Source organism: Bradyrhizobium sp. 172 (assembly GCF_023101065.1).
In the GTDB taxonomy this organism is placed as follows: Bacteria; Pseudomonadota; Alphaproteobacteria; order Rhizobiales; family Xanthobacteraceae; genus Bradyrhizobium; species Bradyrhizobium canariense_D.
Window position 1 is genome coordinate 7,935,886 of sequence record NZ_CP064701.1, and the last position, 57,671, is coordinate 7,993,556.

The window sequence follows — 57,671 nt, forward strand, 5'->3', positions numbered from 1 at the left end:
GATCGAAACAAACGAGGCGCGCGCATCTTGTGCGTTGCGAGAACAGCGGTGATGCAGCGGCTGAACGCAACAGAGTGCACGCCAAGCAGGCAGGCCATCGCATTCAGGCAGTTTCCTCCGAGTAACCCGGCGCGTTAAGATGGGGGAAGACAAGATAATAAGGTGGATGCAATGCCTAAGATCGATCGGGACGGCGTTGGAATCCATTACGAGGTTCATGGCGAGGGCTGGCCGCTGCTGCTCACCCACGGCTACTCATCGACTTCGGCAATGTGGCATGGGCAGGTCGAGGCACTTGCCCGGGATCACAAGCTGATCTTGTGGGACATGCGCGGTCACGGCCAGTCCGACTATCCCGACGATCCCGCCGCTTACAGCGAAGCACTCACCGTCGGCGACATCGCCGCGATCCTCGATGTGGTCGGCACGGAGCGCGCCATCATTGGCGGGCTCTCGCTCGGCGGCTACATGTCGCTTGCCTTCGCTCGCGCGCATCCAAAGCGCGTCCGCGCGCTGCTGATCATCGACACCGGCCCCGGCTTCAAGAAGGACGATGCACGCGAGGCCTGGAATGCGCGCGCGCTCGCCACTGCCGACAAATTCGATCGCGAAGGGCTCGACGTGCTGAAGGCGGCAACGCGCGAGCGCGCCACCGCGAGCCATCGCGATGCCAGGGGATTGGCGCTCGCCGCACGCGGCATGCTGACCCAGCGCGATGCGAAGGTGATCGAGCTGCTGCCGGAGATCAAGGTGCCCAGCCTGATCGTGGTCGGCGCCGACGACACGCCGTTCCTAGCTGCCTCGGACTACATGGCCGCGAAAATTCCCGGCGCACAAAAAGTCGTGATCCCCGCCGCCGGACACGCCGTCAACATCGACCAGCCACAGGCTTTTGTTGACGCGGTGCTGCCTTTCCTGAAGAACTTGCCGGAATAGGTCGGACAGGAACAGTGGCGATGAAGCGAGCTATATTGGCTGCGGGCGCGGTGTTGCTGTCAGCATCCGCGCAAGCCGAGCAACTCGGCGGGACATTGCCCCGCCTGCCCTTCGTCGCGACCTTGTCGAACAACACGCCGCTCGCTTTCGGCATGGATGCCGACCAGACTGCGCGGGCGCTGGGGCAACCGCTGCAATATGTGCGGGGACGCCCCGGCAACGAGATCTATCTCGCCCTTCGCAACATCGGCGGCAGCAGACTGATCCCCACCCGTCACCGCCTGTTCCTGCAATTCCGCCACGGACGGCTGGCGGGCTGGAAGGAGGATTATGGCGAGAACTGGATGTGGGAGTGAGAGTGGCTTTTCATGACGCAGAGCAATCGTCTCTGCGCCATCATGCGTTGGAGCTGCCACATCGTCACGGCCGGGCTTGTCCCGGCCATCCACGATCTTTCCTACCGCACCAAGAACGTGGATGCCCGGGACATAGGCGAGCGGAAGCGACGCCGTCCTTCGGACGGCTACGCCCGGGCATGACGAGTTTGTGGAACGAGCGGAACCCGCAATCGAAGACTAACCAAAAGGACAACCCGCGTGCGACAGGACATCAAGCTGACGGCCTCCGACAAATTCCAGCTCAGTGCCTATCGCGCTGACCCCGCCGGCACGGCGAAGGGCGCGGTGGTGGTGATCCAGGAGATTTTTGGGGTCAACCATCACATCCGCTCGGTCTGCGATCGCCTCGCCGGGGAAGGCTATGTCGCGATCGCGCCGTCGATCTTCGACCGGACCTCGCCGGGCTTCCAGTCCGGCTACTCGCCCGACGAGATCGCGGAAGCGCGCAAGTTCGTCGCCAGTCCGGACTGGGACGCGATGCTGCGCGACACGCAGGCGGCGATCGATGCGGTGAAGAGCGTCGGCCCGGTCGGCATCATCGGCTTTTGCCTGGGCGGCAGCATCGCCTTCGTCGCGGCGACGCGGCTGTCGGGCCTGAAGGCCGCGATCGGCTATTACGGCGGCGCCGTCGTGCGCTATGCCGACGAGACACCAAAAGTTCCGACACAGCTGCACTTTGGCGAGAAGGATGCCGGCATTCCCCTGACCGACGTCGAGACCATCAAGACGAAGCGGCCGGACGTGGAGGTCTTCGTCTATCCGGGCGCGCAGCACGGCTTCCATTGCGACGAGCGGACGAGCTACGACAAGGCCAGCGCCGACATCGCCTGGCCGCGCAGCATGGAATTTTTCGCGAAGCATTTGAAATCGTAGCGCGCGCGGCTGTCTTCGCTGTCATTCCGGGCTCGCGCTTCGCGCGCCCCGGATGACGAGCAGGAATCGGGTGGCTGCATCCTGCTGCCCGGCGATAGAGCTGGCTGATCAAGCCAATTCGCGCCGGGAGATCATGATGCAGCAGGCCAATACGAACATCGTCATCCGCAATCCGTTCGGCACCATGGACGTGCCCGCGCCTGATGATCGCGACGTCATGGACTATGCCGCAACCGCCGCGCTTGCCGGCGATGCGGCTGACGTCAACGCGGCGGCATGGGCAATTATCGCGGCACAGTCAGACCCGCTCGACGGCATCTGGGCCAGCCGCTGGAATGGCGGCGCAGATCCGACCATTGCCGGCGATACGCCGCAAGCCTGGAAAGAAGGACGCGCGGAGGTGCGGGTCGCAGGCGAGCGCATTTTCCTCCGCTTCGACTGGGACCATGGCCGCCGGCACGGGCTGATCGATACGGCGCGTGATCGCGCGGGTCGCCTGGTCGGGAAATATATCAACCTGACCAACCCGGCGATCACACGGCCATGGGTTGGACTGGTGGTCGACGCCACCAGGATCGACGGATGTTTTCCGAACGGGCGTCTGGATTTCAGGCGGTGAGCTAGAGCTTCGGTTCTGATTGCATCAGAACCGAGGCTCTAGATTCTTTTCTGACGCGTTTTCTTTACGCGAACCGGTATCCACTTCGCTCGAAAACGCTCTAGAACCAGCGCTCGCCGACAAACACGGTGTCGCCGGGGCTCAAGGGGGTGCCGAGCGGCACCACGGCGCGCATGGCGCCGCCGGCTTCGGTGTGCGTGACGGTGACCACGTCGCGCTTGGCGCGGGGCGAGAAGCCGCCGGCGATCGCGACGGCGCTTTCGACCGTCATGTTCGGCACGTAAGGATACTGGCCGGGCGCGGAGACTTCGCCGAGAATGAAGAACGGACGATAGGCCTCGATCTCGACGGCGACCGAGGGCTCGCGAATGTAGCCGTTGCGCAGCCTTGCGGCGATCTCGCCGGCAAGACCCGCGGGGGTGCGGCCGCGTGCCGGCACGCCGCCGATCAGCGGCATGGTGATGGAGCCGCCGGCGTCGATTGCGTAGCTGTTGGTGAGACCTTCCTGGCCGTAGACAACCACGCGCAGCTTGTCGCCGGCGTCGAGATGATAGGAGGCATCGTAGCGAACAGGCGCCGCCATCGGCGCGGCATAACCGACCGGCATGGGCGCAGGCGAGGCAAAGGAATTGCTGAGTGCTGCGATGGCACCGCCGCCACTGCCGACGACGGCGGGCTGCGGCGCGTTGTACGGCTGGCCATAGACCATCGAATCGAGATCGGCGCGCGGCTGCACATAGGCGACGGGACCAGCGGTTTGCATGCAGCCGCCAAGGGTCAGCGCGGCGGACGCTGCCAGGGATGCTGCCGAGATCGACCATCGAAACGCGCGTGCAACCGGCACCGGACTTATCCCTCGAAACGAGACAGATCCAGTGATGCACCGGTTATGGTTAATAAAGCGTTGAGGGGGCGGGTGGCTTGGCAATGGTACAAACACTCCGTCATGCCCGGGCTCTTCCCGGGCATCCACGTTCTTGGTGCCGCACGAAATATCGTGGATGGCCGGGACAAGCCCGGCCATGACGAGGGACCAGCTTACGCGCTCACACCGACGCCGATCGGGCAGGACACGCCGGTGCCGCCCAGGCCGCAATAGCCGGCGGGATTCTTGGCCAGATATTGCTGATGATAGTCCTCGGCAAAGTAGAATTCGCCGGCGGGTGCGATCTCGGTGGTGATGGTGCCGAGACCTTTTGCAGCAAGCGCCTTCTGATAGAGCGCCTTCGATTGATCGGCCGCTTTCTTCTGCGCGTCTGAATAGGTGTAGATCGCGCTCCGGTACTGCGTGCCGACGTCGTTGCCCTGACGCATGCCCTGCGTCGGGTTGTGGCTCTCCCAGAACGTCTTCAATAGCTTCTCGTACGACACCTTGGTGGGATCGAACACGACCAGCACCACTTCGGTGTGACCGGTGCGGCCCGAGCAGGTCTCTTCATAGGTCGGGTTCGGCGTGTGGCCGCCGGCATAGCCGACAGCAGTCGTGTAAACGCCGTCGCCGAGCTCCCAAAACTTGCGCTCGGCGCCCCAGAAGCAGCCGAGCCCGAACACCGCCTGCTCGAGACCGGCGGGATAAGGCGGCTGCAACTTCGCGCCGTTGACGAAATGGGTGGTCGCGGTCGGAATGGCTTGCGCACGGCCCGGCAGCGCTTCCGCGGCGCTCGGCAATGCGGTGGTCTTGCGCATGAACACCATGGACGGATCTCCGAACGAGCCGTGCATCGCCTGGGCTAATTACTCAGGCGGCGTGCTCGCGATCAGGTGGGAATATAGGTCTTTACGCACGGAGCGGCAGCCCTGTTACAGCGCGGCATGCTCGAAAGCTCAATCCCGGGAATAGCCGATCAACGGCTTGCGCGGGCGGAACAGGATCATCAGGAGGATGCCGAGAATGCCGAGGACGGCGAAAACCGGCTGATCCAGCACCAGGCGGATCACCGAGGTCCACAGCCAGGGCGCCTTGGCCTCAACCCAGGTCCGGAATGCCGTCTGGCTGGCCTGATTGATGTCGTTCCAGAACTGGCCGAAGCGGGTGAACCGCAGGGTCTGGTCGGCCACCCAGCGGGCGCCATCATAGACCATGAAGATGAACCCGCCGGCGAGCAGCAACAGCCCAATCAGTCGGAAAAAGCCGCGGATCATGCCTCACCCTATATAGTCGTCCGATCGGACGACCCTCGGAACGCCGCCAGCCAATACAAGGGAGACGGCAGAAATTCAACCTCTTCAGGGCGTTACGGCACTCATCCCGGCTCTGAGGGGCTGCTTTTGCAGCCCGGGAAAGCGTTGACGGTGCCGAAGACCCTCTCTATAAGGGCGCCAACTGGCGGCGGGCGCAATCCTGCCGCCGCTGTTCTTTGAGCAGATGCAGGCTCTTTGGGCTTAGAGGCTTCTTGGGCTGAGAGGCTCCTTGGGCCTCAGAGGCAGCCGCAAGGCCGTCGCTCATGTTCCGGGAACAGCCTAGCAACCGAACACCCTAATTCCGAGCGTCGATTACGCGGTCAAGCAAGCCGGCGCTACCCGACGAAGACGCGACCGGTACCCGCAAAGGACATTGAGACCATGGCCAATACCACTTCCGCCAAGAAAGCGACGCGCAAGATCGCCCGCCGCACCGCTGTCAACAAGTCGCGCCGCACCCAGATGCGCGGTGCCGTACGTAACGTCGAAGAAGCGATCAAGACCGGCGACCGCGCCGCTGCCGTGACGGCGCTGGCGAATGCCGAGCCCGCCTTGATGCGCGCCGCGCAGCGAAACATCATTCACAAGAACAATGCCAGCCGCAAAGTCTCGCGGCTCACCGCGCAGATCGCCAAGCTCGCCAAGTAAACTCGCGAGCGTTCTGGCACGCCGTCCGATCGAGTCGTTCGATCGGGCGATCACATCGCACATCACACGCGTCAAATAGCCCGGCCTCACGCCGGGCTTTTTTGTTGCCCGTCATATTCACGCAAGCAGTCACGCGTCGAACGACCTTCGATCGGAGGATTGCGGCGCTTGCACCATGACGCGTCCGTAGTTTTACCTGCGAATGGTTTTGCAACAGCGGAAACTTGCACCGCGGTGCAAAAAGCCCCTGCGAGGCGGGCGCAAGTTGAATTCGCGGGCTTGCGAGTTCTGCACACCGTAGTTTCCCCGGATCGCGTCACGCGATGGAGTTACCCTGTGAAACGAGACTCAAAAAACGATGGCTCGCTAACAACTTATCGACATAGTGAGGCCAAGCATTTGGAAAATTCACCCGCGCGTCGCGCGCGTGACGCTTTTGTAAAAAATTTTTGGCGGTGGCGGAGAATTGTCACATCGGACGCGGCATCTTCGATTCTGTGCACGAATCCAAAAACTTGCTCTGAAGCCTGTGCACAAGTGCCGCGTGGCGTTAACGCAGATCAAGATTTTTGATGCCTCAAGTGTGAATCAATTCCGTTGCGAGTCTTTCCGCATAGTGTATTCCTTAAGACGTCAGCGGCGCCCACGATCTTGAGACCAGCGCGGTATCGGAAACGGGGCGAGCGTGCAAATCGGCGGCGGTGTGCACGTAGGCGACGCTTCAACAAGCGATTGTCGGATCAAAACCCACAGCAATGTGGGAACGGTAGCTCTTTGTCTGAATGTCTCCAAGCGGGATCTTTCTCTCGCGCTTAAGAGACATCTTGAAAGCTGCCCCGACAGGCATGATGGCGAAGCCGAGCGGACGACGAGTACACGGGCAGGCATCCGACTACGAAGCGGGTGTCGTTTGGACACGCAGGACCTTGTCGTGAGCAATCACGGCAGGACGGGGAGGTATCATGTCTTACGAACTCAACGCGGTATTGAAACACATTTCGACTTCCAGCATTTCGACTTCCAGCGATGCCGTTTTAGATCCGTCGGACATCAAGCCTCCCGCGTGTAACGGAGCGCCGAGTACGCGCTGACCTCGCGACCCCTCCATCTCTAGACATTGCTGATCGGACGCGGCGTTTCCGCCGAACGGTCGAGCCATGCCTGCAGGTGAAATCGCTTGAGGTCCCGCCATCGCAAATATCCCTGAGCAGGTATCCCTGGCAGGAACTCAGCATGGCGCTCACCACGCAACCTTATCTCTCAAGAAAAGTTCTCAAATGATGACAACCCCGGAACAGGATCGCTGGTCACGCGTGAAGAGTCGGCTGCGCTCGAACGTAGGCGAGGACGTCTATACGAGCTGGTTCGCGCGCATGGATCTGGAAGGCGTCCAGGACGAGAGCGTGCGTCTGTCGGTGCCAACCCGCTTCCTGAAGAGCTGGATCCAGGCCCATTATGCCGAGCGCGTGCTGTCGTGCTGGCAGGCCGAGATGCCGGAAGTGCATCGCATCGATCTCACCGTGCGCTCGGCCGTGCGCCCCGTGGTGCAGCAGAAGGAAGCGCCCGCGCCGGTCGAAACGCGCCGCTCGCCTGCGCCGGAGCTGCGCTCGACCGCGACCGCGCCGGTCTCGGCCAATCATGATGCACTCGGCGGCTCGCCGCTCGATCCGCGCCTGACGTTTGCGAGCTTCGTCGTCGGCCGTTCCAACACGCTGGCGCATGCGGCTGCGCGTCAGGTCGCCGAGGGTCGTCGCGGCGATCCCGTCATGTTCAATCCGCTCTACATCCATGCGGGTGTCGGCCTCGGCAAGACGCATCTCTTGCAGGCGGTGACCTGGGCCGGCAATTCCGGCAACGAGCGCAAGGTGCTTTATCTCACCGCCGAGAAATTCATGTACGGCTTCGTCGCCGCGCTGAAGACGCAGACGGCGCTCGCCTTCAAGGAAGCGTTGCGCGGCATCGACGTGCTCGTGATCGACGATCTCCAGTTCCTGCAGGGCAAGTCGACCCAGGCCGAGTTCTGCCACACGCTGAACGCGCTGATCGATGCCGGCCGCCAGGTCGTGATCGCGGCCGACCGTCCGCCGTCCGACCTCGAAAGCCTCGACGACCGCGTGCGCTCGCGGCTGGCCGGCGGCCTCGTGGTCGAGATGGCCTCGCTCGGCGAGGAGCTGCGGCACGGTATTCTCAAGTCGCGCGTCGCAGCCGCCCGCGCCCATCATGCGACCTTCGAGGTGCCGGAGGAGGTGCTGACCTATCTGGCCCGCGCCATCACCCATAACGGCCGGGATCTCGAAGGCGCGATCAACCGCCTGCTCGCGCATTCGAAGCTCAACAATCGGCCGGTGACGCTGGAGATGGCGGAGCACGAGGTGCGCGACCTGATCCGGCCGCAGGAACCGAAGCGGATCAAGATCGAGGACATCCAGCGCGTGGTGGCACGGCAGTATAATGTCAGCCGCTCCGATCTCCTGTCCTCGCGCCGGACCGCCAACGTGGTCCGTCCGCGCCAGGTGGCGATGTATCTCGCCAAGACGCTGACCTTGCGATCGCTCCCCGAGATCGGCCGCCGCTTCGGTGGGCGCGACCACACCACGGTGCTGCACGCCGTGCGCAAGATCGAGGCCCTGGTTTCCAAGGACACGGCGCTGTCGGACGAGGTCGAATCGCTCAAGCGCCAGCTTCAGGAATAAACGCCTATTTGCTTCTGCGCGGGTGCGACCACATCCAAGCTGCATCGGAGGTCGTCATGCCCGGGCCTGTCCCGGGCATCCACGTTCTTAGGACCGCGAACCCAGACGTGGATGGCCGGGACAAGCCCGGCCGTGACGGGCGCAGAGACGTCCCTGGCCGGCGAGGCGTTCAGCGCGTTGCGGAAACATAGGTAAATCGTGGGGAACTGCCCGCAATCCCTTGAATCCGGGGGCCATCCGCGCCACCTTGCGCGACCCTGACGGCTTTGGTCATATCGGCTGGATGATCCGGCTTTCCGGGGTCTTCGGTGCCGTGGCGCGCGTCCCGCCGCCCGGCTTTTCCAGATTTGTGTTTCCTTGGGGATCGGGCGAGTAGTGCAATGAAGGTTACGGTCGAACGCGCGCAACTCCTGAAGTCGCTGGGCCACGTCCACCGCGTGGTCGAACGCCGCAACACGATTCCGATCCTCGGCAACGTGCTTGTTAGGGCCGAAAACGCGAAATTGTCGCTGAAGGCGACCGACCTCGACCTCGAGGTCACGGAAACGCTCGCGGCGGAAACCGCGACCGCGGGCTCGACCACCGTGCCGGCGCACATGTTCTACGACATCGTGCGCAAGCTGCCGGATGGTTCGCAGATCGTGCTCGAAGCCGACGGCGACCGCGCCGTGCTGGCGATCCGTGCCGGGCGCTCCCGCTTCACGCTGCAGACCCTGCCGGAAAACGATTTCCCGGATCTCGCCGCCGGCGACATGTCGCATTCGTTCAGCCTCGCCGCCAAGGACGTCAAGCGGCTGATCGATCGCACCCAGTTCGCGATCTCCACGGAGGAGACCCGCTATTATCTCAACGGCATCTACCTGCATGCCGCGGGCTCCGCCAAAGCCGCCACCCTGCGCGGCGTCGCCACCGACGGCCACCGCCTCGCCCAGCTCGACCTGGTGCAGCCCAAGGGTGCCGAGGGCATGCCCGGCGTGATCGTGCCGCGCAAGACGGTCGGCGAGGTGCAGCGCCTGATCGAGGACAACGAGGCCGAGGTCACGATCGAGCTGTCGCAGGCCAAGATCCGCTTCACCATCGGCAATGTGGTGCTGACCTCGAAGCTGATCGACGGCACCTTCCCCGATTACGGCCGCGTGATCCCGCAGGGCAACGACAAGGAGCTCGTCGTCGACAAGAAGGATTTCGAGAACGCGGTCGACCGCGTCTCGACGATTTCCAGCGAGCGCGGGCGAGCCGTGAAACTCTCGCTGTCGCCGGGCAAGCTGGTGCTGTCGGTGACCAATCCGGATTCCGGCAGCGCGACCGAAGAGCTCGAAGTCGAATACGCCTCCGACGCCCTCGATATCGGCTTCAACTCCCGCTATCTGCTCGACATCGCCGCCCAGATCGAAGGCGACGTCGCAACGCTCCGGCTCGCCGACCCGGGCTCACCGACTCTGGTGCAAGACCGCGACGACAAGAGCGCGCTCTACGTGCTGATGCCGATGCGGGTGTGAGGGACGTGGTCCTCCTCTCGCGACACCTTTTATGCAGAGACAACCCCTCACCCGGCCTCGCTGCGCGAAGCCCCCCTCTCCCACAAGGGGAGAGGGGGAAGCTACAGCTTCGCCTGCCGAAACAAGCGCAATGCACGTTGCTGCGCCCTCTCCCCTTGTGGGAGAGGGCATCTCCACGGGCGGATACATACTCAGTCGGGTGAGGGGTTCGTGCCGCAGGAACCATCCCATCGGCCAGTCTCCAAACGTCTTCGCCAATTCGCGAAGAATATGCGGCACGAACCGGCGGATGCGGAAGCGGCAATGTGGCGCCTGCTCAGGCACCGGCAACTCTCCGCTTTCAAGTTTCGCCGGCAGGTCCCGTTCAACACCTACATTCTCGACTTCGTCTGCTTTGAGAAGCGCCTGGTGATCGAGATCGACGGCGGTCAGCACGTAGAATCACGACGCGATGCAGCGCGTGACGCAGCTCTCTCGCCGAAGGCTTTGTCATCGCGCGCTACTGGAACAACGACGTGCTCCAGCGACCCACTTCTGTATTGGAGGACATCCTTGCAAAGCTCGCCGAGCGGTAAGATACCCCTCACCCGTCGCCTCACCTTGTGAGGCGCCACCCTCTCCCACAAGGGGAGAGGGGAAGAATCGCGGCCACGACAAAGATCTGATGACCCCCTCCCGCATTCATCGCCTGACGCTGACGCATTTTCGTAATTACCGGGCGGCGGGGCTCGAGACGGCGGCCGACATGGTGGTCCTGGTCGGGCCGAACGGAGCGGGCAAGACCAATTGCATCGAGGCGATCTCGTTCCTGTCGCCGGGACGCGGCCTGCGGCGTGCGACGCTGGACGACGTCGCCGACAATCAGGGCGACGGCTCCTGGGCGGTGTCGGCACAGGTCGAGGGCGCGCTGGGCCTTGCCACGCTCGGCACCGGCATCGATCCGCCGTGCGCAGATAGCCCGGTCAGCCGGCGCTGCCGCATCGACCGCGAACCGGTCAATTCGGCGGCGGCGTTCGGCGACCACATCCGCATGGTATGGCTGACGCCGGCGATGGACGGGCTGTTCATGGGAGCGGCGTCCGAGCGGCGGCGCTTCTTCGACCGCCTGGTGCTCGCCATCGACAGCGACCATTCCAGCCGCATCTCCGCGCTCGAACGTTCGCTGCGTTCGCGCAACCGACTGCTCGAGACGCGCAATTACGACGACCATTGGTGTGACGCGATCGAGCGTGAGACCGCGGAGCTTGCGGTCGCGGTCGCCGCAACCCGCGGCCAGACCGCGGCGCGTCTGACCGGCATGCTGAACGCTCGCGCGCAGGCCTCCGCCTTCCCTTCGGCGCAGATCGCGCTCGACGGCTGGATGGAGAACGCGCTGCTGACGGAGACCGCGACGTCGGTCGAGGACCGCTACCGCCAGATCCTGCGCGACAACCGTCCGCGTGACGCCATCGCCGGCCGTACCACGGATGGTCCGCATCTCACCGATCTGCAGGTGATCTACGCGCCGAAAAGCATGCCGGCGCGCGATGCCTCGACCGGCGAGCAGAAGGCGTTGCTGATCGGGCTGGTGCTGGCGCATGCGAGCCTGGTCGCCGAGATGACCGGCATCGTGCCGCTGCTGCTACTCGACGAGGTCGTCGCGCATCTGGATCCCGGCAGGCGCGCGGCGCTGTTCGACGAGCTGCGCAAGCTCGGCGCGCAGGTGTGGTTGACCGGCGCAGACCCTGCCGCCTTCGCCGAGATCGGCGCCGGGGGCGAGATCTTTGACGTCGAAAGCGGACAGGTATCGGCCCGGCGCTAGTCGCCGCCGTTGAACCGGCCCCATTTCTGCCGCGACTAGTTGCCGGAGGCCGCGCCGACGGCGTCGCAGCCGTTTTGCAATCGCGCAATGACATGCCGCGCGAGACCCCTGGAGAGTGAGATGCGGACGGCAAGGTCCGGGGCGCAAGCTCCGGCACGATGGCGGGCGTTTGCGTGCGGCCTCGTCCTGCTCGCGATCTGCATGCTCGCTGCAAGGGCCGGCGCCGGGATGCCGCATCTCGCGGCGCTGTTTTCCGCCGATCTCACGCCGGATCCCGATGCCAGGCTGCTCGCACCGACCCGCTACAGCTTTCGAGGAATCCACACCACCCTGATGCGGGGCGTCGAAGCGCCGCTTCGGGTCAAGCTCGAGGCCACCGTGCCCGCCGAACTCGGCGACGTCCTAGCCTTCTACCGCAGGGAGCTCGGAAAGCTCGGCTGGCAGGAGCAGCACGATGGCGCCGTCGTCTCCGCCGAGCACGTCCAGCTCGCGTTCGCATCTCCGCTCGGTCCGGCGATGCTGGAGCTCGGCCGCAAGGGCAGCAGCACCTTGGTTCATCTCGTGCAGAAGAACTCGGATACTGCAACCCGGGCGAACGTCATGCCCGAGCCGGGCCAGGCGAAGCTGGTGTTCAGCAACATCGGCGAGACGGAAGCCGTGCTCGGGATCAACGCGCACATCATCAAGCGCTCGGCCGGCGCTAACGCCGTCTCGCTGGATCTGGCGCCCGGCAGATATTCCTACGAACTGAACGTACCCGGCCGTCCGGCCCACAGCAATATCCTCACCGTCGCAGCCGGCGACGCCTGGGAGCTCACCATCGGGCGCGACGGCGAGGCATGGTCGCCGCTCCAGCTGTATTGAGCCGTCCGGATCTTTGAACCTGCCCGGTTCCTGCCGCGACTTCTCGTTTGAGACCCGCCGACGGTGTCGCAGCCGTTGCAATCGCGCGCGCCCAAGCGCCGCGCGGCATCCTGGAGACGTAACGATGGCGATGATCCCGCGCGGGATGCAAGTCCCGGCACGATGGCGGCTGCTTGCATGCGGTCTCTTCCTGATGGCGAGCTGCTCGATCGCGGCCGGCGCCGACGAGGGCATCGTCGACGTCCACGCGCTGCCCCAGCTCGAAGGTGCGGTGGAAGACATTTCGCGCCCCGATCCCTATAGCGTCGAATATCGCGTACCGATGCGGCAGGCCGTGACGCTGCCCGCGGTCCAAAAGCTCCTGCGCGACAACGGATGGGTGCCCTATGTGATGCCGCTTGAGGAGAAAAGCAGCCTGCTGAAGTTCAGGAAGGGACGACAAGGCCTTTCCGTTCATTTCACGCAGGCGCTCGGCCGGCCCGACCAGTCCGTGGTTTACTACACCACCGACCGGATGTACGGGAACGTGCCATTTCCGGAAGGCGCAAGTGACATCGTGTTCGACGGGACCCGGCCCTATCTCGGCTGCATCGCGCCGACGCCGCTCGATGCAACGTCGGATTTCTACAGCAGCCAGATGGCTGCGATCGGCTGGCAGAAGCTCACGCCGGAAACCGCCGCACGCTGGACCACCAGCCTGAATGAAACCGTTCCCAACGGCCTGCGCGCGTTCTACGCGCATGCCGATAGCAAGGAGACCGGCTTCTATCAGCAGAAGCCCGTGATGCTGACGCTGACGCGCCGCGACGATGGCCGCACCAATGTCGATATCCGGGTCGCCCCCTTCGCGCTGCCGAGCGAGCTCAAAGCCGATAGCGATCTGGCCGGCCTGCCGCGGCCGAGCCCGACCAAGACGGCCAGGGGGCTCGGCGGCGCGAGCGACAACAAGCGCGAAATGTCGGCCGCCGCGATGGCCGAGCTGCCGGCCGTGCTCGCCTTCTATCACCGCGAGTTCGCCGCGCGCGGCTGGCAGGAGGACGGCAGCGCGCAGCTCGCACCCGGTGACGAGGTCGCGATCAAGATCTCTTCGGCGGAGGAAACCGGCGTGCTGCGGCTTGGCCGCAAATATGATTTCACCATGGTCAGCCTGACCGCGCAGGTGAAGGACTCCGCGCTTGCCGCCCGTGCCAAGGCGAAGAAAGAGGCGGACGACAAGTTCCTTGGGGATGCGTTAGGTGCGGCCAAGCAGCTCATCACCGCCGACGAAGCCAGGCGCAAGGTGCAGGCGGCCGCATTGTCCGACGCGCCGCTCAACGCGCAGGCCGACAGCAAGATTCCGGTGCCGCTGCCTGAAAACGCCGAGGGTGTGAAGTTCGAGAGCGACGAGGGCAGGCTCGAGTTCTCCTCGACCTCGAGCGTGAAGGCGCTCACTGCGTTCTATCGCGCATCGCTCAAGCCAGCGGGCTGGAAAGAGCAGCCCTCCGTCATCAATCAGCCCAACATGGCGGTGATGGAGTTCGCAAAGAGCGGCAAGTCGATCTCGATGACCGTGATGCAGATGGGACCGAAGGTGAACGTTAGCGCCAACGGCTCCGGTCTGGTCGTCGCCGCGGCGAAGCCCGTCGAGGCCAAATCGACCCAAGCCAAGGCGGTCCAGACCAAATCGAAGGAGCCGCTCACGCCCGATCCCGATTCGGCCCTGCCGGTGCCGACGCAGCACAGCTCGACCGGCATCAGCTCCACGAAATTTCCCGGCAGCGACCAGTCGTTCCGGACCGAGCTCGAAGCCAGCATCCCCGCCGAGCTTGGCGAGGTCCTCGCCTTCTATCGCGCGGAGCTGACCAATCGGGGCTGGCAAGAGAAGGCCGACGGCGCGATCGTGACGGCCGAGCGGGCGGAGCTCGCGTTCACCTCGCCGCAGGGGCCGGCCGTGCTGAAGCTTGGCCGCGCCCGAGACGAGACCACGGTCAGCCTGATGCAGCGAAATCCGCAGGCCGCGGCCAAGGCCGACATCATGCCGAAGGCCGGACAGGCCAGGCTGATGCTCGGCAATATGGGGCCGAAAGAAGCATCGCTGACGATCAACAATCAGACCGTAAAGATCGCGGCCGGCGCCGGCGGTCCGCAATCGCCGAAAGGCCCGATGCTCGATCTGCCGCCAGGCAAGTACCAGTACGCGCTGCGTCTGCCGGGACGCCCCACTCGCACCGAGATTCTCACAGTGGCCGCCGGCGATGCCTGGGGCCTCCTGGTGGGGCCAAACGGAGATGTGCTGCCGCTTCAGATGTATTGAGCTGCAAGGCCGTTCCGGGGCGTTCCAGGCGCCTCGGAACGCCCTCGTCCCCGCAAAATCCACGCCTTCCACGGCCCGAAACGGCTTCCCGAATCGCGCTTTTTCCAAGCCGCCGAATCGGGCTTCGAAGGCCTTGAAAATCGGCCAAAAAATTCTATTTAATCAAAGACTTGCCGGGGGATACTTTGCGCTAGGCGCAATCCGTCTTTCGTGGCACAAATAGCCCGCATATCAGCGCCTTTTGCGCCGCTGATTCGGGCGACATCTCGAAGGCCTCTCATGACAGAACCTGCTCGGCAGACGCCTGCCGAAAACGAACCCTCAAATCCGAGCGATTACGGGGCGGAATCGATCCGCGTGCTCAAGGGTCTCGACGCCGTCCGCAAGCGTCCCGGCATGTATATCGGCGACACCGATGACGGCTCGGGCCTGCATCACATGGTGTACGAGGTCGTGGATAACGCGATCGACGAGGCGCTCGCGGGCCACGCCACGCGCGTGGACGTGATCCTCAACGCCGACAATTCCGTCACCGTGCGCGACGACGGCCGCGGCATTCCCGTCGACATCCACAAGGGCGAAGGCATCTCGGCAGCCGAGGTCATCATGACCCAGCTCCATGCCGGCGGTAAGTTCGACCAGAATTCCTACAAGGTTTCCGGCGGTCTGCACGGCGTCGGCGTCTCCGTCGTCAACGCGCTGTCAAGCAAGCTCGGCTTGCGCATCTGGCGCGACAACAAGGAACACTACATCGAATTCGCCCATGGCGATGCGGTCGCGCCGCTCAAGGTGGTCGGCGACGCGCCCGGCAGGCGCGGCACTGAGGTGACGTTCCAGGCTTCGACGGAAACCTTCAAGAACATCGAGTATGATTTCGCCACGCTGGAGCACCGGCTGCGCGAGCTCGCCTTCCTCAATTCCGGCGTCAACATCGCCCTCTCCGACATGCGTCACGCCGTCGAGAAGCGCGAGGAGATGCACTATTCCGGCGGCGTCGAGGAATTCGTCAAATATCTCGACCGCAACAAGAAGGCGATCGTTCCGGCGCCGATCATGGTGCGCGCGGAATCCAACGGCATCGGTGTCGAGGCCGCGTTGTGGTGGAACGACAGCTACCACGAGAACGTGCTGTGCTTCACCAACAACATCCCGCAGCGCGACGGCGGCACCCATCTCGCCGGCTTCCGCGGCGCGCTGACGCGCCAGGTCAACGGCTATGCCGAGGCCAACGCGAAAAAGGAAAAGATCGCGCTCACCGGCGACGACTGCCGCGAAGGCCTCACTGCGGTGCTGTCGGTGAAGGTGCCGGACCCAAAATTTTCGTCGCAGACCAAGGACAAGCTGGTGTCCTCGGAAGTGCGCCCCGTGGTCGAGAACGTGCTCAACGAGGCGCTGCAGGCCTGGTTCGAGGAGCATCCCTCCGAAGCCAAGATGATCGTCGGCAAGGTGATCCAGGCGGCGGCTGCCCGCGAAGCCGCGCGAAAGGCGCGCGAGCTGACGCGCAAGAGCCCGCTCTCGGTCTCTTCGCTGCCCGGCAAGCTCGCCGACTGCCAGGAGAAGGACCCGGCGAAATCCGAGCTCTTCATCGTCGAGGGTGACTCGGCAGGCGGCAGCGCCAAGCAGGGCCGCAACCGCGAATTCCAGGCCGTGCTGCCGCTGCGCGGCAAGATCCTCAATGTCGAACGCGTGCGTCCCGACAAGATGCTGCACAGCGAGCAGATCGGCACGCTGATCACCGCGCTCGGCACCGGCATCAGCGACGAATTCTCGATCGAGAAGCTGCGCTATCACAAGATCATCGTGATGACGGACGCCGACGTCGACGGCGCCCACATCCGCACGCTGCTGCTCACTTTCTTCTACCGGCAGATGCGCGAGATCATCGACGGCGGCTATCTCTATATCGCCCAGCCGCCGCTCTATAAGGTCAACCGCGGCAAGTCCGAGCAATATCTGAAGGACGAGCGGGCGCTGGAAGATTATCTGATCGATACCGGGCTGGACGATTGCGTCTATATTCCCGGCACCGGCGGCGATCGCACCGGCCGCGACCTGCGCTCGCTGGTCGATGACGCCCGCGCCGTCCGCGGCGTCCTGCGCAGCCTGCACACCCGCTACAATCGCAAGGTGATCGAGCAGGCCGCCATCACCGGCGTGCTCAACAAGGCGATCTACGGCGATCCGGAGAAAGCCGCCGCGGCAGCCCAATACATCGCCGCCCGCCTCGACACGCTCGCCGACGAGGTCGAGCGCGGCTGGATCGGTCAATACGTCGAAGGCCATGGTTTCCAGTTCGAGCGCACCGTGCGCGGCGTCAAGGACGTCGCCCTCATCGATGACGCGTTCCTGGGCTCGGTCGAAGCCCGCAAGCTCGACGAGTACACCGTCAAGCTCCAGGACGTTTATGCCCGCCCCGGCAAGCTGCGGCGCAAGGACACCGAGCACATGGTCTACGGCCCGGTCGATCTGTTCGAAGCCGTCACCGACGCCGGCCGCAAGGGCGTCTCGCTGCAGCGCTACAAAGGGCTGGGCGAGATGAATCCGGAGCAACTCTGGCAGACGACGCTGGACGTCAATGCGCGATCACTGCTCCAGGTGAAGGTCAAAGAGGTCGACGAGGCCGACGACATCTTCACCAAGCTGATGGGCGACGTGGTCGAGCCGCGCCGCGACTTCATCCAGGAACATTCGCTGAGCGCGACGATCGATATCTGAGATCGGATGGCTTGGACGGTCGTCATGCCCCGGACTTGTCCCGGGCATCTAGGTTCTCCGTGCATCTGGCAAAGGCGTGGATGGCCGGGACAAGCCCGGCCATGACGTAGAGACACGGCTGAACCTCCCCCGCCCTCGCGACAAGTGCAGAATTGCTCCCGCGCTCAATTCTCGGTAGTTTCCGCCTCGAAAACCCGCCCACCCAACACGACAGCGAGAGACCCCGTGGCGCCCATCCAGTACATTGTCGAGGGCGGTCACCGGCTCTCGGGCTCGATCGAGCCTTCCGGCAACAAGAATGCGGCCCTGCCGATCATCGCGGCAGCCCTGCTCACCGAGCATCCGGTGACGCTGGAGAACGTGCCGCGGATCCGCGACACCGAGACGCTGGTCGAGCTGATCCGCTCGGTCGGCGCGGCGGCGGAATGGACCGCCCGCAACACGCTTCATATTCACGCCAAGAGCATCCGCGCCGCCGATCTCGATCCTGATCTGTGCGTGCGCATCCGCGCCTCGATCCTGCTCGCCGGCCCCCTGCTCGCCCGCTGCGGCGAAGTGATGCTACCGCCGCCCGGCGGCGACGTCATCGGCCGCCGAAGGCTCGACACGCATGTGCTCGCACTCGAGCAGTTGGGAGCCAAGGTCACCGCGACCGACCGGCTCGAATTCCGCGCTTCGAAACTGACCGGCGCCGACGTGTTCCTGGACGAGCCCAGCGTGACCGCGACCGAGAACGCGCTGGTCGCAGCCGTCGCCGCCCAAGGCACCACCTATTTGCGCAACGCCGCGTCCGAGCCGCATGTGCAGGACCTCGCCAACTTCTTGGTCGCGCTCGGCGCAGGGATCGAGGGCATCGGCACCAACACCATGATCGTGCACGGTCCGGCGACGCTGGGCGGCGCGACCTACCGGATCCAGCCCGACCATATCGAGGTCGGCTCGCTGATCGGACTCGCGGCCGTGACGCGGTCGCCGCTTCGCATCGTGCGCGCGGGCGTCGAGCATCTGCGCTCGATCCGCATGGGATTCGAACGGCTCGGCATCGTCTGCCGCATCGAGGGCGACGATCTCATCGTGCCATCAAACCAGACGCTGAAGATCCAGGACGATTTTGGCGGCCACGTGCCGAAGCTGGAAGACCAGCCCTGGCCGGCCTTCCCGGCCGATCTGATGTCGATCGCGATCGTCACCGCCACGCAATGCGAGGGCGTGATCCTGATGTTCGAGAAGATGTTCGAATCGCGGATGTTCTTCGTCGACAAGCTGATCGCGATGGGCGCGCGTATCGTGCTCTGTGACCCCCATCGCGCCATCATCGCCGGCCCCAGCCGCCTGCGCGGTGCATCGATGATCTCGCCCGACATTCGCGCCGGCATGGCCATGCTGCTCGCGGCCGTCTGCGCCGAGGGCACCTCCACGATCAACAACGCCGACCAGATCGAGCGCGGCTACGAGCGCATCGACGAGCGCCTCAACGCGCTCGGCGCGAAGATCAGGCGCGTGCCTGAACGGAAGGGCTGAGGCGCTTCTTCCCTTCTCCCCTTGTGGGAGAAGGTGGCGTAGGCGGCCTTTGGCCGCCGTTTTTGAGAACGCCGAAGCTTCGCATCGGCTATAGCGCCGGATGAGGGGTTGCTTCAGCGAGTCCTGCTGCTTGAGGGCCGTACGCGGAGAGATCCCCCTCACCCGTCTCGCCGCTGCTGCGGCGAGCCACCCTCTCCCGCAAGGGGAGAGGGAGAAGACCAAGCCATGTTTTCGTCGCCCGGCTGTGCTATTGACCCGGCCATGCTCGACACCGTCCAGCCTCGTTCGCAGCCGCAAGCCGGCGTGCCGCCAAATCCTCTCGCCGACGAATTCGTCGCGACGCTGCGGCTGGCCGTGCCGATGATGCTGACGCAGCTCGGGCAGATCGCGATGATCACGACCGATCTCGCGCTGATCGGGCGGCTCGGCGAGAGCGCGGTCGCAGCAGCAGCGCTGGCGCACACGGTCTATTTCGTCAGCTTCACCTTCGGGCTCGGATTGATGACGGCGGTGTCGCCGCTGGTCGCGCAAGCCTTCGGCGCCGGCGATGTCACGCGCATCCGCCGCTCTCTGCGCGTCGGCTTGTGGGTCGCCTTGCTGATCTCGCTGCCGATGATGGCCTCCCCGCTCTATGGCGAGCACATCCTGGTCGCACTCGGTCAGGCGCCGCACTCGGCCGCGCTCGCCCAGCGCTATCTGAATGGGCTGGCCTGGGGCATCGCGCCGGCACTCGGCTTCATCGCGCTGCGCAGCATGATGAGCGCGGTGAACCGGCCGCAGGCCCCGCTATGGATCACGCTCGCGGCGATCCCCGTCAATGCCGCGCTGGTCTACGCCCTGATCCACGGCCTGTTCGGCCTGCCGGAGCTCGGTCTGTTCGGCGCAGGGCTTGCGACCACCATCGTCAATCTCGGCACGTTCGTCGCCACGCTCGCCATTGCGGGGCTGCGCAAGCCGTTCGCGGATTATCGTCCGCTTGCCCATCTCTGGCGGATCGACTGGCCCCTGATGCACAAGCTCATCGCGATCGGCGCCCCGATCTCGTTCTCACTGCTGCTGGAATATGGCCTGTTCTCTTCGGCGGCGCTGCTGATGGGGTTGATCTCGACCACGGCGCTCGCGGCGCATCAGATCGCGCTCCAGGTCACCGCCGTGCTGTTCATGGTCCCGCTCGGCATCGGCATGGCAGCCACGGTGCGGGTCGGCCACGCCTTCGGCCGGGGCGACCCGGCTGCGGTGAGGCGCGCAGGTCTCGTGGCAGCCGTGATCGGGATCGCGTTCGTCTCGGCCCTCAGCGTCGCAATCATTCTCGGCCGCTATGAGCTCGGACGGCTGTTCTTCGGCAGCGGCGAGGCGAGCATGGCGACCGTCGAGCTGACTGCAACGCTGCTGCTGGTCGGCGCGACCTTCTTCATCGCCGATGCCATCCAGACCATCATGGGCGGCGCACTGCGCGGCATCAATGACACCAGAATGACGTTGGTATTCGCCGCGATCGGCTACTGGTGCGTGGGCTTTCCCATCGCCTGGTTGCTCGCTTTTCACGCTGATTTCGGCGCGGTCAGTGTCTGGATCGGACTGTCGATCGGATCGTTCGTCTATGCCGGACTTCTGATCTTGCGCTTCCGGATGCTGACGCGCAAACTGGCGGGATGAACGGGACCGTCCGCGAAGTCATCCCCGATGTCGACGCCGGCACGCTGCTGGCCGGTGCGCAATTCATCGACGCCTTTCGCGTGGAGATCGGCACAGCACCGGTGAATGCCCGCGAGGCCTGCACCAGGATGGTGTTGCACGGACCGCGCTGGATCGGTGCACTGACACGCCTGCGCAACATCCTCGTGAGGCCCTTTGGATTGAAGACATCGGGTGAAGGCGCACCAGCGCCGGGCGGCCCGATCGGCTTGTTTCCGGTGCTGAGCGAAACGCCGGAGCAGCTGGTCGCCGGCTTCAATGATTATCATCTCGACTTCCGCATCGTGGTCGATGTCGCCGGCGAAGCGGTGCTGCGCCACGTCACCCTGACCACGCTGGTGCGGACCAACAATCGGCTGGGCCGCGCCTATCTCGCGTTCATCACGCCCTTCCACAAGCTCGTCGCCCGCAGCATGATGGGGCGGCTCGTCGAGCCGGCCCGATGACGCTCTCCGTCGACCTCTTCTACTCCTTTCGCAGCCCGTTCAGCTGTCTGGCGTTGCCGAAAACGCTCAACCTGGTCGAAACCTACGATCTGACGGTGAATTTGCGGCCGGTCTATCCGCTCGCAGTCCGTGTGCCCGGGTTTTTCAAGAAGGCCAGCCCGAACTTCATTCGCTATGTGGTGCTCGACAGCACGCGCGTGGCGCAGCACGAAGGCATTCCGTTCCGCTTTCCCAGGCCCGATCCGATCGTGCAGCACAAGGTGACGTTCGAGGTCGCGGCGGAGCAGCCCTACATCCACCGTCTGACCCGGCTTGGTGCCATGGCGCAGCTCGAGGGACGCTCGCTCGCATTCACCGATGCAATCGCCCGCGTGCTGTGGGACGGCTCGGTGTCGGGCTGGAACGAAGGCGATCATCTCGGGCGCGGCGCCGAAAAGGCCGGCTTCGATCTCGCCGCGATGGATGCCGCAATCACCGCGGACCCTGATCGCTACGAGCAGGTGATCACGGAGAACGAGAAGGACCACGCCGCCTCCGGCCATTGGGGCGTGCCGACCTTCGTGTTCGACAACGAGCCGTTCTTCGGCCAGGACCGCATCGATTTGCTGGTCTGGCGCATGCAGGGCAAGGACCTGATGCGGCGCTAGCTCACTCGGCCAAGCGCGCTGACTTGTCCGACGAGGCTTCCGACCACTCGCCGACGACGCGATCGAGATCGCAGAGATTCTGGTGCATCTGCTCCAGCGAGAAGCCGATCGCGAAGAAGCGCTCGGCGGTGTCGCTCGGCTGGCCGCGGATCAGGCCGTCCTGGCGAACGGCGGCAACCGCCTCGGCGTAATGCTGGAGCGCGACGTGCACGGGATGAATCGGCGGCGCGCCGGCACCAGCCCGCAACGCTTCGGCCGCCGAGCGCAGAAAGCGCACGATCGCCGCACTGACCTCCGCCAGCGGCGCGGCGAGCCGCATCTGCACCTCGGCCGGCAACGGCACCACGGTCGAGCGGCCGATCATCACGACGTCGTGGCGCAGCCGTAGGATCGTTCGCAGCAAGGGACCGGTGTCGGGCCCGCTTGACAGGCGCGCGGCCCGCTCGCGCTCGGCTTCGGCACCGATCGCATTCATGCCCACCATCGCGGTGCCGATGCCGTCCTGGATCCGGTGCAGCGCATCGTTGTCGCGGCCGCGCGTGAGACCCGCGAGCAGCTCGGTGAAGGCGTCCGCGATCAGCTCGAGCAGCCTTGCCGCGCTGGCGCGGATCTGGCGCACCGCGCGCGAGGGCAGCACCAGGAACGAGACCAGCAATCCCGTGATTGCGCCGACCCCGACCTCGCTGACCCGATCGATTGCCGATGTCATGGGATCGGAATGATGCATCGTCGGAACCAGCAGCACGATGATGGCGGTGACCGTCGCTGCATTGAGGCTCGGGTTGATCGCGGCGACGAAGGCGAGTGGCGCGACCGCCAGCACCAGCAGGCCCAACAGGCCGGCCTCGGTCGAATAAGGGATCAGGATCGCGATGGCGCCCCCATAGATGGCGCCGCCGATGGTGCCGAGCACGTAATCGCGCGTCGCCTTCAGCGAGCGCCCGACGCTCAACTGGGTCACGATCAGCGAGGTCAGCACCGCCCAGAGCGGCAGCAGCAGATGCAGCGCGGTGGCGATCGCGTAGGCCGCGGTGGCCGCGACCGTGACCCGGATCGCCAGGCCCAGTTGCGTTCGCCGCGCCCGGACCCGGTCGAACACATCTTTTGGAAGTCCCATCGTGGAATATCCCGATCCTCTTGGAGCCTGCCAAAAGCATAGCTGATGCCCGCAGCCCATGGCCGCTTGAAAGGCCAAATCAGCCCGCCTAACTTGCGCGCCAAAACGAGGAAACACGATGGCCCACGAAACCGCAACGCTCGCTGCCTATGTCTTCAATCTGAAATACGGGGATATTCCGGCGGAAGTGCTGGATCGCGCAAAGGTGCTGACGCTGGACTTCCTGGGCAGCGCCATCCGCGCCCGCAGCGAAGCGGAATCGACCCCCTCGATCCTGAAGATGCTGGAGGCGCTCGCGCTCGACACCAGGGGCGAATCCACCGTGTTCGGCGACAGCAAGACCTGGACGCCGGCGGTCGCGGCGCTGCTCAACGGCGCGCTCGGCCATTCCCTCGACTTCGACGACACCCATGCGGACTCCTCGCTGCACCCGAGCGCGCCGGTCGTTCCGGCCGCCTTCGCCATCGGCGAGATGGTCGGCGCGTCGGGCCGCGACGTGCTGACCGCGATCGTTGCGGGCTATGAGGTCTGCTGCCGGCTCGGCAACGCGCTCGACCCGACCTCGCATTATGCGCGCGGCTTCCATCCGACCGCCACCGCTGGCACCTATGGCGCAGCAGCGGCCGCCGGAAAACTGTTCGGCCTGTCCGAGCAACAGCTCATCGCCGCCTTCGGCGTCGCCGGCAGCCAGGCCGCGGGCTCGCTGCAATTCCTGGTCAATGGCGCCTGGAACAAGCGCTACCAGGTCGGAGCCGCCGCGATGAATGGCGTGATCGCCGCGACGCTGGCGCGCAACGACTTCGTCGGGGCGACGGAATCCGTGGAGGGCAAACATGGCCTGCTCGCCGGCTACACCGACGATGCGCATCCCGACAAGGCGGTCGCCGAGCTCGGCAAGACCTACGAGACCATGAAGATCGGCGTCAAACCGTATCCGAGCTGCCGCTATACCCACGCCGCGATCGACGCGCTGATCGCAATGCGGCGCGAGCACAATCTGACGCCCGATCAGGTCAAGCGGGTCGAAATCGGCCTGCATCGCAACGGCATCACGCTCACCGGCGACGCCGCGACCAAGCGCCACCCGACCTCGATCGTCGGCGGCCAGTTCTCGATGTTCTTCACCGGCGCGCTCGCGCTCGACCAGGGCTCATTTGGCTGGGACGACTACAATCGTCTTGGCGACGCCGCCATCGACGCACTCGCCGACAAGTTCGACGTAGTGCAGGACGATCGCCTCGAAATCGGCCGCACCCACCCCTTTGGCGCGCGCGTGAGTATCACGACGGACGACGGCGTGCATGAGCGGCTCTACGCCGATCCCTCGGGGGAGCCGACCTCGTTCCCGGATGCACAGGCGATGCAGCAAAAATTCTTGACGCTGGCACGCCCGGTGCTGAATGCGCGCGCGGAGAAATTCGCAGACGCGATCATGACGCTGGAGCGGTTCGATCGCGTGGCAAAGGCGACGGAGCTGGGAAGGTAAAGCACCTCAATCCATCCCCGCCACCTTCCCTTTAGCGCGCGTTGCCGCAATCACATCCCGCACCAGATCAAACACACCGTCCGCTTCCGGCGGTGAGTTCCGCGAACGGCCGAGCCGCACGATCACGAGTCGTTCCGACGGAATCACGATTGTATACTGCCCGATCGTGCCCTTGGCGAAGAAGGCATCGCGCGGCCAGCCGTGATCGACGCGAAAGGTCGCGCCAAAGCTGTCGCCCTGGTTGGTCCAGAATCCGGCGCCGATACCGACCCAGGCATTGGGCGTCGCCGACGCCGAGTAATTCACCCAGCCCTCGGGCAGGATGCGCCGGCCGCCGGCGACGCCGTCGTCGAGATAGAGCTGGCCGAAACGCGCCCAGTCGCGCGCGGATGCGAGCATCTCGCTCGACCCCTCGATCGTGCCGGCGCCGTCGAGCTGGAGCGTGACGTGTCGCATGCCGAGCGGCGCGAACAATTCGCGGCGCGCGAAGGCAAGCGCATCGGCGGGATTGCCGCCGGCGGCGTTGCGGATCAGATGCGCGAGCATGATGGTGTTGCCATCGTGATAATTCCACACGGTGCCCGGCGCGGTCGCAAGCGGCATGCTCGCTGCATAGGCGGCCATGTCGGCCTCCACGAATTTCATGCGATTGACCGGCTCGAAGGCGGAGCCAAGCGAGGCCTGAAGCGAGCTGCCGAGCGCCAGGCCCGCGGTGTGGCGCAGCAATTGATCGACGGTGATGGCGTGACGCGGATCGTCCGGATTTGTCCAGGCGGCGACCGGTGCGGGCCCGTCGAGCTTCAGTCGGCCCTGGCGCACGAGGATCCCGGTGAGAGCCGAGATCACGGACTTGGTCATGGAGAAGCCGAGCAGCGGCGTCTCCGGTCCGATGCCGTCCGCATAGCGCTCCGCGATGATGCGGCCCGACTTCATGACGACGATTGCGCGGGTGCGGCGGAATGGCGGCGATGGCGGCTCAGCGAAGGCGCGATCGAGTGCGGCTGACAGCTCCGGGCTCTGTGGCGACACGACCGCGGGCCCGGCGATCTCGGGCAGCAACGCCGGCTGCCTGTCATCCGGCGGCAACGTGACGTCGGTGATCCCTCCGCCGTGCTCGAGCGTGCAGCCGAGTCCCTCGCGATAGACGGCGTGGCTGCGACCGATGCCGAACAGCGTCACCGTAACATCCTTGCGCGCGCGATCGACCCGATAGTCCATCGCCCAGGCGAACAGACTTGCGCCCGGCATCGCATCAATGGTCTCCGTCAGGTTAGGCCTGATATCGAGGCCCGAGACAAACGTCTCCGCGCAGAGCACGTCGGCGATGAAGCCGGTGACGACCTTGGGCACGTCATGGGCGCGAACCGTGCCGAGCGCGAGGCCGGCAAAGACGATGGCGATGGTGAGAAGGACGATCTTGCGGCGGCGGGTCACGGGCTTGCTCCGGCTTGAGGCGTGTGCCGGAGACGAAGCGGCATTCACGCGATGCCCGCTCGCCGGATTTGGAAAACGGCAGAGCCGAAAGCAGCGAGACGCTCGCCGATTCCAAAATAACCTTGATATTACAGCGTGCTAAAGATTAGACGGCATTCACCTTCAGCCGCCGGTACTCCGTCGGCGTCACGCCGGTCACGGCCTTGAAGGCGCGGTTGAAGGGGCCTAGCGACTGGAAGCCAGAATCCATCGCGATGGTGATGACGGGGACCTTGGCCTGGGCGGGATCGGCGAGGGCTGCCTTGGCCTCTTCGATCCGGTGGTTGTTCAGGAACACATTGAAATTGCGGTAGCCGAGCCCCTGGTTGATCAGCCGGCGCAGCCGGTATTCGGGAATCTTCAGCCGGCCCGCCAGCACGCCGATGCTGATGTTCTCCTGGCGATAGATCCGTTCGTCCGCCATCAGCCGCATCAGGGCGTCGATGAGCTTTTGGTCGGGGGCATCCTCGCCGACAGGCTGGCTCGCCGCGATCGCGGGCGCCGCTTCCGCGGCGGCTGGAAACAGGTCGGCGCCATCGACGCGCATCATCGCATAGGCGATGGCCGCGACAATGCCGGCGAGCACGCCTGTATTGACGGTGTTGGCGACGTCGCCGACGTCACTGCCGACGACAAGGATCTGGAGCACCGCGTTCAATCCGCCATAGAGCGCGGCAGCACAGACAATGAAGATACGGACGCGGCGGCGGCGCTCGACCAGATCGGCTGACCATGAGGCGATCGTCTGCACGATCGCGAGCGCAATGAAGCCGAGCACGATCAGGTTCACCGCGGTGACGGCGACCCGGACATGTCCGCCGGGTGCGATCCAGAGACAGCTGACGAAGCTGAAGGCTGCCACCAACGCCCAGGTCAATCCGTGCCACCGGCGCAGGCGAAACTCATCGTCGAACAGCGCGCGCGTGAACAGCCAGAACACCACGATATTGCCGGTCGACAACGCGATCAGCGGCGCATGCCATGCCGGTACCAGCGATGATGTTCCGACAGAATAGCTCACAGCATGCGCGGCCGAGCCGAGCGCAAAGGCCGCACCGAGCCGGGCTGCCAGCACATTGCGGAAATCCGAGAGTAATGACGCTGCCAACACCAGCAGCAGCGCCACGGCGGCGGCGCGAAAGGCGAGCTCGGCTGCGGCTGGGGTCATCGGGTGTTGCGATGGGTCGCGGTTGACATCAGCCGAACATCCTTCGTCAGGCGTATGTTTTCAAGCACCATCCGCACCACAGCTGTCATCGTCCGGCTTGACCGGACGATCCAGTACTCCGAGACGGCCATGATTGAACGGATAGGCCGCCGCGTACTGGATGCCCCGCCTTCGCGGGGCATAACAGCGGGCTTAGCCGCGACGCTGGCGCGGAATCCTGCTAGTATCGAGCCCAAGCAATTTAGACGGAGTTTTACCATGAGCTGGCAACCCTCGAACGATCCCGTGCTCGGCGATCCCATGTCCTGCGATGCGCTCGATCTCGTCATCGTGCCGCGCACGCGCGATCTCGGCGACGGCTTCGCGGTGCGGCGCGCGTTGCCGCACGGCAAGCGGCAGATGGTCGGGCCCTTCATCTTCTTCGACCATTTCGGGCCGGTGCAGTTCGTCTCCGGCAAGGGCATGGACGTGCGGCCGCACCCGCATATCGGGCTTGCCACGGTCACCTATCTGTTCGACGGCGCGATCATGCATCGCGACAGTGAGGGCAACATCCAGGAGATCCAGCCTGGCGCGATGAATTTGATGACGGCCGGCCGCGGCATCGCGCATTCCGAGCGCACGCCGGATGTGCAGCGCGCCTCGGGGCAGAAGATGCTGGGCCTGCAAAGCTGGATCGCGCTGCCGGCCGGATCGGAAGAGATCGCCCCGTCGTTCCAGCACTACGGCGCGGGTGACCTGCCGATGGTCACCGAGCGCGACTTCACCGCAAAGGTGATCGCGGGCTCGTCCTTCGGCATCACCTCACCTGTTTCGATGGTGTCGCCGTGGTTCTATACCGAGGTCACGGCGGCCGCGGGCGCGGTCGTGCCGCTCGACCCTGATCATGAGGAGCGCGCCATTTACGTGGTCGACGGCGAGGTCGAGATCGCGAACGAGCGCTACGAAGGGCCGCGACTGCTGATCTTCCGCCCGGGCGACCGCATCACGGTGAAGGCGCTCAAGGCCACGCGGATGATGTTTCTGGGCGGCGACGCCCTGGAGGGCCCGCGCCACATCTGGTGGAATTTCGTCTCCTCCAGCAAGGAGCGGATCGAGCAGGCCAAGCAGGACTGGAAAACCGGCCGCTTCGCCGCAGTTCCGCAGGAACATGAGTTCATTCCGCTGCCGGAATAGGCTAATCCGGCTTCCGGTCGCGCGATCAGGCTCGGCCGGATGTCCCGTCGCAAGGCCTTGCTCCGAAAGTTCTGCCGATGACCACCATGCTCTCCAGCGACCTGCCCCTGCCCAAGATCGGGCGCGGCAAGGTGCGCGATATCTACGCCGTCGACGACGACCGCCTGCTGCTCGTCACCACGGACCGCATCAGCGCCTTCGATGTCGTGATGGGCGAGACCATCCCGATGAAGGGCGCGGTACTGACGCAAATCAGCGCCTTCTGGTTCAACGAGCTCGAAGGCGTGGTGCCGCATCACATGATCAGCGCCGACACCGACGAGATCATCGCCGCCGTGCCGGCCTTGAAGCCGCATCGTGCCGAGATTCTCGGCCGCGCCATGCTGTGCCGCCGGACCACGGTGTTTCCGATCGAATGCGTGATCCGCGGTTATCTCTCGGGCTCGGCCTGGAAGGAATATGCAGCAAGCGGAACGCTGGCCGGCGAGAAGCTGAAGGCGGGACTTGTCGAGAGCGAGAAGCTGGAGCCCTCGATCTTCAGCCCGGCGACCAAGGCCGAGACCGGCCATGACGAGAACATTACCATCGCAAAAATGCGCGAGGTCGTCGGCGACGAGACGGCCTACACGCTCGAGAGCATGACGCGCGCGATCTACACGCTCGGCGAGGAGCTCGCCCGCGAACAGGGCATTATCATCGCCGACACCAAGTTCGAATTCGGCCGCGACAAGGACGGCCGCATCATCCTGATCGACGAGGTCATGACGCCGGATAGTTCGCGCTTCTGGGCCGTCGATGCCTACAAACCCGGCCAGCCGCAGGCGAGCTTCGACAAGCAGCCCTTGCGCGACTATCTCGATGTCGAGCGCCGCGCCGGCCGCTGGAACGGCGACGCCCCGCCGCCGCCTTTGCCCGCAAGCGTGGTGGACGCGACCAGCAAGCGGTATCTGGAAGCATATCGCCGCGTGACGGGAAGCGAACTCAAGATCTAGTGCAGGCCCTTAGCGTCGTCCTGGACCAGCGAACGAAGTGAGCGCCGATCCAGGACCCATTACCACCGGGCGCGGTTTGGCGAAGACTGTGGCCGTCACCTCGCGGCACGACTCCTCCCTGGGATAATGGGTCCTGGCTTTCGCCAGGACGACACCGAATGGCGGGCGCTTCGGTTTCTTCCATCCGGCTTGCAAGAATCTTGTTGCGCTAAGTCTCCAGTCGTCTACCTCTCGGAGGGGAATACTCAGCGAGTGGCACGGCGTGACAGATCCAGCGATTGGCTTCACTCCGTCGACCGGGCTCAATCCGGCCCTCAAGCGCGCGCTGAACGATATATTGGGCGGGAGCGCCGCCAGCGTCCTGACCGTCACGTTCGGACTGTCCTACGCGCTGCTGATCTTCGCGGGGCCGTTGTCGCCCTATCTGTCCTACGGCATCACGGCCACTTTCGTCAGCTCCGCGGTGCTTGCGGCCGTCGTCGGGCTCGGCAGCTCGCTGCCCTTCGCGATTGCAGCCCCCGACAGCTCGACCGCCGCGGTGACGGGTATCCTGGCGGCCTCGGTGGTCGAACGCATCGAGACGGCGAACCTGTCGACGCCGTTGCTGTCCCCTATCCTGATCACGCTCGGCCTGTCGACGATGCTGACAGGATTGGTGCTGTGTGGACTGGGCCTGACGCGGCTTGGCCGCGCCATCCGTTACGTGCCTTATCCGGTGGTCGGCGGCTTCCTCGGCGCCACCGGACTTCTCATCGTCATGGGTGCGGTCCGGGTGATCACCGACCATCCGCTGCAGTTCACGACGCTGTCGCACTTCGCCGACCGCACCATCCTGCTGGAGCTCGGTGCCGCCTGCGCGATGGCGCTGGTGCTGTATCTCACCTGGCACCGCTCGCGCAGCCCGTTCGGACTGCCGATCATCCTGGTCGGCGGCGTGCTCACCGCGCATCTGGCGTTCTGGATCACCGGCGTTTCCTTCGATGAGGCGCGCACATTGGGCTGGACCTTTCAGCCACCGCCGCAAGCGGTCTTCATGCTGCCCTGGCATACCGACGATCTCGCCCGCTATCCCTGGTTTGCCATACCGGACCTGCTTGGCAATGTCGTCGCCGTCATCTTCGTCACGGCCTCCAGCACGCTGTTCAACACCACCGGCATCGAGGTGGCCACGCATCGCGAAGCCAATCTGGAGTGTGAGCTGAACGTCACCGGCGCCGCCAACATCCTGACCGGCATGCTGGGCGGCTACCCCGGTTGCAGCTCGACCAGCCGCTCGATGCTCAATTTCAGCAGCGGCGGCCGCGGGCGACTGTCCGGCCTCACCGCCGCAGCGCTGTCGCTGCTGGTGCTTGCCGTCGCACCCGAGCTGCTCGGCTTCATCCCCAAATGCGTGCTCGGCGGGCTGTTGCTCTATCTCGGCGCCGACCAGTTGCACAAATGGATCATCGAGTCGCGCAAGCGGCTGTCGAAGCTCGAATATCTCTCGCTGATCGCCATCATCGCGATCATCGTGGCCTGGGGTTTCGTTCCGGGCATCCTGATCGGCGTCATCATCGGCTGCGCGACGTTTGCGTTCAGCGCCGCGCGGGTCGAGTCGATCAAATACAGTTTCGACGGCTCGGAGTACCGCTCCTCGCTCGACCGCTCGCGCGACGACCAGGACGTGCTGCTTGCCCACGGGGGCAAGATCCAGGGCCTCAATCTCCAGAGCTATCTCTTCTTCGGCTCCGCCAACCGGCTCTACCAGCACGTCAAGCAGCTGCTGCAGGAACGCCCCGAGTGCCGCTATCTGCTGTTTGACTTCAAGCTCGTCACCGGCGTGGATTCATCGGCTGCCTATAGTTTCGCCCAGATCAAGCGCAGCGCCGGCGATCTCGGAGTCGAGCTGATCCTGGTGCATCTGTCGGCTGCGGCCGAGAAGGTGCTGCGCTCCAGCGACTTCGTCGGCGAGGGCGTCACCATCATCCCCGAGCTCGATCGCGCGCTGGAATGGTGCGAGAACGAGCTCATCTCGCAGCATCAGGAGCTGGCGCAGGAAGAAGCCAGCCTGCGTGACTGGTTCACGCGAATGCTCGGCAGCGAAGGCGGCGCCGACGAGCTGATCCGCCGCTGCCAGCGCATCGAGGTCGAAGCCGGCGAGGTCATCGTGCAGGCCGGCGCCCCCGCCGATTCCATGCATTTCATCCTCGACGGCCGCGTCGGCATCATGATCCCGGCCGATCACGACCGCACCACACGCGTGCGCAGCCTCGGCCGTTACACCACGATCGGCGAGATGGGGCTGGTGTCACAGACACCGCGCAGCGCGACCATCCAGGCCGAGGTCGACAGCGTGCTCTACGTGCTGAATACGCACCAGTTCGACGCCATCAAGACCGAGGATCCAGCGCTCAGCCACAAGCTGCTGACCTATTTCGTGTCGGTCATGGCGGAGCGGCTGACCTTTGCGAACCGCACGATCGCGGTGCTCAGGCGGTAGCCCTCGCATCCAGAAACGTTCTGCAATGTGCTACGAACAAATCCGGGTATTGGAAAGGTGCGCCGTGTCCGGAGTCGGGATACAGGATGAGCTGCGCATCACTCATCGCCTTGAACATGTTGTAGGCGTTGATGCTCGGGAACATTGAATCGTCGCTGCCGTGAACAATCAAGGTGGGCTGCGCGATTGCGCGGAGGATGGACGCCTCGTCCTTGCGGGCACACCAGGTGATGATCGCCTTCGCCTGAGGTTCGCTCACACTGTCTCCGCTTTCGGGATCCCGGTCCTGTGCGCGCGCAGTCCTCGCGCGATAAAGCCCCTACCGGCGCGCTGGCTGGCCTCGGAGGGCGTAAAGAACAGCGGCAGCCTGACATCGGCAGCCCCACGGGCAAAGGCGTCGTTGACGACGGCCATCAGATGCTCCTCGCCGCCGCGCGGCGCCGCTCCCGCCACGATCATCTTGCGGACGAGCCCCGTCCCCCGGGCAGCGAGCACCTGAGCGATCATGCCACCGAGCGAGAAGCCGAGAAGATCGACCTCACCGAGATCGAGCGCCCTGATGAAAGTTTCGGCATCCGCCGCCATCCGCTCGACGTTGTCCGGCGTCGCGCCGGAGCTCGTGCCGACGCCCGCATTGTTAAAAACGATGACCGGCCTGGTTTCCGCGAGCCGGTTCACCACGGCCGGATCCCAGGAATCCATGTTGCCTGTGAAATGCTGAAGCAGGACCAGTGGCATACCCTTTGCCGGGTCGAGGCGCCTGAAGGCAAAGCGCATACCGCCGGCCTCGATGAATTCCGTTCGCGCCGTTTCAAGGGACATGCCTTTTCCTTTTTCTTGAAGTGCACGGATGGCTGCTGGCACGACGGCGAGCACTCCATATATGACGCTCGCCATATGTATGTCGTCTTCCCGCGCTCGAGGGTGGAGACGTATCAGCCGGCTTACGGCATCGACAGGACGTAGATGCCATCATTTCGGCCATCGAATTGGCGAGGGGAGCAGGCGCACAAACAGGTGGTCCGTCGCATCCAGGAGTCATCATGAGAATCGGCTTGGTTCTGTCTCCGAGCTTCCAGGCCGTCTGTTTCGGCGCCGTCGCCGCTTTCGACGTGGCGAACAAGCAGGCTTGAAAAAAGATCTACGATGTTCGTGCGTTCTCGGAAGACGGCGGGCTGGTCACCTCGTCTGCTGGGATGCAAGTCATGACGGAGCCTTTCGATCAGGCCGCTTTCGACACCCTCATCGTCGCGGCGGGCCTCGACATTCCAACCTCATCACCCGGCCTCGTCCGGCTGCTTCGCGCAGCGGCCCGGAATGCGCGGCGGGTTTCGTCGATCTGTCTCGGCTCGTTCGTGCTCGGTGACGCCGGGCTGTTGAACGGGCGGCGAGCGACCACGCATTGGCGCTACGCACAGGAGATGCAGGCCAGATTCCCGGGTTGCAATGTGGACGCCGACAAGATCTTCATTGCCGACGGCCAGATCTGGACGTCTGCCGGCATGAGCGCCGGCACCGACATGGTCGTCGGCATGATCGAACGAGATCTCGGTGCCGAGAGGGCTCGCTCCGTGGCCAAAGGCATGGTCATGTACCACAGCCGCCCCGGCGGACAATCGCAGCATTCGGTTTTGCTGGAGGTGGGAACGAGCGAAGACAGGATCCAGAAGGCCCTGAACTACGCCCGGCAAAACCTGCGCGAGAGCCTCACGATCGAAGATTTGGCCCGCGCCGCCTGTCTCAGCCCGCGGCAATTCACGCGACTCTTCCGCTCGGCGACCGGCACGACGCCGGCCAAGGCCGTCGAAGCCTTGCGCCTCGAATCCGCGAAGCTGATGCTGGAGCAGACTCGTTTGCCGATCGAGGTCGTGGCGCGCGAGACCGGCTTTGCGACCCGTGAGCGCATGCGACAGGCTTTTGTCCGCGTGCATGGCGAGGCGCCGCGGACCTTCCGCAAGGAGGCTGGGCCACTCGCCATGCTCTGACGTGCCTCAAATCAGCTCAGCCGGATATTGGACAGATCGATCGAGACGACCAGCGGCTCGGTGCTGAAGCTGCCGTCGGGTTGCCGTGCATAAATGCGACGCTTGGTCGGAAACCGGATGCCCGAGACCTCGACATAGCCATCGATCAGATGCGCGCCGGGCGTATTGCCGGCGATCTCCACGTCGTAATCGTGCCGCTTCAAGAGTCCGTCCGCATCGAAATAGAGCGTCTGCACCGCGCTGTGCGTTGCGATGTCATTTGGAAAACGGACCGCAAGACGGCGCCACAGCCCGTCATTCGTACGCACCGGCTCCAGCTCTTCTGCCTCGACTCCCGGCCAGGCGAGCACGAACGGGGTGTTGAGGTAAGTCCACATGGCGCAGCCGGCGAAATAGGCGAGCTGGAGATCGGTCCACGGCGTTTGCAGAGTATGACCTGCAAAGCTGCTGCGCGGGTCACGAAGCTCGTCGAGCACCGTGCCGTCGGCCGCTTCGAGGGCGACCCGCCCCGGCTCGAACCGCGAACGGCGGCGCTCGGCGCCGAAGGGCGAGTGGGACGCCCATTCCTGGCGCAGACCAACCGTCACGGTGGTCTGCTGAAGCGTCTCAGGCTCCCCTTTCAAGGACCACAACACGCCCCCCTGCTGAAGGTCGGCCGCGACCTGCTCGAACTGGTTCCAGCGCTGAAGCCCACCATGGGCTTCGATCGCCAGCTCACTTAGTTTGGTCATCACGTTCTCCTGCGTAGGGGCCGTTGCATTGAGCCCTGCTGCAGAGAACGTTAGGCCCTCACGGGAGGACGGCGAACGCCGTAGATGCCGCGTTTCAGGCCACGGCGACCAGCAGCTAAACCCCCGCCATCATCACATATTTGATCTCGACATATTCTTCCATGCCGTGATGCGAGCCTTCGCGGCCGAGGCCGCTTTCCTTGACGCCGCCGAAGGGCGCCACTTCGGTGGTGATCAGGCCGGTGTTGACGCCGACCATGCCGGATTCCAGCGCCTCGGCGACACGCCAGACGCGGCCGAGATCGCGGGAGTAGAAGTAGGAGGCGAGCCCGAACGGCGAGGCGTTGCACATCGCGATGACGTCGGCCTCGTCCTTGAAGCGGATCACCGGTGCGAGCGGGCCGAAGGTTTCCTCCTGCGCCACCAGCGAGTCCGGCTCGACGTCGGCAAGCACCGTCGGCTCGAAGAACGAACGCCCGAGCTCGCTGCGCTTGCCGCCGGTGACGATCCTGGCGCCGCGCTTGACGGCGTCCGCGATATGGCGCTCGACCTTGTCGACCGCTTTCAAATTGATCAGTGGGCCCTGCGTGACGCCGTTCTCGGTACCGTCACCGATCTTCATCGCCGCGACTTTCTTCGACAGCTTCTGCACGAACTCGTCGTAGATCTTGTCCTGGGCGTAGATGCGGTTGGCGCAGACGCAGGTCTGGCCCATGTTGCGGTATTTCGAGACGATCGCGCCGTCGACCGCCGCATCGATGTCGGCGTCGTCGAACACCACGAACGGCGCGTTGCCGCCGAGCTCGAGGCCGAGCCGCTTCACGCCGACGGAGGCCTGCCGGTAGAGAATCTTGCCGACCGCGGTCGAGCCGGTGAAGCCGACGAAACGCACGGCCGGATGCTCGCACAACACCTTGCCGATCGGCGCTGCATCGCCCGTGACGATGTTGAACACACCCTTGGGCACGCCGGCTCTCTCCGCGAGCGCGGCAAGCGCCAGCGCCGACAGCGGCGTTTCATTGGCGGGCTTCAGCACCACGGTGCACCCGGCCGCAAGCGCCGGCGAAACCTTTCGTGTGATCATCGAGTTCGGGAAATTCCACGGCGTGATCGCGCCGCAGACGCCGATCGGCTGCTTGATCGCGAGCAAGCGCGCATCCGGCCGCTGCGTCGGAATCGTCTCGCCATAGACGCGGCGGGCCTCCTCGGCGAAAAATTCGACATAGGCGCCGCCGATGTCGACCTCGCCGAGCGCTTCGGCGAGCGGCTTGCCCTGCTCGGAGGTGAGGATCAGCGCGAGGTCCTCGCGATTGGCGATGATCAGCTCGAACCATTTGCGCAAAATATTGGAGCGCTGCTTGGCGGTGTGCTTGGCCCAGCCCGGGAACGCGCGCTCGGCGGCCTCGACCGCCCTGGTGGCGTCATCGGCCGAAAGCTGCGGAACCTTTGCAAGCTCGATGCCGGTTGCGGGATTGTTGACGGCGAAGACCGGCGAGCCGACCCAGGTGCCGTCGATGTAACAGGCCTCCTTCAGCAGCGACGGGTCCTTCAACCGGTCGCGCAGATTGGACGTGGCGTGCTGGGCACGTGCGGCGGCGGTCGGGGTCATGGCGTTGCTCCTGCGGGGCTTTTGCGGGCTGTTCCGGTTCGGCCGGAATATAGGGAGACGCGGCGCGCAATGCACCGTCCCGCAACGCACATCTGCTGGGAGCCAGGCTCGGAGCGGCGGAGTTACGCCGCGCCGCTCAGATAGGTCTCGCGCCGCCCGATCATGCGCTCGGCGGCGGCCTTGGCGTCGGCCTTCGAGGAGGTTGCGCAGGTCCGGTATTCGAGATCAGGAACGTCGGACGCGTTGCGGCGGCCGAACCAGGACTTTGAACCGACCGGCAGCAGCGCCAGCGCCTGTGCCAGATTGTCGACAGCGCCGAAGGAATAAAGTGCGCCGGTGCCGGCGATGCGGACCTCGTAGATGCCGGGCGCGATCGGCGCTTCGAGATTCTCGCCCCGTCCGGGACGGGGATAGCGCTTCCATTCGCTCCAGGTCGAAATCATCTGAGGTCCCCCCTCGCGGCCGGTGGGCGGCCGCCAATTTGCATCAAGTCTTAACGTCGACCGTCGATCGGCCGAGAGCTGAACGCCGCAGCTCACAAAATGTTTCAAGTGCTTCAAACAGTCGAAACATCTCGCCAGCACCCATCCACGGTCACGGCTGGTTGCGGCCATCCACCACAGATTGTGACGGAGTGTTGCAGGTCAGCCGCCTTGTCGTCGTGCGAGGGGAGCCGACCGTCAAGTCACGACATCGCGACCGCGGCAGGTACGCGGATGTGCTTGCCGCGCGGCGCACGCGGGAGGACAATCGATCGCTTCCAACAATAATCAAACCGGAGGAAACGCGGATGCAAGGCAAAGCTGAGATCGACGAGATTCTGCGCCAGAAGAGCGAGGCCAGGGAGATTCCCGGCGTCGTCGCCATCGCCGCCAGCGGTACCGAGGTGCTGTATCAGGGCGCGTTCGGCAAACGCGACCTGTCCAAGCCGGATGCGATGACCGCCGACAGCGTGTTCTGGATCGCATCGATGACGAAGGCGGTGACATCAGCGGGCGCGATGCAGCTCGTCGAGCAAGGCAAGCTGTCGCTGGATGCGCCGATCGGCGAGGTGTTGCCCGATCTCGCCAAGCCGCAGGTGCTCGAAGGTTTCGATGCCAAGGGCGAAGCCAAGCTGCGGCCGGCCAAGGGGCCGATCACGCTGCGCCAGCTCATGACCCACACCGCCGGCTTTGCCTACAACATGTGGAACGGCGATCTCGCGATCCATCTCGAGAAATCCGGCATCCCCGCCATCACCACCTGCCAGAACGCGGCGTTGAAGACGCCGGTTATGACCGACCCCGGCACGCGCTGGGAATACGGCACCAATATCGATTTCGTCGGCAAGGCGGTGGAAGCCGTCAGCGGCAAGCGCCTCGATGCCTATCTGCGCGACAATCTGTTCGCACCGCTCGGCATGAGCGATACCGCTTTCAAGATCACCGACGACATGCGCAAGCGTCTGGTCGGCATGCATGCGCGCGGCGAGGATGGCCAGCTCGCCGCGATCCCGTTCGAGCTCGAGCAGGAGCCGGAATTCCACATGGGCGGCGGCGGCCTTTATTCGACCGCGGCCGACTACATCAAGTTTACCCAGATGATCCTGAACAAGGGCCGCGGCAACGGCAATCAGGTGCTGAAGGCCGAGACCATCGCGACGATGGGGCAGAACCACATCGGCGACCTCGCCATGGGCAAGATGACCACGGCGGCGCCGATGTACACCAATGACGTCGATCTCTATCCGGAGCAGGTGAAGAAGTGGGGCCTCAGCTTCATGATCAACACCGCCAAGACCGCCGAGGGCCGCAGCGCGGGCAGCCTCGCCTGGGCGGGCCTCGCCAACACCTATTACTGGATCGACCCGGCGCGCGACGTCACCGGCGTGATCCTGATGCAGCTGCTGCCATTCGCCGACGCAAAGTGTCTCGAGGCTTTTGCCGGCTTCGAGCGCGGCGTCTATGCCGGGCTCGATGCGGGAAGCGGGCAGAAGGCGGCGTGAGGCGCGCCTGACTCTCACGACGCGTCACGGCCGGGCTTGTTGTCCCGGCCGTGCACGCAGCTGACTGGAGGACACGATCTTGGCAGACAAAGCCGACAGTTACGTTTGCGGCACCTCCGACACGCCGCTGCTCGGCGACACCATCGGGCGCAGCCTCGATCAGGCCGCGCGGCGCTGGAGCGATCGTGAGGCGCTGGTCTCGCCCAGCCACGGCGTGAGATGGAAATGGGGAGAGTTTGCCCAGCGGGTCGACGCGCTCGCCGCCGGCTTTGTCGCGCTCGGCCTCGAACGCGGCGCGCGGATCGGCATCTGGTCGCTGAACCGGCCGGAATGGACACTGACCCAGTTTGCCGCCGCCAAGGCCGGCCTCATCCTGGTGACGATCAATCCGGCCTACCGGCTGAGCGAGCTGGAATTCGCGCTTCACAAGGTCGGATGCAGCGCCATCGTCACCGCGACGGCATTCAAGACCAGCAACTACATGGACATGCTCAACACGCTGTTGCCGGAGCTCGCGAGCGCCAAGCCCGGGCAATTGCGCGCGGCGCGGCTGCCGGCCTTGCGCATCGTGATCCAGATCGGCGGCCCCGCCTGCCCGGGCACGGTCCCGTTCGACGAGGTCGCCGGCATGGGCGGTACCCTGCATCGCGAACAGCTCGCCGCGCTCAGTGCCTCGCTGCAATTCGACGATGCCGTCAACATCCAGTTCACCAGCGGAACGACGGGATCGCCCAAGGGCGTGACGCTGACCCATCACAACATTCTCAACAACGGCTATTTCGTCGGCCGCGCCATGCGCCTGACCGAACAGGACCGCATCTGCATTCCGGTGCCGCTCTATCATTGCTTCGGCATGGTGATGGGCAACCTCGCCTCCGTCACGCTCGGCGCAACGATGGTCTATCCCGGCGAGGGGTTTGATCCGCTCGCAACGCTGCGGACGATCGAGCAGGAAAAATGCACCGCGCTGTACGGTGTGCCGACCATGTTCATCGCCGAACTCGACCACGGCGAATTCTCAAACTTCGATCTGACATCGCTGCGCACCGGCATCATGGCCGGTGCACCCTGCCCGATCGAGGTGATGAAGCGCGTCAACAGCGAGATGAACATGGGCGAGGTCACGATCGCCTATGGCATGACCGAGACGAGCCCGGTCAGCTTCCAAAGCGCCGTCGACGACCCGCTCGATCGCCGCGTCTCGACGGTCGGGCGAATCCATCCGCATGTCGAGGTCAAGGTCGTCGATCTCGAGGGCAAGATCGTCAAGCGCGGCGAACGGGGCGAGCTCTGCACCCGCGGCTACAGCGTGATGCTGGGCTACTGGGAGGAGCCGGAGAAGACCGCGGATGTGCTCGACGCCAACGGCTGGATGCATACCGGCGACATCGCCATCATCGACGACCAGGGTTATTGCAACATCGTCGGCCGCATCAAGGACATGGTGATCCGCGGCGGCGAGAACCTCTATCCCCGCGAGATCGAGGAATTTCTCTACCGCCATCCCAAGATTCAGGACGTGCAGATCTTTGGCGTTGCGGATACCCGCTACGGCGAGGAGCTCTGCGCCTGGATCCGCGTCAGGCCCGGCGAGACGCTGACGAAGGAAGAGGTGCGCACCTTCTGCGACGGCCAGATCGCCCACAACAAGATTCCGCGGTACGTGGAATTCGTCGACGAGTTTCCGATGACCGTGACCGGAAAGGTCCAGAAATTCCTGATGCGCGACGACGTGGAGCAACGGCTTGGACTGAAAGCCGCGAAGACGGCGTGAGCCGCAGCTGTCATTCCCCGCGAAGGCGGGGAATCCAGTACGCCGAAGCTTCTCGATTGAATCACGACCGTCTCGGAGTACTGGATCGCCCGGCCAAGCCGGGCGATGACAGCGAGGATGAGGCTATTCCACCTTAAGACGTCAGCCCGCGCTGCCCGGCGAGCTCCTTCAGCGACACCTGTGGACGCGCGCCGATGTGCTGGATCACTTCGGCGGCCGCGAGCGCGCCGAGTTCGCCGCACTGCTTGTGGGGCAGGTTGCGCGCCAGACCGAACAGGAAGCCGGCGGCGAAGAGATCGCCGGCCCCGGTGGTGTCCACGAGTTTCGCGATCGGAGACGCCGGGGCTGCGACTGCGTCAGTTGGCGTCACCACCACGCAGCCTTTCTCGCTGCGGGTGACCACGCCGAGATTGACGTCGTTGCGCAGCTGCTTGAGCGCGGTGTCGAAGTCCGAGGTCTGGTAGAGCGAATGCAGCTCGGACTCGTTCGCGAACACGATATCGACGGTGCCGTTGCGCATCAGCCCCAGGAACTCGTCGCGATAACGATCGACGCAGAAGGAATCCGACAACGTCAGCGCCACCTTGCGCTTGGCATCATGAGCGATCTTGGCCGCCTTGACGAAGGCGTCCTTGGCGTTCTTGGGGTCCCAGAGATAGCCCTCGAGGTAGACGATGCCGGCCGCGGCGATCTCGGCCGGGTCGATGTCGGCGGGCGACAGGTCCTGCGCGGCGCCGAGATAGGTGTTCATGGTGCGCTCGCCGTCGTCAGTCACCAGGATGTAGGAGCAGCCGGTCGCAGGACCGTCCTTCGCCGCGGGCGTGTTGAAGGCGACGCCGGCCGCGCGGATGTCGTGGACGTAGAGCTTCCCGATCTGGTCGTCCTTGACCTTGCCGACATAGGCGGCGCGCGCCCCGAGGCTGCCGATGCCGACGATGGTGTTGGCGGCCGAACCGCCGGAAACTTCCGTCGCCGGGCCCATGTCCTTGTAGATGGCGGCGGCCCGCGCCTCGTCGATCAGGGACATGCTGCCCTTGGTCATGCCGTGCTTGCCCAGAAAGGCTTCGTCGGTCTTGACCAGCACGTCGAACAGCGCGTTGCCGATGCCGAGAACGTCATATTTCACGTCAGCCATTCACCTTGATCCTGTTTGGCGGATTGCGATACCCGCGGAAATCCGCTTCCTGTCGGTCTGAAATCTGGCTCGCGGCCTATCACGGCCGGCCCTTCGCGGGCAAGCAACGGTATTATGCAGTTCCGATGATCCGCTCCTTCCTGACCGTCTCGACGGGGACACTGGCTTCACGGCTGCTGGGCTTTGCACGCGATTCCCTGATCGCGGCGCTGCTCGGCACCGGCGCCGTGGCGGACGCGTTTCTGGCGGCATTTCAGCTCGTCAATGTGGTGCGGCGCCTGCTCAGCGAGGGGGCCCTGAATGCGGCGCTGATCCCGGCCTGGCTGCGCGTTCGTGACCGCGACGGCGAGGCGGCTGCCGCGGCGTTCGCGGGACGCGTGCTCAGCTCCGTGAGCGCGGGCCTGATCGCAATCTCAATCGTGATTGCACTGCTGATGCGGCTGATCATCATGATCATCGCGCCGGGCTTCGTCGGCAGCGCATCGCTCGATCTCGCCGTCCAGAATGCGCGGCTGATGCTGCCTTATCTTGCCTTCGCGGGACCCGTCACGGTGCTGATGGGCCTGCTCAACGCGCAGGGTCGCTTTGCACTCACCGCGTTCTCGCCGCTGCTGTTCAACATCGCCCTGATCGCTGCGAGCACAACACTCCTGCTGTGGCACGTCGACGCGACCGTCGCCGCGTGGATATTGGCGGCCTCCGTCGGCATCGCCGGCCTGTTGCAGCTCCTGATGCTGCTGTCGCAGCGAAGTGCGCGTCTGGCGACACCGTTGCGCGTGAGCTTCGACAAGGACATGCGCGGCTTCTTCGCCAAGGCGATCCCGGGCATGATCGCGAGCTCCGGCCCGCAATGGCTGATGGTTGCCGGCGCGATCATCGCCTCCGCCACGCCGGCCGCGGTCTCCTGGCTCTATTTCGCCAACCGCTTGATCGAGCTGCCGCTTGGCATTGTCGGCGTCGCCATGGGTACGGTGCTGGTGCCGGAGCTGACGCGCGCGGTGAGGAGCGGTCACCGTGACGCGGTTGCGTATGCGGAATCGCGTGCGCTGGAACTCGCGACCGGGCTGGCATTGCCGGCGACGCTCGGCCTGATCGTGCTGGCCGAGCCGATCGTGCGGCTGCTGTTTGAACACGGCGCCTTTGGCGCGGAGGACAGCGCGACCACGGCGCGCGCCCTGATGTGGCTGGCGCTGGGACTGCCGGCGCACGTGCTGATCAAGGCGCTGTCCCCGACCTATTTTGCCCGCAGCGACACGATGACGCCGCTGCTTGCGACCGCGAAAGGGTTCGTGGTCGCGGTCGCGCTCGCGATCCTGCTCGGTCACTTCTTCGGCGCGAGCGGGATCGCCGCCAGCATTGCCGCCGGCGCCTGGAGCAGTGCGATCTCGCTGCTCCGGAAAGGCACGCGTGAATTCGGCTTCTCGGTCGACGCCGCCGCCCGCAAGCGGCTGCCGCGAATCGTGCTCGCCGCGCTCGCCATGGGCGGCCTGCTGTGGCTGACCGCGGGCCTCTTGCCTTCACAGGCCCATGGGCTCATCCGCTTCATTGCGCTGGGATCACAGATCGCCGCCGGAATCGTCGTCTATGGCTTGCTCCTGCAAATCCTCCGCGTCGCGTCCTGGCGCGAGGCGGCCGGTGCCTTGAAGCGCCCCGCCCAGCCCGATCCCGGCGCCTGAAGTCAGCGAAATTCCCTTGACGGGGCAGCGCCGCTGTTGGAAACGACGCCCCGTATCTTGCAGGGAAGCTGCCATGCCATTCGTTGAACGGGTTTTTTCGGGCGTCCAGCCGACGGGCAATCTGCACCTCGGCAATTATCTCGGCGCAATCGTCAACTTCGTGAAGATGCAGGAAACCCACAACTGCATCTATTGCGTCGTCGACATGCACGCGATCACGCAGGGCGTGGACGTCTGGGGCGGACCAGTCGAGCTCGCGCGCAACACCCGCGAGGTGACCGCGGCGTTCATCGCCAGCGGCATCGATCCGAGCAAGCACATCGTGTTCAACCAGAGCCAGGTCTCGGGCCACGCCGAGCTCGCCTGGATCTTCAACTGCGTCGCGCGCATGGGCTGGCTCGGCCGTATGACCCAGTTCAAGGAGAAGGCCGGCAAGGACCGCGAGAACGCCTCCGTCGGTCTGTTCGACTATCCCGTGCTGATGGCGGCTGACATTCTGCTCTACCGCGCCACCCACGTGCCGGTCGGCGAGGACCAGAAGCAGCATCTCGAGCTGTCGCGCGACATCGCGCAGAAGTTCAACAACGACTTCGCTGAGTCGATCCGCAACCTCGGCGCCAATGACGGCCTGTTCTTCCCGCTGCCGGAACCCTTGATCACGGGCCCGGCGACGCGCGTGATGAGCTTGCGCGACGGCACCAAGAAGATGTCGAAGTCGGATGCGTCGGATAATTCGCGCATCAATCTGACCGACGACGCCGACACCATCGCGCAGAAGGTCCGCAAGGCCAAGACCGACCCGGAGCCGCTGCCGACCGAGGAGAAGGGTCTGGAAGCGCGTCCCGAGGCCGACAATCTCGTCGGTATCTTCGCCGCGCTCTCCGGCCGCTCCAAGGCCGACGTGCTCAGGGATTTCGGCGGCGGCCAGTTCTCCAGCTTCAAGAACGCGCTGGTGGATTTGTGCGTCACGAAGCTCGCGCCGATTGCCGGCGAGATGAAGCGCCTCGTCGCCGACCCCGGCCATATCGACGCGATCCTGAACGATGGCGCCGACCGCGCGCGCGCGATTGCCGACGAGACCATGACGCTCTCGAAGGACATCGTGGGCTTCATCCGTCGGCGCTGATAATAAGTTCGCGAAAACGCGGCCGACGCCACGGCGCCGGCTCGCTTCTGCTCTCCCCAAGTACGACGGAGTGTGGCAGCATGTCAGCGTGGACATTCCGGGACATGCATGACCAGCAAGCGACTTTGCTTCGAGCCGGGTCACAAGCCCAAATGCCTCGTCATCGTCGACGACACCGCCGAATGGGATCGCGCGGTCTATTACGCCAGCCGCTGGGCGATTCGGGCCGGTGGCGGCGTGGTGATGCTCCGCATCATCGAGCCCGAACAGCAGAGCCAGGAATGGCTGGGGGTCGCCGACATCATGCGCGCCGAAGCGCATGAGGCGGCCGAAGCCGCGCTCGACCGTGCCGCCGGCCGCGCCAACGGCATCGCCGCGATCACGCCGGAACGGGTGATCCGCGAAGGCGCTGCGATGGAACAGCTGCTGGCGGTGATCGACGAGGACCCCGACATCGCCATGCTGGTGCTCGCCGCGAACCCGGGCGCGGAAGGCCCGGGGCCATTGGTCGCGCTGCTCGCGCACGCGCTGGGCACGTTCCCGGTGCCGGTGACGGTCATTTCCGGCGCGCTCAGCGACCAGAGCGTGGATTCGCTGTCCTAGACTGCTGCTCGTTCGCCTCGCCCCGTTAGCCGGCAGAGGGAAGAAGCGGGTACCCTAACCCGCTGATATAACAGGTGAACGGCCAGCTTACCCCTTGACCGTGCGTTCGCCGTCGCCATCTGCTAGTGGATAGAGCACGCGCCGGCCTTGAACCGGCGACGTCTGGAGAAAACCATGTTCATTCAAACCGAAGCCACCCCCAATCCCGCCACGCTGAAGTTCATTCCCGGCCGCGTCGTGGTCGACGGCGGACCGATGGAATTTGCCAACCGCGAATCGGCCGCACGCTCGCCGCTCGCCGAAAAGCTGTTCGAAGTCCCCGGCGTCACCGGCGTGTTCTACGGCTCGGACTTCATCACCGTGACCAAGGCGAACGGTGAATGGCAACAGCTCAAGCCCGCGATCCTCGGCGCCATCATGGAGCACTACATGTCCGGCGCGCCGCTGCTCGCCGACGGTGCGGCCGCGAGCGATGTCGATCTCGACGAAGAGGACGAGTTCTTTGACGAAGCCGATGCCGAGACGGTCGACATGATCAAGGATCTGATCGAGACCCGCGTGCGGCCAGCGGTCGCCAATGACGGCGGCGACATCACTTTCCGCGGCTTCAAGGATGGTATCGTCTATCTCAACATGAAGGGCTCCTGCGCCGGCTGCCCGTCATCGACCGCGACGCTCCAGCACGGCATCCAGAACCTGCTCAAGCACTTCGTCCCCGACGTGGTCGAAGTCCGGCCGATGTAGGCTGGGGCCGCAAAGGCGTGGACGGCCGGGACAAGCCCGGCCATGATGACGAGCATTCCATGACGGATGGTGCTACCATCGTTCCATGCTGATCCTTGCCATCGATACCGCGCTGGAAGCGTGCGCGGTTGCCGTTCTCGACACCGATGCCGGCCAGCTCCTCGCGCAGGAGCAGCTTCTGATGAAGCGCGGCCACGCCGAAGCGCTGATGCCGATGATCGCGCGCGTGATGCAGTCAGCCAACCTCGCCTTCACAGCGCTCGAGCGCATCGCGGTCACCATGGGCCCCGGAAGTTTCACCGGCCTGCGCGTCGGCATTTCGGCCGCCCGCGGCCTTGCGCTTGCTGCGAAGCGGCCCGCCGTCGGCCTGACCACCTTGTCGGCCTATGCCGCCGCCGTCGTCGGCCAGAGCGGAGCGGCGCCGGTGATCTCGGCGATCGACGCGCGGCACGACCACGTCTATTTCCAGATCGTGGCCGGTGACGGCAGTCAGCTGGTGCGGCCGGGCGTCGCTCCCATCGACGAGGCGATCGCGGCGTCGCAATTCGGCGCGCCGCATCTGGTCGGCAATGCCGCGAAGATCCTCGCCGAGCGCTGGCCGAAAGATATGCCGCAGCCGGTCGCGGTCGACGCGCAGCCCGCGCCCGACATCGGCTGGGTCGCATGGCTTGGCGCCGCCGCCGATCCCGCGACAAATCCGGCGCGGCCGTTCTATCTGCGGGCGCCCGACGCAAAGCCGCCCGCACAACTGCCGCTTGCAGCACAAGCCGCAAGCTCACGATGAAATGGTTGTCGGAATGGTGGCGCGGCGGTACGGCCGTCGTCGAGCCGGCTGTCGCGCGCGACGTCGCACGGCTTGCGCAACTCCACGGCGCCTCCTTCGCGCGCGGTTGGGGCGAAGGCGAGTTCGAGAGCATGCTCAGCGAGCGCAACACGCTGGTGCACCGGTTGCGGCTCGGCCGCAAGACCGTGGGCTTCGCGGTGTCGCGGATCGGCGCAGACGAAGCAGAGATTCTCTCGATCGCGGTCGATCAGGCCCATCGCGGCCGCGGCCTCTCTCGCACGCTGCTGATGACCCATCTCGGCCACCTGGCAGGACGCGGCGTGCGCACAATATTTCTTGAGGTCGAGGAAAATAACCAGCCGGCGCGGCGGCTCTACGACCGAGCCGGATTCATGGTGGTCGGACGCCGCGAACGCTACTATAAGCAGCCGAACGGGGAACAATTGAACGCACTTCTGATGCGACGTGACTTGTCGTAACATTGATGGCAGAAAGCGCCCCGTCAGGCGGACATCACATGACTGGTCTTAAACCTTCCCCCGCTTCCAAGGCGTCCGGCATCGAGGCGCGCTGTGCCGCCACAGGCATGCGCATGACCGAGCAGCGTCGTGTCATCGCCCGCGTGCTCGCGGAGGCGGTCGATCATCCCGATGTGGAGGAACTATATCGCCGCTGTGTCGCGGTCGACGACAAGATCTCGATCTCGACCGTGTATCGGACCGTCAAGCTGTTCGAAGATGCGGGCATCATCGAGCGCCATGATTTCCGCGAAGGCCGCGCGCGCTACGAGCAGATGCGCGACAGCCATCACGACCACCTCATCAACCTGCGCGACGGCAAGGTGATCGAGTTCACCTCCGAGGAGATCGAGAAGCTCCAGGCGGAGATCGCCCGCAAGCTCGGCTACAAGCTGGTCGATCATCGGCTCGAACTCTATTGCGTCCCGCTCGACGACGACAAACCCACAAGTTAAGTGGCGATCGATCTCGTCATCTTCGATTGCGACGGCGTGCTCGTGGACAGCGAGGTGATCTCCTGTCGCGCGCATGCAGATGTGCTGTCGAGGCACGGCTATCCGATCACATCGGAGCAGGTGCTGGTCCGCTTCCTCGGCGTATCCGAGAAAGATGCACGGCGAATGGTCGAACAGGAGATCGGCCGCAATCTTCCCGATGATCTCGAAAGCCAAGTGAATGCTGCGACGCTGCAATTTTATGCCAGCGATTTGCAGCCGATCACCCATGTGGCCGCAGCGATTGGCGCAATCGATTTGCCCAAATGCGTTGCGTCGAGCGGCACGCCGGAGAAGATCCATCATGGCCTGACCTGCGCCGGTCTCTACGATCTGCTTGCGCCGAACATCTTTTCCGCGAGCCAGGTCGCGCGCGGCAAGCCCGCGCCCGATCTTTTTCTGTTCGCCGCCGCGCAGATGAAAGTCGCGCCGGAGCGGTGCCTCGTGATCGAGGACAGCGTCCCCGGGGTGACCGGCGCGCATGCCGCCGGGATGACCGTGCTGGGCTTTCACGGTGGCAGCCATTGCCCGCCGGGCCACGCTGAAAGGCTCCGGGCCGCCGGGGCCGGATTGACGTTCGACGATATGCGGCAATTGCCGGAGCTGGTCCGGCGGGTCGCGGCGGACACCCTGGCGGGCTGATTCAGGGTATTTTCTGAGTGCAGCTGGCGGCTGCCGGGACACGCACACGCCCGGAATCCCGAGGTTTTGGCGGGATTCCGCACTTCCCGCCAGCGCTCGCCCCGGAATGACAGCCCAAAGGGCGCCAATCGCTGGATTTTCGCCTCCCCAGCCTATATCTGAGGGCGGTCCTCCACCTCAATTCCGGATTCCATGACGCCGCCGCGCAAGCTGCACATCAAATCATATGGCTGCCAGATGAACGTCTACGATGCCCAGCGCATGGTGGACACGCTGGCCCCGGAAGGATTCGTGGAGACGGCCAGCGCTGATGACGCCGACCTCGTCATCCTCAACACCTGCCATATCCGCGAGAAGGCCTCGGAAAAGGTCTATTCGGAGCTCGGCCGCCTGCGCGTCGCCAAGGACGCCGCCGCGCGCGACGGGCGTACCATGCAGATCGCGGTCGCAGGCTGCGTGGCACAGGCCGAGGGCGAGGAGATCGTGCGCCGTGCACCCGCGGTCGACGTCGTGGTGGGACCGCAGAGCTATCATCATTTGCCGCAGCTGTTGAAGCGCGCCGGCAATGAAGGCCGCGCCATCGAGACCGAATTCCCGGCTCAGGACAAGTTCGGCTTCCTGGCCCAGCCCAAGCCCGGCGCGATCCGCGCCCGCGGCATTTCCGCTTTCGTCACGGTGCAGGAAGGCTGCGACAAGTTCTGCACCTTCTGCGTCGTGCCTTACACGCGTGGCTCGGAAGTCTCGCGGCCGGTGACAAAGATCGTCGACGACGTGAAGCGGCTCACCGAGAACGGCGTGCGCGAGCTCACGCTGATCGGACAGAACGTCAACGCCTATCACGGCGAGGGACCGGACGGAAAAAGCTGGCCGCTCGGCAGGCTGCTGGAGCACCTCGCGGCGCTCCCGGGCGTCGCGCGGCTGCGTTATTCGACCAGCCATCCGCGCGATGTCGATGACAGTCTGATTGCAGCCCATCGCGATCTCCATGCCTTGATGCCGTTCGTGCACCTGCCGGTGCAGTCGGGCTCGGACCGGATTCTGGCTGCCATGAACCGGAAACATACCGCCGATGATTATCGGCGTGTCGTCGACCGTTTCCGGTCCGCACGCCAAGACATTGCTTTCTCATCAGATTTTATCGTCGGCTTCCCCGGCGAGAGCGAGCAAGATTTTCTCGCGACCCTCGCGCTTGTCACGCAAATCGGCTACGCTGCGGCATATTCGTTCAAATACTCCGCCCGGCCGGGAACGCCGGCCGCGGACATGCAGGAGACGGTGTCCCCCTCCGAGATGGACCAGCGATTGGAGCGGCTCCAGGAACTGATCGACAGCCAGCAATCGGCCTTCAACAAGGCTGCGATTGGCTCAACGGTCGATGTGCTGTTCGAGCGCCCGGCCCGCAAGGACGGCCAGATCGTCGGCCGCACCGCCTTCCTCCAGCCCGCGCATGTGATGGCCTCCCCGGACATCATCGGACAGATCCTGCCGGTCCGGATCGACAGTCTCGAACGCTACAGCTTCCTCGGTGAGCTCGCCATGGCGCACGAGCCCGCTTTATCGCCCATCGCCACTGGAGCCTGAACCCTTGCCCAAAAGCGCATCGGATTCGTCTTCTTCCATCGCTCCCAGCCGCAAATTTGACCGCGACATGCAGGTTCCGCCCGAGACCCAGGTCGTCATCGATTTCGACGACAACCGCGCCGCGTCCGCGCTAGTTGGCCCTTATGGCCAGCATCTGGCACAGATCGAACGGCGGCTTGGCGTCGTCGTCGATTCCAAGGGCAACCACATCACGATTGGCGGCTCGCGCGACGGCTGCGATGCCGCGCGCCGGGTGCTGGAGACGCTCTACGCCCAGGCCGTGAAGGGACAGGATCTCGACCAGGGCGAGGTCGAGGGCGCGATCCGTGCCGTGATCGCGCAGGGCTCGCTGTTCGAGTTCGATGCCAAGTCGGCCAAATCCACCTTCGACAGCATCAATCTGCGCAAGCGCCCGGTGCGTGCGCGCACGGCGGCGCAGGATTCCTATATCCGCGCGCTGAAGCGCCACGAGCTGGTGTTCGGCATCGGCCCCGCCGGCACCGGCAAGACCTGGCTCGCGGTCGCGCATGCCGCGCAGCTATTCGAGCGCAAGGAAGTCGACAAGATCATCCTGTCGCGCCCGGCGGTGGAAGCCGGCGAGCGGCTCGGCTTTTTGCCCGGCGATCTCCGCGAGAAGGTCGATCCTTATCTCCGCCCGATCTACGACGCGCTCTATGACCTGATGGACGCGCGCATTGTCGAGCGCGCGCTGCAGACCGGCGAGATCGAGATCGCGCCACTCGCCTTCATGCGCGGTCGCACGCTGACCAACGCGGCCATCATCCTGGACGAGGCGCAAAACACCACGTCCATGCAGATGAAGATGTTCTTGACCCGCCTTGGCGAGAACAGCCGCATGATCGTCACCGGCGATCCCTCGCAGATCGACTTGCCGAACGGCCAGACCTCGGGCCTCGCCGAGGCGACGCGCCTGCTGAGCGGCGTCGAAGGCATTGCGCAAGTTCATTTCAAGGCCGAAGACGTGATCCGCCACGAGCTCGTGGCGCGGATCGTCTCCGCCTACGAAGGGTCGCCGCAGCGGCCGGCCGCCGGTAAATCCTGACGAGACAGCAACCGGACCATATGGGCGCGGACACGGCGCCCCTTCGTTCGGAACAAGGACAATGTCACACCCCAACCTTCCCATCACCGAGGTCCTCGTCGTCGCCGATTGCTGGCAGCGGGAGCCCGAATCCGAAGCCGTGATCCAGCGCGCCGTGGCGGCCGCCGCCGAGAATGTCGACGAAGACGTTGCGGAGGCGGAAGTGGCGGTGATGCTGACCGATGATGCCGGCATCCGCACCCTGAACAGCAACTGGCGCGGCATCGACAAGCCGACCAACGTGCTGTCGTTTCCCGCGCTGCAGCCGGAAGGCGACTGGAAGCCTGGCGATGCGCCGCGCATGCTGGGCGACATCGCGATCGCCTACGAGACCATGCGGCGTGAGGCGGACGAGGAACAAAAGCCGTTCGATCATCATTTGAGCCATCTCGCCGTGCACGGTTTCCTGCATCTGGTCGGCTACGACCACGAAAACGAAGACGACGCCGAGGAAATGGAAGCGCTCGAACGAGAGATCCTGGCTCATCTCGGCATTCCCGACCCCTATGCCGACCGCCCAGGGACGCATTGAGATGCCGGATTCGGACCCGACTCACGACAATCCGCGCAACACGGCCAATTTACCGGTCGTGGTGACCTCAGGCGAGGTGATGCGCCCGACCGCGGAGGGCTGGCTGCTGCGTGCCATTCGCAGCCTGTTCGGCTGGAAGGCAGGTTCGGTGCGCGACGACCTCCAGGTCGTGCTCGACGCCACGACGCCCGACGACACCGGCTTCTCGACGGTCGAGCGCACCATGCTGCGCAACATCCTCGGCCTGCACGAGCGTCGCATCGCCGACGTCATGGTGCATCGCGCCGACATCGTCGCGGTCAAGCGCGACATCCCGCTCGGCGAGTTGATGGACCGTTTCGAGAGCGCCGGCCATTCGCGCCTCGTGGTCTACAACGAGACGCTCGACGATCCCGTCGGCATCGTCCATATCCGCGATCTGCTCGCCTTCATGACCGCGCGTGCGCGCGTGTCGGGGGTCACGAAAACCAAGCGCAAGAAACCGCTGCCGGCCGGGCTCGATCTGCGTACGGTCGATCTCGCGCTGCCGCTCGAGGAAGCGCGCATCATCCGCAAGCTGCTCTACGTGCCGCCGTCGATGCGGGCGATCGACCTGCTTGCGCAGATGCAGGCCACCCGCATCCATCTGGCGCTGGTGGTCGACGAATATGGCGGCAGCGACGGCCTGGTCTCGCTCGAGGACATCGTCGAGCAGATCGTCGGCGAGATCGACGACGAGCATGACAGCGACGAGCCGCCCTCGATCGTGCGGTTGCCCGACAACGCCTTCATCGCCGACGCCCGCGCCAGCCTCGACGACGTCCGCACCGTGATCGGCGAGGACTTCGTCACCGGCGAGGCCGGCGAGGAAGTGGAGACGCTGGGCGGCTATCTCGTCAGCTTCGTCGGGCGCCTGCCGGTGCGCGGCGAGGTGATCTCGGGCCCCGGCCATTACGAGATCGAGGTGCTCGATGCCGATCCGCGCCGGGTCAAGCGACTGCGGATCTCGACGCGAAAGGAGCGTCCCGCGCCGCGCACCCAGCGCGAGAGCCGGCGCCGCGAGGCTGCGCCGGATGGCAGCCAGCCGACGGCCCGCGACACGCCCACCCCGCCGCCAAGCGACGGGACCGGTCCGCAGTGAGCCCTTTCCAGCGATTTCGCCAGATCGCGCTTGCCATCATCCTGACCTGGGGATGGAAGCGCGCGCTCGTCGCGATGGCTGCCGGCGCGCTCTCGGTGCTGGCGCTGGCGCCGTTCAACGCCTTCCCGGTACTGTTCATCACCTTCCCGGTGTTGGTCTGGCTGATCGACGGCGCCGGCGCCGGACGATATCGCGGCGTCCCCGCCGCGGCGCTTACCGGCTACTGGTTCGGCCTCGGCTATTTCGTGCCCGGCCTCTACTGGATCGGCTACGCCTTCTTCGTCGACGCCGATGTATTCGCCTGGCTGACGCCGTTCGCCGTGCTGGGCCTGCCGGCCTATCTGTCGATCTTCACGGCAATGGGCTTTGCGCTCGCCCGCCTGCTCTGGACCAAGAACGCGACGCGCGTGCTTGCGCTCGCGGCAAGCCTCACCATCACGGAATGGCTGCGGGGTCATGCGCTGACCGGCTTTCCCTGGAACGCGTTCGGCTATGCGCTGTCCGAGCCGCTGCCGCTGGCACAAACGGCGTCGCTGATCGGCCTGTGGGGCATGACGTTCCTGACGGTTGCGATCTTCGCAAGCCCCGCGGCGCTGATCGACCGCACGCCCGATCGCCGCCTGGCGTGGCGCGCACCGGCCGCGGCCCTGGCGCTCCTGCTGGTCATGAGTATCTTCGGCGCGATCCGCCTGTCGCTGCATCCGACCACGATGGTCGCGGGCCCCAAATTGCGCCTGATGCAGCCGGATCTCCAGCAGGACGCGAAATTCAACTACGCCGCCAAGGCGGAGGTGATGAAGAAATATCTGGCCTTGTCGGACCGCGCCTCCGGACCGCAATCGACCGGCGTGCGCGATGCCACCATCCTGATCTGGCCGGAATCCGCCTTTCCGTTCTTCCTGACTCGCGAAGCCGATGCGATGGCGCAAATCGCGGAGCTTCTGCCCAAGGGCACGGTGCTGATCACGGGCTCTGTCCGCGCGCCCGACCTGCCGCGGGGCACGCCGATCACACGCGCCTATAATTCGATCTACGTGATCGACCACGACGGCAGCGTGCTCTCTATGTACGACAAGCTGCATTTGGTGCCGTTCGGCGAGTTTCTTCCCTACCAGGGCCTGATGGAGAAGCTCGGTTTCGAGCAACTCACGCGTGTGCGCGGCGGCTTCATTGCCGGCACCGTGCGCCATGCGCTGCCGGTCCCCGGCGCGCCGTCCGCGCTGCCGCTGATCTGCTACGAAGCAATCTTTCCCGGCGAGGTGGCCGGACGCAATGAACGTCCGGGCTGGATCGTGAATCTCACCAATGACGGTTGGTTCGGAATTTCGACCGGTCCCTACCAACACCTCGAACAGGCGCGGATGCGCGCGATCGAGCTCGGATTGCCGCTAGTTCGCTCCGCCAATACCGGCGTTTCCGCAGTGATCGATCCGGTGGGACGCATCGTCGCCAGCCTCGGTCTCGGGATCGAAGGCATTTTGGATGCAAATCTGCCCGCCGCGATCCCGCCGACTATCTATGCGCGCGTGGGCGATGTCCCCGCGGCCATGTTTGTCGCGCTCGCCGTGTTTCTGGCGGTCCGCCGACGTGTTGCCAAACGGCGTCCCTGATCACGCAGCCGCGGCCGATAGCTTTTGACAACCGTAGTCCCACGGTTGACAGACTGCACGCGGCCTCCTCATTCTGCACCGGCTGCAAAAGACAGTGGGTATTGCTAAATTTCTCCGCAATGTTTCCCAATAACAGGGTCTGATTTTGACGTTGCTTACACCTCAGGCATTCCTGATTGCGCCGAAGGTGATGTTTGGAGGGCTGAGGAAATGTCGAAAGCGCCCAACCCTGTTGACAAATATGTCGGCAGTCGCGTGCGGATGCGCCGCATCATGTTGGGCATGAGCCAGGAAAAGCTCGGTGAAGCTTTGGGCCTGACTTTCCAACAAGTTCAGAAATACGAGAAGGGCACAAACCGGGTCGGCGCGAGCCGCATCCAGCAAATTGCCGAAATTCTCCAGGTGCCGGTGTCCTTCCTGTTCGAGGGCGGTCCGAGCGGCGTGGCGGGGCCGGACGGCTTCGCAGAAGGCGCATCGCCGTCTTACGTCTCGGATTTCCTCGCGACTTCCGAAGGACTCGCTTTGACCAAGGCGTTCACCCGAATCACCGATTCGAAGATGCGCCGCTCGATCGTCGATCTCGTCGAGCAGATTGCGGCCCGCGAAGGCCCCGACAAGCGCTGACGCGCCATCTCAATCCGATTTGAGACTGCGTCAAATCTGGCCTATGTCGTCATTTGTGGCCGCGCTTTGATGCGCGTCCTCCTTGATGATGCGATTCAAAGGCACAGATGCGCCCATGGCCAGCTCCAATTGGTTCGATTCTCAAACTATTCTCGATGGCATCCGCCGCTGGGTGGAGGTCGAGACGCCAACGGACACGCCTGAACAGGTCAACAAGCTCGTCTCGATGGTCGCGGAGCAATACCGCGATCTCCCTGTTACGCTCGAGCGCATCGCCGGTGTCGATGGTTGCGGCGATCATCTCGTGGCGCGCTCGACCTGGGGCCAGGACCGGCCGGGCATCCTGGTGCTGAGCCACCTCGATACCGTTCACCCCATGGGATTCATCGAGCGCCTGCCGTTCAAGGTCGAAGGCGACAGCGCGTTCGGTCCCGGCATCTACGACATGAAGGGCGGCGCCTACATCGCCCACCACGCCTTTCGCGCGCTTTGCGCCACGGCCGATCGCCGGCCGCTCGGCATCACCCATCTGTTCACTTCGGACGAGGAGATCGGCAGCCCCACCTCTCGCGCACTCATCGAGACCGAAGGGCGCAAGGCGAAGTACGTGCTGGTGACGGAGCCGGCGCGCGAGGGCGGCAAGATCGTCACCGGTCGCAAGGGCGTCGGGCGATTCGAAGTGTTCATCAAGGGCGTGCCCGCGCATGCCGGCACGCGGCCCCAGGATGGCCGCAGCGCGATCCGCGAGCTTGCCAACGTCATCCTGGCGCTGGAGGCGATGAACGATCTGGCGCGCGGCGTCACCGTCAATGTCGGCGTGGTGCGCGGCGGCACGCGGCCCAACGTGACGCCGGAAGAAGCCTATGCTGAAATCGAACTGCGCGTGCCGAGCTTCAAGGACGCGGATGAATTCGTCGGCAAGATCCTCGCTTTGACATCGAAGACAGATGGCGTCACCGTCAAGGTCACGGGCGGGCTCAATCGTCCGCCTTACGAGAAGAGCAATGCAGGCGCTTCGCTGTACGAACATGCAAAGACGGTTGCCACGGAGATCGGCTTCGATCTGGTGGACGTTCACACCGGCGGCGGCTCGGACGGCAATTTCACCGCCGCCCACACCGCGACGCTCGACGGGCTCGGCGTCGACGGCAAGGGCGCGCACACCCATTATGAGCAGCTCTATGTCTCGTCGCTCGCACCGCGCGCGCGGCTGCTCCACCGCCTCTACCAGACGCTACGATGAGTGAGCGCAAATCAGATCCGGATCGCGAGGACAGCGAGCGCGCCTTCTTCGGACGCCGCAAGGGCCACAAGCTCAGGCAGCACCAGGCCGAGCTGATCGATCATCTGCTGCCGCGTCTTGCGCTCGCCATCGACCGCGCAGCACCGGCGGATGCCCGCGAGATCTTCGCCCCCGCAGCCGACGATTTGCGGCTCGAGATCGGCTTCGGCGGCGGCGAGCATCTTGCGGCGGAAGCGCAGACCTTCGCCACAACCGGCTTCATTGGCTGCGAGCCTTACGTCAACGGCATGGCGAAGATCCTCGCGCAGATCGAGGCCGCCGAGATCGGCAACATCCGCCTGTTCGCAGGCGATGCCGCCGAGCTCCTGGCCTGGCTGCCGGAAGCTTCGCTGTCGCGGATTGACCTGATCCATCCCGATCCCTGGCCGAAACGGCGGCACTGGAAGCGGCGCTTCGTCCAGGACCGGACCATCGCCGCGATGGCGCGCGTGCTGAAAGCCGGCGCCGAATTTCGTTTCGTCTGCGACATCGACGATTACTGCGCCTGGACGCTGTCGCATCTGTCGCGCTCGCAGGACTTTGTCTGGCTCGCGGAGCGCGCCGATGATTTTCGCCTGCCGTGGGCCGGATACACGATGACGCGCTACGGCCGAAAGGCCACGCGCGAGGGGCGCAAGGCGGCGTATCTGCGGTTCAGGCGGGTCTAGATCGTCTGCCGGTTGCGCCAGAAATTCACGACGCGCTCGGCGGTCGTCGGCATCAAGCGCGTGAAATTCGCGCGCGCCTGCTCAAGATCGGCATCGGCTGGCGTGCGATTCGGGCCGTGCCACATCAGGATCAGCGCCCGCACCGTCGGCCAGCTGACATTCAGCACACGCCCCAGAACCAGGATTGGATCGTAGCGGTCGCCCGTGATCAGGCGGTCGAGGACCGAGAGGCGGACTCCGGACATCGCCGAGAGCGAAGCGATCGCCTCCTCGTATTTGTAGGCCTTCGCGAAGCCAAACAGCGCGCTCTCGCCAAGATGGCCCCCGCGATGCAAGGCCAGCACCGTACGTTGCGCTCCCGAGAAATCGCGACGCGGGCCCGGCGGCAGCGTGGCTTCCTCGATGGCCGCCATGGCGCGCGTGATCTCGACCTGGCGCACGGGATTGACCACGCTCGAGAGGCGACGGCGGATGACGTCGAGCGTACCGTCGAGAAGCTGTTTCAGGTTCTCACCCGAAAGATCGCTGCGCTGGCCGATCCTGAGCGTCAGCACGCCATCCTGCGCGGCACGCTTGATCAGCTCCGAATAGCTGCCAAGCGAGAACACCGCGCCGGCATTGCCCGCGGCGCGGCGCACCACGTCGCGATCGCCGCGCTCGACCAGCACGTCGGTGATGACAGCCGACAGCGTGGGGCGTTCGCTCATCGCCAGCAGATGTCCCTGGCCCTTCAGTCGCGCGATTTCGACGAGAGCGGCGTCGTCGAGCACGGGCGAATGGCGCAGCACGGGGCCCGCCACCGCGATTTCGTTTTCGCGCGCGAGCTCGCTCACGAGACGCCGCGGCGCGTTGTTCAGGCGCGAGAAGCGTTCGGCGAGATCGACGCGCGAGGCGAGCTCGGCATGCGGGACGAGATCGATCAGCAGATTGTCGAAGAGATCGATGACATCGGGACGGAGGTTCTCGGCGTCCTGAAAGAACAGTTGGGAAATGGCATGCGCGATCTCGCCGCGACGCCGCGGGTCGCCGCGTTTGACGATATCGTCCAGTCCGGGAATGAGCGACGTGGCAACGGTCATGAAAACGCAAACTCGTAGGGGGCACGCCGCGGGTACGCCCTGGTCCAAGCCGCCCCACAATCAGGGAATCTAGGCCTTGGAGGTGAAGGAAGCGTTGCGCCAGCGGGCCGCACAGCGGGCGCAAAAAGCCTCGCGCGCCGTGCAATGGGCCTTGTCCGAGAGGGCGGAAAGGGCTATATCACCGGCAATTCATCTTCTCATACGATCCGCGTAGTGAGAGTGGGCCCGAAAGGACCCGCTCTTTTTTATTACCTGAACGCGGCCTGGTGGAAGATGTGCGGCCCGCCGATCTGTCGGGAGAGTTCCGAAGCGGGCTTGAAAGCTTAACCAAGCCTTAACCATACCGAGCGCCTTGACGTCTGACATGACCGAACCGAACCCTGGTTCCACGGATGCCGAATTGCTGGCCGAGCCGAGGCTCGTGGTCGAGCCGGGCGTCGCGGCGCGGGTGTCCGCGGTCGCGGGGCCGGTGCTCGAAGGCATGGGCTACCGCCTGGTGCGGATCCGCATTTCCGGGGAATCCGGCTGCACCGTGCAGGTTATGGCAG

50 protein-coding genes and 2 pseudogenes (1 of these 52 running past the window's edge) are annotated in these 57,671 nt (G+C 64.8%); 40 read left to right on the forward strand and 12 right to left on the reverse strand.

The features are described 5' to 3' along the window. The first annotated feature begins 171 nt into the window (after positions 1-171). From IVB07_RS37530 to IVB07_RS37545, 4 genes are all read left to right on the forward strand, one after another. A complete protein-coding gene (locus IVB07_RS37530) occupies positions 172-936 on the forward strand; it encodes an alpha/beta fold hydrolase (protein ID WP_018455846.1) in 765 nt (254 codons plus the stop codon). Positions 937-956: 20 nt separating this feature from the next. Then, complete coding sequence (locus IVB07_RS37535; protein ID WP_026233039.1) at positions 957-1,292, forward strand: hypothetical protein; 336 nt, start codon at positions 957-959, stop codon at positions 1,290-1,292. 240 nt (positions 1,293-1,532) lie between these two features. Then, the gene (locus IVB07_RS37540) at positions 1,533-2,207 is read left to right on the forward strand and encodes a dienelactone hydrolase family protein (RefSeq protein ID WP_018455844.1); all 675 of its coding nucleotides are present in this window, start codon (positions 1,533-1,535) and stop codon (positions 2,205-2,207) included. A 136-nt stretch (positions 2,208-2,343) separates the two neighbouring features. Further along, positions 2,344-2,826, forward strand: a complete 483-nt coding sequence (locus IVB07_RS37545) for a hypothetical protein (protein WP_026233038.1) — start codon at positions 2,344-2,346, stop codon at positions 2,824-2,826. A gap of 100 nt (positions 2,827-2,926) precedes the next feature. Here IVB07_RS37545 and IVB07_RS37550 read toward each other — a convergent pair whose 3' ends face one another. From IVB07_RS37550 to IVB07_RS37560, 3 genes are all read right to left on the reverse strand, one after another. Then, complete coding sequence (locus IVB07_RS37550; RefSeq protein ID WP_018455842.1) at positions 2,927-3,670, reverse strand: polysaccharide biosynthesis/export family protein; 744 nt, start codon at positions 3,668-3,670, stop codon at positions 2,927-2,929. Positions 3,671-3,864: 194 nt separating this feature from the next. Continuing rightward, a complete protein-coding gene (msrA, locus tag IVB07_RS37555) occupies positions 3,865-4,521 on the reverse strand; it encodes a peptide-methionine (S)-S-oxide reductase MsrA (RefSeq protein WP_026233037.1) in 657 nt (218 codons plus the stop codon). Positions 4,522-4,650: 129 nt separating this feature from the next. After that, positions 4,651-4,968, reverse strand: a complete 318-nt coding sequence (locus IVB07_RS37560) for a hypothetical protein (RefSeq protein ID WP_007616084.1) — start codon at positions 4,966-4,968, stop codon at positions 4,651-4,653. 420 nt (positions 4,969-5,388) lie between these two features. Between IVB07_RS37560 and rpsT the strand changes: the two genes are divergently transcribed. The 12 genes and pseudogenes from rpsT to IVB07_RS37620 all read left to right on the forward strand — a co-directional run bounded on the left by rpsT (position 5,389) and on the right by IVB07_RS37620 (position 21,829). Then, positions 5,389-5,655 carry a 30S ribosomal protein S20 gene (gene rpsT, locus IVB07_RS37565; RefSeq protein ID WP_007598259.1) on the forward strand — a complete coding sequence of 89 codons (267 nt, stop codon included), beginning with the start codon at positions 5,389-5,391 and terminating at the stop codon, positions 5,653-5,655. A gap of 1,280 nt (positions 5,656-6,935) precedes the next feature. Then, complete coding sequence (gene dnaA, locus IVB07_RS37570; protein ID WP_026233035.1) at positions 6,936-8,348, forward strand: chromosomal replication initiator protein DnaA; 1,413 nt, start codon at positions 6,936-6,938, stop codon at positions 8,346-8,348. A gap of 380 nt (positions 8,349-8,728) precedes the next feature. Next, complete coding sequence (dnaN, locus tag IVB07_RS37575; RefSeq protein ID WP_007598262.1) at positions 8,729-9,847, forward strand: DNA polymerase III subunit beta; 1,119 nt, start codon at positions 8,729-8,731, stop codon at positions 9,845-9,847. Positions 9,848-10,057: 210 nt separating this feature from the next. Next, a pseudogene (locus tag IVB07_RS37580) lies at positions 10,058-10,422 on the forward strand (DUF559 domain-containing protein). Between the two features lie 89 nt (positions 10,423-10,511). After that, a complete protein-coding gene (gene recF, locus IVB07_RS37585) occupies positions 10,512-11,648 on the forward strand; it encodes a DNA replication/repair protein RecF (protein WP_018455838.1) in 1,137 nt (378 codons plus the stop codon). 120 nt (positions 11,649-11,768) lie between these two features. After that, a complete protein-coding gene (locus IVB07_RS37590; protein ID WP_247767426.1) occupies positions 11,769-12,512 on the forward strand; it encodes a hypothetical protein in 744 nt (247 codons plus the stop codon). Between the two features lie 124 nt (positions 12,513-12,636). Beyond that, a complete protein-coding gene (locus IVB07_RS37595; RefSeq protein WP_018455835.1) occupies positions 12,637-14,805 on the forward strand; it encodes a hypothetical protein in 2,169 nt (722 codons plus the stop codon). Between the two features lie 279 nt (positions 14,806-15,084). Then, positions 15,085-17,520 (forward strand): DNA topoisomerase (ATP-hydrolyzing) subunit B, encoded by a 2,436-nt coding sequence (gyrB, locus tag IVB07_RS37600; RefSeq protein WP_018455834.1) that lies wholly within the window; start codon positions 15,085-15,087, stop codon positions 17,518-17,520. Between the two features lie 225 nt (positions 17,521-17,745). Further along, a complete protein-coding gene (gene murA, locus IVB07_RS37605) occupies positions 17,746-19,041 on the forward strand; it encodes a UDP-N-acetylglucosamine 1-carboxyvinyltransferase (RefSeq protein ID WP_018455833.1) in 1,296 nt (431 codons plus the stop codon). Between the two features lie 261 nt (positions 19,042-19,302). Then, the gene (locus IVB07_RS37610; protein ID WP_247364350.1) at positions 19,303-20,697 is read left to right on the forward strand and encodes an MATE family efflux transporter; all 1,395 of its coding nucleotides are present in this window, start codon (positions 19,303-19,305) and stop codon (positions 20,695-20,697) included. Beyond that, positions 20,694-21,182 (forward strand): DUF2867 domain-containing protein, encoded by a 489-nt coding sequence (locus IVB07_RS37615; RefSeq protein WP_018455831.1) that lies wholly within the window; start codon positions 20,694-20,696, stop codon positions 21,180-21,182. The genes IVB07_RS37610 and IVB07_RS37615 overlap by 4 nt, the downstream gene beginning before the upstream one ends. Continuing rightward, on the forward strand, positions 21,179-21,829 hold the full coding sequence (locus tag IVB07_RS37620; RefSeq protein WP_018455830.1) for a 2-hydroxychromene-2-carboxylate isomerase: 651 nt from the start codon (positions 21,179-21,181) through the stop codon (positions 21,827-21,829). Before IVB07_RS37615 ends, IVB07_RS37620 begins: the two co-directional genes overlap by 4 nt. 1 nt (position 21,830) lies before the next feature. On the opposite strand, the gene IVB07_RS37625 is transcribed toward IVB07_RS37620, so the two are convergent. After that, the gene (locus IVB07_RS37625) at positions 21,831-22,946 is read right to left on the reverse strand and encodes an FUSC family protein (RefSeq protein WP_018455829.1); all 1,116 of its coding nucleotides are present in this window, start codon (positions 22,944-22,946) and stop codon (positions 21,831-21,833) included. A 118-nt stretch (positions 22,947-23,064) separates the two neighbouring features. Here IVB07_RS37625 and IVB07_RS37630 point away from each other — a divergent pair, with 118 nt between their 5' ends. Further along, positions 23,065-24,432 carry an MmgE/PrpD family protein gene (locus IVB07_RS37630; protein WP_018455828.1) on the forward strand — a complete coding sequence of 456 codons (1,368 nt, stop codon included), beginning with the start codon at positions 23,065-23,067 and terminating at the stop codon, positions 24,430-24,432. A gap of 6 nt (positions 24,433-24,438) precedes the next feature. Here IVB07_RS37630 and IVB07_RS37635 read toward each other — a convergent pair whose 3' ends face one another. After that, complete coding sequence (locus IVB07_RS37635) at positions 24,439-25,866, reverse strand: serine hydrolase (protein ID WP_247767427.1); 1,428 nt, start codon at positions 25,864-25,866, stop codon at positions 24,439-24,441. 145 nt (positions 25,867-26,011) lie between these two features. Beyond that, positions 26,012-27,073, reverse strand: coding sequence for a helix-turn-helix domain-containing protein (locus IVB07_RS37640; protein WP_018455826.1), 1,062 nt, complete (start codon positions 27,071-27,073; stop codon positions 26,012-26,014). A 258-nt stretch (positions 27,074-27,331) separates the two neighbouring features. Here IVB07_RS37640 and IVB07_RS37645 point away from each other — a divergent pair, with 258 nt between their 5' ends. The 3 genes from IVB07_RS37645 (at position 27,332) to IVB07_RS37655 (ending at position 31,720) form a co-directional block, all read left to right on the forward strand. Continuing rightward, the gene (locus IVB07_RS37645) at positions 27,332-28,249 is read left to right on the forward strand and encodes a pirin family protein (RefSeq protein ID WP_018455825.1); all 918 of its coding nucleotides are present in this window, start codon (positions 27,332-27,334) and stop codon (positions 28,247-28,249) included. A gap of 77 nt (positions 28,250-28,326) precedes the next feature. Beyond that, positions 28,327-29,241, forward strand: coding sequence for a phosphoribosylaminoimidazolesuccinocarboxamide synthase (locus IVB07_RS37650; RefSeq protein ID WP_018455824.1), 915 nt, complete (start codon positions 28,327-28,329; stop codon positions 29,239-29,241). Between the two features lie 262 nt (positions 29,242-29,503). Continuing rightward, a complete protein-coding gene (locus IVB07_RS37655) occupies positions 29,504-31,720 on the forward strand; it encodes a SulP family inorganic anion transporter (protein WP_247364356.1) in 2,217 nt (738 codons plus the stop codon). On the opposite strand, the pseudogene IVB07_RS37660 reads toward IVB07_RS37655, so the two are convergent. Beyond that, positions 31,710-32,542, reverse strand: a pseudogene (locus tag IVB07_RS37660) (alpha/beta hydrolase). The gene IVB07_RS37655 and the pseudogene IVB07_RS37660 sit on opposite strands and share 11 nt — an antisense overlap. A 317-nt stretch (positions 32,543-32,859) precedes the next feature. Between IVB07_RS37660 and IVB07_RS37665 the strand changes: the two are divergent. Next, positions 32,860-33,705: a helix-turn-helix domain-containing protein gene (locus IVB07_RS37665; RefSeq protein WP_346659462.1), complete on the forward strand. Its 846-nt coding sequence runs from the start codon at positions 32,860-32,862 to the stop codon at positions 33,703-33,705. Positions 33,706-33,716: 11 nt separating this feature from the next. Here IVB07_RS37665 and IVB07_RS37670 read toward each other — a convergent pair whose 3' ends face one another. From IVB07_RS37670 to IVB07_RS37680, 3 genes are all read right to left on the reverse strand, one after another. Then, positions 33,717-34,436: a hypothetical protein gene (locus IVB07_RS37670; RefSeq protein ID WP_018455821.1), complete on the reverse strand. Its 720-nt coding sequence runs from the start codon at positions 34,434-34,436 to the stop codon at positions 33,717-33,719. A 115-nt stretch (positions 34,437-34,551) separates the two neighbouring features. Next, a complete protein-coding gene (locus IVB07_RS37675; RefSeq protein WP_018455820.1) occupies positions 34,552-36,045 on the reverse strand; it encodes an NAD-dependent succinate-semialdehyde dehydrogenase in 1,494 nt (497 codons plus the stop codon). A gap of 122 nt (positions 36,046-36,167) precedes the next feature. Further along, positions 36,168-36,488 carry a hypothetical protein gene (locus IVB07_RS37680; RefSeq protein ID WP_007603877.1) on the reverse strand — a complete coding sequence of 107 codons (321 nt, stop codon included), beginning with the start codon at positions 36,486-36,488 and terminating at the stop codon, positions 36,168-36,170. A 347-nt stretch (positions 36,489-36,835) separates the two neighbouring features. Between IVB07_RS37680 and IVB07_RS37685 the strand changes: the two genes are divergently transcribed. Together IVB07_RS37685 and IVB07_RS37690 are read left to right on the forward strand one after the other, a co-directional pair. After that, on the forward strand, positions 36,836-38,029 hold the full coding sequence (locus tag IVB07_RS37685; protein WP_018455819.1) for a serine hydrolase domain-containing protein: 1,194 nt from the start codon (positions 36,836-36,838) through the stop codon (positions 38,027-38,029). A gap of 79 nt (positions 38,030-38,108) precedes the next feature. Next, positions 38,109-39,803, forward strand: a complete 1,695-nt coding sequence (locus IVB07_RS37690) for an AMP-binding protein (RefSeq protein ID WP_018455818.1) — start codon at positions 38,109-38,111, stop codon at positions 39,801-39,803. A gap of 133 nt (positions 39,804-39,936) precedes the next feature. On the opposite strand, the gene IVB07_RS37695 is transcribed toward IVB07_RS37690, so the two are convergent. Continuing rightward, positions 39,937-40,938: an adenosine kinase gene (locus IVB07_RS37695; RefSeq protein ID WP_018455817.1), complete on the reverse strand. Its 1,002-nt coding sequence runs from the start codon at positions 40,936-40,938 to the stop codon at positions 39,937-39,939. A 125-nt stretch (positions 40,939-41,063) separates the two neighbouring features. Here IVB07_RS37695 and murJ point away from each other — a divergent pair, with 125 nt between their 5' ends. The 16 genes from murJ to IVB07_RS37775 all read left to right on the forward strand — a co-directional run bounded on the left by murJ (position 41,064) and on the right by IVB07_RS37775 (position 56,044). Continuing rightward, entirely contained in the window at positions 41,064-42,614 is a 1,551-nt protein-coding gene (gene murJ / locus IVB07_RS37700) for a murein biosynthesis integral membrane protein MurJ (protein WP_026233033.1), read from the forward strand. Positions 42,615-42,687: 73 nt separating this feature from the next. After that, positions 42,688-43,740, forward strand: coding sequence for a tryptophan--tRNA ligase (gene trpS / locus IVB07_RS37705; protein ID WP_018455815.1), 1,053 nt, complete (start codon positions 42,688-42,690; stop codon positions 43,738-43,740). Between the two features lie 108 nt (positions 43,741-43,848). Beyond that, positions 43,849-44,343: a universal stress protein gene (locus IVB07_RS37710; RefSeq protein WP_018455814.1), complete on the forward strand. Its 495-nt coding sequence runs from the start codon at positions 43,849-43,851 to the stop codon at positions 44,341-44,343. A 174-nt stretch (positions 44,344-44,517) separates the two neighbouring features. Then, complete coding sequence (locus IVB07_RS37715; RefSeq protein ID WP_026233032.1) at positions 44,518-45,087, forward strand: NifU family protein; 570 nt, start codon at positions 44,518-44,520, stop codon at positions 45,085-45,087. Between the two features lie 85 nt (positions 45,088-45,172). Beyond that, positions 45,173-45,871, forward strand: coding sequence for a tRNA (adenosine(37)-N6)-threonylcarbamoyltransferase complex dimerization subunit type 1 TsaB (tsaB, locus tag IVB07_RS37720; protein WP_018455812.1), 699 nt, complete (start codon positions 45,173-45,175; stop codon positions 45,869-45,871). Further along, entirely contained in the window at positions 45,868-46,350 is a 483-nt protein-coding gene (gene rimI, locus IVB07_RS37725; protein ID WP_018455811.1) for a ribosomal protein S18-alanine N-acetyltransferase, read from the forward strand. The genes tsaB and rimI overlap by 4 nt, the downstream gene beginning before the upstream one ends. A gap of 38 nt (positions 46,351-46,388) precedes the next feature. After that, positions 46,389-46,844, forward strand: a complete 456-nt coding sequence (locus IVB07_RS37730) for a Fur family transcriptional regulator (RefSeq protein WP_007598312.1) — start codon at positions 46,389-46,391, stop codon at positions 46,842-46,844. Continuing rightward, entirely contained in the window at positions 46,845-47,525 is a 681-nt protein-coding gene (locus tag IVB07_RS37735; protein WP_018455809.1) for an HAD family hydrolase, read from the forward strand. It abuts the gene before it with no gap. A gap of 192 nt (positions 47,526-47,717) precedes the next feature. Next, positions 47,718-49,106, forward strand: a complete 1,389-nt coding sequence (gene miaB, locus IVB07_RS37740) for a tRNA (N6-isopentenyl adenosine(37)-C2)-methylthiotransferase MiaB (RefSeq protein ID WP_018455808.1) — start codon at positions 47,718-47,720, stop codon at positions 49,104-49,106. A gap of 4 nt (positions 49,107-49,110) precedes the next feature. Then, positions 49,111-50,169, forward strand: a complete 1,059-nt coding sequence (locus IVB07_RS37745) for a PhoH family protein (protein ID WP_081747794.1) — start codon at positions 49,111-49,113, stop codon at positions 50,167-50,169. 61 nt (positions 50,170-50,230) lie between these two features. Then, positions 50,231-50,740: an rRNA maturation RNase YbeY gene (ybeY, locus tag IVB07_RS37750; protein WP_018455806.1), complete on the forward strand. Its 510-nt coding sequence runs from the start codon at positions 50,231-50,233 to the stop codon at positions 50,738-50,740. A gap of 1 nt (position 50,741) precedes the next feature. Then, positions 50,742-51,860 carry a hemolysin family protein gene (locus IVB07_RS37755; protein WP_247364360.1) on the forward strand — a complete coding sequence of 373 codons (1,119 nt, stop codon included), beginning with the start codon at positions 50,742-50,744 and terminating at the stop codon, positions 51,858-51,860. Continuing rightward, complete coding sequence (lnt, locus tag IVB07_RS37760) at positions 51,857-53,470, forward strand: apolipoprotein N-acyltransferase (protein ID WP_018455804.1); 1,614 nt, start codon at positions 51,857-51,859, stop codon at positions 53,468-53,470. The genes IVB07_RS37755 and lnt overlap by 4 nt, the downstream gene beginning before the upstream one ends. A gap of 210 nt (positions 53,471-53,680) precedes the next feature. Then, positions 53,681-54,094, forward strand: coding sequence for a helix-turn-helix transcriptional regulator (locus IVB07_RS37765; RefSeq protein ID WP_007598327.1), 414 nt, complete (start codon positions 53,681-53,683; stop codon positions 54,092-54,094). 85 nt (positions 54,095-54,179) lie between these two features. Continuing rightward, a complete protein-coding gene (locus IVB07_RS37770) occupies positions 54,180-55,337 on the forward strand; it encodes a M20 family metallopeptidase (protein WP_247364361.1) in 1,158 nt (385 codons plus the stop codon). Then, positions 55,334-56,044: a tRNA (guanine(46)-N(7))-methyltransferase TrmB gene (locus tag IVB07_RS37775; RefSeq protein ID WP_018455802.1), complete on the forward strand. Its 711-nt coding sequence runs from the start codon at positions 55,334-55,336 to the stop codon at positions 56,042-56,044. Before IVB07_RS37770 ends, IVB07_RS37775 begins: the two co-directional genes overlap by 4 nt. Here the strand turns inward: IVB07_RS37775 and IVB07_RS37780 are convergent. Beyond that, on the reverse strand, positions 56,041-57,123 hold the full coding sequence (locus IVB07_RS37780) for a DUF2336 domain-containing protein (protein WP_018455801.1): 1,083 nt from the start codon (positions 57,121-57,123) through the stop codon (positions 56,041-56,043). The two genes, IVB07_RS37775 and IVB07_RS37780, sit on opposite strands and share 4 nt — an antisense overlap. A gap of 364 nt (positions 57,124-57,487) precedes the next feature. Between IVB07_RS37780 and rimP the strand changes: the two genes are divergently transcribed. Then, positions 57,488-57,671, forward strand: the 5' end (the start) of a protein-coding gene (gene rimP, locus IVB07_RS37785; protein WP_018455800.1) for a ribosome maturation factor RimP. It continues 596 nt past the right edge of the window; only the first 184 of its 780 coding nucleotides appear in the window; the start codon lies at positions 57,488-57,490; its stop codon lies off the right edge, out of view.

What these genes read in the sequence shown, in the direction of transcription:
- IVB07_RS37530 (WP_018455846.1), top strand. Translation starts at nt 172, where the DNA reads ATGCCTAAGATCGATCGGGACGGCGTTGGAATCCATTACGAGGTTCAT.
- IVB07_RS37535 (WP_026233039.1), top strand. Translation starts at nt 957, where the DNA reads ATGAAGCGAGCTATATTGGCTGCGGGCGCGGTGTTGCTGTCAGCATCC.
- IVB07_RS37545 (WP_026233038.1), top strand. Translation starts at nt 2,344, where the DNA reads ATGCAGCAGGCCAATACGAACATCGTCATCCGCAATCCGTTCGGCACC.
- msrA (WP_026233037.1), bottom strand. Translation starts at nt 4,521, where the DNA reads ATGGTGTTCATGCGCAAGACCACCGCATTGCCGAGCGCCGCGGAAGCG.
- IVB07_RS37560 (WP_007616084.1), bottom strand. Translation starts at nt 4,968, where the DNA reads ATGATCCGCGGCTTTTTCCGACTGATTGGGCTGTTGCTGCTCGCCGGC.
- rpsT (WP_007598259.1), top strand. Translation starts at nt 5,389, where the DNA reads ATGGCCAATACCACTTCCGCCAAGAAAGCGACGCGCAAGATCGCCCGC.
- dnaA (WP_026233035.1), top strand. Translation starts at nt 6,936, where the DNA reads ATGACAACCCCGGAACAGGATCGCTGGTCACGCGTGAAGAGTCGGCTG.
- dnaN (WP_007598262.1), top strand. Translation starts at nt 8,729, where the DNA reads ATGAAGGTTACGGTCGAACGCGCGCAACTCCTGAAGTCGCTGGGCCAC.
- recF (WP_018455838.1), top strand. Translation starts at nt 10,512, where the DNA reads ATGACCCCCTCCCGCATTCATCGCCTGACGCTGACGCATTTTCGTAAT.
- IVB07_RS37590 (WP_247767426.1), top strand. Translation starts at nt 11,769, where the DNA reads ATGCGGACGGCAAGGTCCGGGGCGCAAGCTCCGGCACGATGGCGGGCG.
- IVB07_RS37595 (WP_018455835.1), top strand. Translation starts at nt 12,637, where the DNA reads ATGGCGATGATCCCGCGCGGGATGCAAGTCCCGGCACGATGGCGGCTG.
- gyrB (WP_018455834.1), top strand. Translation starts at nt 15,085, where the DNA reads ATGACAGAACCTGCTCGGCAGACGCCTGCCGAAAACGAACCCTCAAAT.
- IVB07_RS37610 (WP_247364350.1), top strand. Translation starts at nt 19,303, where the DNA reads ATGCTCGACACCGTCCAGCCTCGTTCGCAGCCGCAAGCCGGCGTGCCG.
- IVB07_RS37615 (WP_018455831.1), top strand. Translation starts at nt 20,694, where the DNA reads ATGAACGGGACCGTCCGCGAAGTCATCCCCGATGTCGACGCCGGCACG.
- IVB07_RS37620 (WP_018455830.1), top strand. Translation starts at nt 21,179, where the DNA reads ATGACGCTCTCCGTCGACCTCTTCTACTCCTTTCGCAGCCCGTTCAGC.
- IVB07_RS37625 (WP_018455829.1), bottom strand. Translation starts at nt 22,946, where the DNA reads ATGGGACTTCCAAAAGATGTGTTCGACCGGGTCCGGGCGCGGCGAACG.
- IVB07_RS37630 (WP_018455828.1), top strand. Translation starts at nt 23,065, where the DNA reads ATGGCCCACGAAACCGCAACGCTCGCTGCCTATGTCTTCAATCTGAAA.
- IVB07_RS37640 (WP_018455826.1), bottom strand. Translation starts at nt 27,073, where the DNA reads ATGACCCCAGCCGCAGCCGAGCTCGCCTTTCGCGCCGCCGCCGTGGCG.
- IVB07_RS37645 (WP_018455825.1), top strand. Translation starts at nt 27,332, where the DNA reads ATGAGCTGGCAACCCTCGAACGATCCCGTGCTCGGCGATCCCATGTCC.
- IVB07_RS37650 (WP_018455824.1), top strand. Translation starts at nt 28,327, where the DNA reads ATGACCACCATGCTCTCCAGCGACCTGCCCCTGCCCAAGATCGGGCGC.
- IVB07_RS37670 (WP_018455821.1), bottom strand. Translation starts at nt 34,436, where the DNA reads ATGACCAAACTAAGTGAGCTGGCGATCGAAGCCCATGGTGGGCTTCAG.
- IVB07_RS37675 (WP_018455820.1), bottom strand. Translation starts at nt 36,045, where the DNA reads ATGACCCCGACCGCCGCCGCACGTGCCCAGCACGCCACGTCCAATCTG.
- IVB07_RS37680 (WP_007603877.1), bottom strand. Translation starts at nt 36,488, where the DNA reads ATGATTTCGACCTGGAGCGAATGGAAGCGCTATCCCCGTCCCGGACGG.
- IVB07_RS37685 (WP_018455819.1), top strand. Translation starts at nt 36,836, where the DNA reads ATGCAAGGCAAAGCTGAGATCGACGAGATTCTGCGCCAGAAGAGCGAG.
- IVB07_RS37695 (WP_018455817.1), bottom strand. Translation starts at nt 40,938, where the DNA reads ATGGCTGACGTGAAATATGACGTTCTCGGCATCGGCAACGCGCTGTTC.
- murJ (WP_026233033.1), top strand. Translation starts at nt 41,064, where the DNA reads ATGATCCGCTCCTTCCTGACCGTCTCGACGGGGACACTGGCTTCACGG.
- trpS (WP_018455815.1), top strand. Translation starts at nt 42,688, where the DNA reads ATGCCATTCGTTGAACGGGTTTTTTCGGGCGTCCAGCCGACGGGCAAT.
- IVB07_RS37710 (WP_018455814.1), top strand. Translation starts at nt 43,849, where the DNA reads ATGACCAGCAAGCGACTTTGCTTCGAGCCGGGTCACAAGCCCAAATGC.
- IVB07_RS37715 (WP_026233032.1), top strand. Translation starts at nt 44,518, where the DNA reads ATGTTCATTCAAACCGAAGCCACCCCCAATCCCGCCACGCTGAAGTTC.
- tsaB (WP_018455812.1), top strand. Translation starts at nt 45,173, where the DNA reads ATGCTGATCCTTGCCATCGATACCGCGCTGGAAGCGTGCGCGGTTGCC.
- rimI (WP_018455811.1), top strand. Translation starts at nt 45,868, where the DNA reads ATGAAATGGTTGTCGGAATGGTGGCGCGGCGGTACGGCCGTCGTCGAG.
- IVB07_RS37730 (WP_007598312.1), top strand. Translation starts at nt 46,389, where the DNA reads ATGACTGGTCTTAAACCTTCCCCCGCTTCCAAGGCGTCCGGCATCGAG.
- miaB (WP_018455808.1), top strand. Translation starts at nt 47,718, where the DNA reads ATGACGCCGCCGCGCAAGCTGCACATCAAATCATATGGCTGCCAGATG.
- ybeY (WP_018455806.1), top strand. Translation starts at nt 50,231, where the DNA reads ATGTCACACCCCAACCTTCCCATCACCGAGGTCCTCGTCGTCGCCGAT.
- IVB07_RS37755 (WP_247364360.1), top strand. Translation starts at nt 50,742, where the DNA reads ATGCCGGATTCGGACCCGACTCACGACAATCCGCGCAACACGGCCAAT.
- IVB07_RS37765 (WP_007598327.1), top strand. Translation starts at nt 53,681, where the DNA reads ATGTCGAAAGCGCCCAACCCTGTTGACAAATATGTCGGCAGTCGCGTG.
- IVB07_RS37770 (WP_247364361.1), top strand. Translation starts at nt 54,180, where the DNA reads ATGATGCGATTCAAAGGCACAGATGCGCCCATGGCCAGCTCCAATTGG.
- IVB07_RS37775 (WP_018455802.1), top strand. Translation starts at nt 55,334, where the DNA reads ATGAGTGAGCGCAAATCAGATCCGGATCGCGAGGACAGCGAGCGCGCC.
- IVB07_RS37780 (WP_018455801.1), bottom strand. Translation starts at nt 57,123, where the DNA reads ATGACCGTTGCCACGTCGCTCATTCCCGGACTGGACGATATCGTCAAA.